The organism is Promicromonospora xylanilytica (assembly GCF_054782895.1).
In genome coordinates this window covers 57,422-109,526 of the sequence record NZ_BAAGRP010000070.1, presented here as the reverse complement: position 1 = coordinate 109,526, position 52,105 = coordinate 57,422, and the positions used below count along the sequence as shown (strand labels likewise).

Genomic DNA, 52,105 nt, shown 5'->3' with positions numbered 1-52,105 from the left:
GACGCCGCTCCCGCCGACGCCGACGCCGACGCCGACGCCGACGCCGACGCCGACGCCGACGCCGACACGCTGCCGGCGGACAGCGAACGGGTCCCGTGGTGGCGCGTCGTCAACGCCGCGGGCTCGCCGCCCCGGCATCATCTGTCCGAGGCCCTGGACGCGCTGCGAGCCGAAGGCTGCCCGCTGTCCCGGGACGGACGCCGCGTGAACCTGCGGCGTGCGGTCTGGTTTCCCGACGACGAGCCGGCGGACGACGAACGTGGCGGTCAGCGGGGTGGCGTGCCGGCCGAGGATGCGGCTCGCCCCTGAGGGGTGTCTACATGCCCCCAGGGGCCCGCGGGGGGAGTCACCCACAGTTCACGCGCGGGGATCGCGTCGTTCACAGCCGCCGGTTAGCGTGCCGAGCCGAGACCGACCCGTCGGAGGTTCTGCCATGCACCGCCCCCTTGCCCGCACCATCGGACGTCTCGGAACGTTCGTCCTCGCTTCCGGGCTGGTGGCCTCTGGCCTGACGCCCGCCGCAGCAGCGCCGCCCGCCGCAGCGCCGCCCGCCGCAGCGCCGCCTGCCGCAGCGCCGCCCACGGCGTCGCCCGCAGCCCAGGGCCACGGCAAGAACGCCGCGACGCTCCTGTACTTTCACGACGCGCACGAGATCGGCCCGGTGCTGACCGGTGGCCAGGACCGCGGCGGCGTCGCCCGCCTGGCCACGGCCGTACGCACCGTCGAGGAGCAGAACCCGGCCACGGCCGTCGTCTTCGGCGGGGACCTGGCCGGCGGCACGCTGTTCGGCGGCCTCTACAAGGGTGTGCCGATGGTCGAGGCGCTGGGCGAGGTGGGCGTGGACCTGGCGAACTTCGGCCAGCACGACTTCGACTTCGGCGTCGACCACGCGCGCGAGCTCGTCGCGGCGTCCGACTTCCCGTGGATCACGTCCAACCTGACGACCCCCGACGGGGCGCCCTTCGTCGAGGGCGGCACCTGGGCGGTACAGCGGGTGGGCAATGTCCGGGTCGGGTTCGTGGGGCTCACGGACGCCATCGAGACGACGTCGGCGGCCGGGCACCTCGTCGAGACGGACCCGGTCGAGGCGGCGCGGGCCGCCGTCGCCGACCTGCGGACGCACACCAAGACCGACGTGATCGTGGCCGTGACCCAGTACCCGATGGACGAGAACCACGAGCTGGCGCGCGCCGTGCCCGAGCTGGACGCCGTGTTCGGCGAGGAGATGGCCGAGTACGAATCGGTGATCGAGTACGAGGGCGACGTTCCGCTCATGGCGTCGGAGGGGAACATCGGGTCGCTCATCCGCCTCGACATCACCAAGCGGCGCGGTGAGCACGTGGTGACGCCGTCGGTGGTCGAGGTGGACCACACGGTCACGCCCGACCCGCGGCTGCGTGAGGTCGAGGAGCGCTACGCGGCCGAGATGGACGAGCGGCTCTCCGAGGTGCTCGCCGACGTGACGACCCCGCTGCTCAACCCGGATCACGCGAGCCGGTTCGAGGAGACGGCGCTGGGCAACTTCGTCGCCGACGGGTTCCGCGAGCGGCACCAGGCCGACGTCGGCTGGGTGAACGGCGGCGGACTGCGCGCCGAGGCGCCGGGCCCCGACTTCACGCTCCGCGACGCCTACTCGATCGCACCGTTCGCCAACCGGGTGCTGCACGTGCGGGTCAGCGGGGCGGGCCTGCTCCAGTCCCTGGAGGACGCGGTGTCCCAGGTGGAGGACCTGGGCGGTGGCTTCCCGCAGGTGTCCGGCATGGCGTACGCGTACTCGCCGTCAGCGGTGGCGGGATCACGGGTGAGCGACGTCAGCGTGGGCGGAGTGCCACTCGACCCGGATGCCACCTACACGGTCGCGGTGACGGCCTATGTGGCCGGGGGCGGTGACGGCGTCAGCGGGTTCGCCGACGCCGAGGTGCTCGTGCCGGTCGGCGACGCCCCGGTCGACGCGGAGGTCATAGCGGACCACGCCCGCGCCCTCACCACGATCGACGTGACGACGGAAGGCCGCATCACGGTCCTCCCGTAACCCCCGTTGAGTGCTGGATACTCGCCCCCTCAGCGCCCGGAACAGGGCGGATATCCAGCACTCAACGGTCAGATCTTGGTCGGGGCGAGCTTGGCCAGGAGCGCGGCCGCCGTCCGGCGAGACCGGCCCGCCGGCGACGAGTCCTGCGCGATGCTCAGCAGCGCCAGCATCGAGGCCGGGTCGCCCTGCACGAGCATCGTCGTGATCGCGGTCTTCTCCCACGTCGGCAGCTCGCGGCGGATCTTGTCGACCGGCCCGACCAGTGCGATCTCCTCCACGAGCTGCGTCGGCACGGCGGCGGCCGCCTCCTCCTTGCGCCCCGCGAGGAACAGCTCCTGCACCTTGTCGAGCGGTTCCTTGTAGCCGAGCCGGTCGAGCGACTGCTTGTGGAAGTTCGCCTCCTTGGCGCCCATCCCGCCCGCGTAGAGGGCGATGTGGGGCCGGATCACGTCGGCGGCGGCCTCGACGTCGTCCCGCACGACGACGGGGACCGTCGCCGCCACCTCGAACCCGGCGGCCCGCGAACGCTCCTCGGAGCGCACGTCGAAGCCCTCGGCGAGGAGGGCACGGAACTCGCCGTCCATGCGGGGCGCGTAGAACCCCGCCATCCAACCGTCCGCGATCTCCGCGGCGAGGGCCACGTTCTTGGGGCCCTGCGCGGCCAGCACGATCGGGATCTCCGGGCGGAACGGGTGCACCGTCGGCTTGAGCGCCTTGCCCAGCCCCATCGCCCCGGGTGCCTCCGCGGACAACGGCAGCTGGTAGAAGGACCCGTCGTGGACGACGGGCGCCTCGCGGCGCATCACCTGCCGCACGATGTCGACGTACTCGCGCGTGCGGGCCAGGGGCCGCTTGTACGGCTGGCCGTACCAGCCCTCGACGACCTGCGGCCCGGAGGCGCCGAGCCCGAGCACGAACCGGCCTTTGGACAGGTGGTCCATCGTGAGGGCCTGCATGGCGGTCGCGGTCGGCGTGCGGGCGGAGAGCTGCGCGATGCCGGTGCCCAGCCGCACGTGCTTGGTGCGCGAGCCCCACCACGCCAGCGGGGAGAAGGCATCGGACCCGTAGGCCTCGGCGGTCCAGACGGAGTCGAGGCCGAGCCGGTCGGCGGCCAGGATGAACTGCTGGATGCCTTTCGGGGGCTTGCGGGACCAGTAACCGGTCTGGAATCCGATGCGCATGCGGGTCACCTCGTCGTGGGAACGTCTTACCTGGGACGGCGCGTCCCAGGTACTGCCCACACCCTACCGGCTCACCCGACGGCGTTCCGCCGACCGTGCGGGTCGAGTGCTGGGTACGGTGGAACCGTGGCCACCCTCGACGACGTCGCGCGGATCGCCCTCGGGCTGCCCGAGACCTCCGAGGGCACGAGCTACCGCCACCGCGCCTGGTCCGTGGGCCGCAAGGCGTTCGCGTGGGAACGGCCGTTCACGAAGGCCGACCTTCAGCGGTTCGGTGACGAGCCCGTGCCGCAGGGACCGATCCTCGGTGTGCGGGTCGAGGACCTGGGGGAGAAGGCGGCGATCCTGGCGCAGGAACGGCCGGGGTTCTTCACCATCGCGCACTTCGACGGTTTCGCGGGGATGCTGCTCCAGCTCGACGCGGTCGGTGAGGCCGCGCTGCGGGAGGCGCTGGTCGACGCCTGGCTCGCCGCAGCCCCGCGACCCCTGGCCGAGCGGTACGCGGAGAGCCTGCGCTGACCCGGGCTCAGATCACGTACTCGATGAGCTCCGACGGGTCCTCGTTGCGCGGCCGGTCGGCCACCAGTGCACTCGGGACCCGGATCCGCGCGGGGATGCCCACGGCGACGGCTCCGGCGGGTACGTCCTTCACGACGACGGCGTTCGCGCCCACCTGCGCGTCGTCCCCGACCCACACGGGGCCCAGCACCTTGGCGCCCGCGCCGACGGTCACCCGGTCGCCGAGGGTCGGGTGCCGCTTGCCGCGGTTGAGCGACCGGCCGCCCAGCGTGACGCCGTGGTAGAGCATCACGTCGTCGCCCACCACCGTGGTCTCACCGATCACCACGCCCATGCCGTGGTCGATGAACAGCCGCCGGCCCAGCCGGGCGCCCGGGTGGATCTCGATCCCCGTGGCCGCCCGCGCGAGCTGCGAGAGCAGCCGCGCGGGCAGGCGCAGGTGCGGCATCCGCCACAGGCGGTGCGCCGCGCGGTGGGCCCAGAGGGCGTGCACGCCCGGGTAGGCGAGCGCGACCTCCAGGCGGGACCGCGCGGCCGGGTCGTGGGCGCGCGCGGCGTCCAGGTCCTCGGCGAGAACCCGGAGCAGCCCGCGCACCCCCGTCATCAGTCGACCAGACCCTCGAACAGCGGGGTGGAGAGGTACCGCTCGCCGAAGTCGGGGACGACCACGACGATGGTCTTGCCCGCGTTCTCCGGACGCTTCGCGACGTCCACGGCGGCGGACAGCGCGGCACCCGACGAGATGCCCACGAGCAGGCCCTCCTCGCGGGCGGAGCGGCGCGCGAAGTCGATGGCCGTGGCGACGTTCACGTCGATGACCTCGTCGTAGACCTTGGTGTCCAGGATCTCGGGCACGAAGTTGGCGCCGAGGCCCTGGATCTTGTGCGGGCCGGGGGCGCCGCCGTTCAGGATGGGCGACTCCTCGGGCTCGACCGCGACGATCTGGACCTCGGGCTTGCGGTCCTTGAGCACCTGGCCCACGCCGGTGATGGTGCCGCCCGTGCCGATGCCGGACACGACGATGTCGACGGCGCCGTCCGTGTCCGCCCAGATCTCCTCGGCGGTGGTCTCGCGGTGGATCTGCGCGTTGGCCTCGTTGGCGAACTGCCGGGCCAGCACAGCGCCCGGACGCTCGGCGGCGATCTTCTCGGCGGCGGCGACCGCGCCCTTCATGCCCTCGGCGCCCGGCGTGAGCACCAGCTCGGCGCCGTACGCCCGCAGCAGCGCGCGGCGCTCCTTGGACATCGTCTCCGGCATGGCCAGCACGACCTTGTAACCGCGGGCGGCGCCCACCCAGGCCAGGGCGATGCCCGTGTTGCCGGAGGTGCCCTCGACGATCGTGCCACCCTCCTTGAGCTCACCCGACGCCACCGCGGCATCGATGATGGACACGCCGATGCGGTCCTTCACGGAGTTGGCCGGGTTGTAGAACTCGAGCTTGGCCAGGACGGTCGCCTCGAGGCCTTCGGTCAGCTTGTTCAGCTTGACGAGCGGCGTGTTGCCGATCAGCTTGGTCGCGTCGTCGTAGATGCGGGCCATTGTTCTTCCTTCGCTGTGTGGCGGGTGTTGCTGGCAGGGGGTCGTGCTTGTCCGACGTCGTCGCCCGGGCCGTGCGGATGAAGGCCTCGGGTGGCGGTGTCGAGCGTCTGGTCGGGACCGGAGCATCGCGCCGGCGCCTGGCCACGTCCGGTGGTGCCGGTGTGGTCGGACGCGAGAGCGGACGCTCTACAGACAGCCTCGGGGGCAGCAGGCGGTTGCGCACATCCGGTGCGTGGCGACCGGGCGGGACGAGCTGGGGAGTGCGGAGCGCACAGTGCTCAAGACGTCCTCCCTGCGTGGGGCGGCTCAATGGCCGCGTGGCTGCGTGTTTCCCGGCGAGCGAGCGGCCCGCCTGCTGCAGGCTACGTGGGGAACGACTCTGAGACAAGATCTGTCTCAGGTATCGATCATGTCGATGCTTCGGCTGGCCGGGGAGCGGGCGGGAGAGCGGTCGGGAAGCGGCCGGGGACGACCGCGTCGGCCCCGGCCCACTGAAGGGCCGAGGCCGACGGGTGGCTCGGGACGGAGCTGTTCCTGCTGCTCCGGGTCAGGAGGCGAGGGTCAGGAGGCGAGGGTCAGGAGGCGAGCTGAGCGAGACGCCCGGCGGGAGCCGTCGCGGCCTGCTCGACGGCGGCGTCGGACCCGGCCGCCCCGCCGCCGATGTTGATGTCCGAGCACAGGTAGTACGGCTGGTCGAGGTGGGAGGCCTGCCAGATCGTGTACAGGACGGCACGGCCGCTGCGGCCGGAGAGGTCGACGTCGGTCTCGTACGTGCCCTGCGCGGGGTACGACCCGGTCTCCTTGACCAGCTGGACGTCGTCCCAGCCCAGTGCCTCGGTGGTGGGGTCGAAGCCCGGCTCCGAGACGTAGATGCGCAGGTAGTCGGCGCCGTGCTGCGCCTGGTCGGTCAGGGTGAGGTGGAACTGCTGCGGAACGTCCTTGGCGACCCACGGGCCGGGGGTGTCCATGTAGTCGTACCGCGGTGACTGGGTGCGTCCACCCGAGCAGAGCTGCCCGTTCGGGATGACCGCCTCGTGGTTGCCGCCCACGTTCTCCCGGTACAGGCCGTTCCAGTTCCACATGGCGTTGGGGTCGTGCTGCCACGCGCCCCAGCACATCGGGTCGAGCTCGGCCATCTCGGGGTTCAGGTGGTCGTCGCCCCAGCGCTCGAGGCATCCGTAGTTGCGGGTGGGCGGGTCGGTCACCGACCCGTGGGCGGCAGCCGGTGCCGCGGTGACGGTGTCCGCGGCGACCGCGGCGACCATCGCGAACGGGGCGACCAGGGCGGCGGTGACGGCCAGCGTGAGACTGCGCTTGTGCGCACGGATGGACATGGGTTCCTCCAGGTGCTCGGGCGGGTGCGCCTGGCGGAGCCCGCCACGGCGCGTGCAGGAACACTGTGGGGAGGCGGTGGGGGCGAAAACTACCTGGTGAAACGATTAGCGTCGGTCCATGGGTGCCACCCGGCGACGTGCCGCAGTGCGCTGGGAGGGATCGCCGATCCCTGGCCGACGGCGCGAGGTGTGCCTAGGGTCGAGGGAACCGAGTGCCTTGGAGGATTCATGGCTGTCACCGACCCGCCCGCCGCCGTACCCGCCGTCATCCAGGAGTTCATCAACGCCACCAACGCCGGCGACACGGAGCGCTTCGTGGCCACGTTCACCGACGACGCGTACCTGAACGACTGGGGGCGTGAGTTCCACGGGCCGGACGGCGTCCGGAGCTGGAACGAGACCGACAACATCGGGATGAAGAGCCAGTTCGAGCTGGTCTCGGTGGAGTCGGGGACGGGACCCGACGAGTACACCGTCACGATCAAGGTCACGAGCAACCGGTTCAACGGGACCGGGCCGTTCAGGTTCACGCTGCGCGACGGAAAGATCGCGAGCCTGGTCCTGAGCTGACGCGGCTCCCCGGGAGCGGTCGGCGGTTCCGTCTCCGGCCGCGGCTCACCACATCGCTACCTCGGCCCCCAGCTCCAGCCCCTCCTCGGTCGCCTGCGCCGACGAGATCGCCACCGGGCTCTCGCCCTCAGGGAACGCCACGCCCTCGGCGAGCTGATCCAGTTCGGTGATGCCGAGCTGGTCCGCCAGCGTGGCCACGGGGAGCGTGAGCCCGCCGAGCTCGACGCTGTCCGCGCGCAGCACGGCCCGGCCGCCCTCGGCCACGACGGACAGCAGCACGTCGACCGTCTGCTCGCCCCCGGCTGCCGGCAGCGGCAGCCGGGCGACCAGGCCGCCCGCCGCCGGCTCGACCTCCAGGTCGGGCAGGTCCGTGGCCTCGCGCGCGGCGTCGCTGAGGGCCTGCGCCGGCACCTCGACCCGCAGCGTGGCCCGACCGGTGGCCAGCTGCCAGAGGGCCGGGGTGTCGTCCCGGGCGACCGACATCCCGGGGGGCAGCTCCGCCGCGGCGCTCTCGATCCGGTCGTCGATGACGTAGCGCAGGGCGAGCTCACCGAGCACGCCGAGCACGACCAGCCCCCCGACCACCGAGGCGACGGCGACGATCCAGCGGTGGCGGGGGCGGCGAGGTGCGCTCTCAGTCATGGGGGCCATTCGACAGCACCGACATGACGATTCCCTGGGTGTGGTGTGACAGCCCTGGTCAGCTCGGTGCAGAGGTGGGTCGCCGGCCCGTCAGACGGTACGCGCCAACCCAGGCTCGGGCGTCCAGGTCGCGGGGCAGCGCACTCTGCGCGACGCCGTGCTCCAGCGCCCACCGCCGGACGTCTCCTCGTGCGAGCCCCTGACCCACGAGGATCTGCTGGAGGCCACGGCCGCGTCCGTTGAAGACGGCGGCCGCGAAGCGTTGGTAGGCCCGGAGCTCGCGCTCCGGGAGCAGCGGGTCGGCCCGCCGGTCGATCACGAGCAGCCCGGCGTCCACGCTCGGCCGGGGCCGGAACGCGGCGGCGGGGACCCGGCGGTCGAGGTGAGGCGTGAACCACGGCCACCACTGCGCGGTCAGGAGCGTGGTGCCGCCGACGGCGGCGCGCTTGCGCGCCACCTCCCACTGCGTGATCAGGACGGCCCGCTGCCAGCCGGTCAGGGTGAACAGGCGGCGCAGCACCGGGGTGGTCAGGTGGAACGGCACGTTGCCGACGAGGTCGTACGCGCCCGACGGCGGGGCGTGGCGCAGGATGTCGCCCCGCGTCACGGTGACGTTGACCGGCGCGACCCGCCCGAGGCGAGCGGCCGAGCGCGGGTCGATCTCGACCGCCTCGACGGGTCGGCCCAGGCGTGCGAGGGGCAGCGTGATGGCGCCGCGGCCGGCGGCCCACTCGACCAGGGGCCGGTCGTGGTCGGCGACGAGGCCGACCACCCGGTCGATGACCTGCCTGTCGACCAGGAGGTTCTGGCCCAGCTCGTGGGCACCGCCAGACAGGTGGTCGGGGTGGTCGGGGCGGTCTGCCGGTACGGGGCCATCGGTGCCACGGGTACGGGCGGGGGTGCGGGCAGGCGTACGGGAAGGGTTGCGCGACATGGTGTGCTCCGGAGGTCGTCGGTACTCGAGTTCCGGGCAGCACAAGGGCGCCGCCCGGCGGAAGCCGGCGGCGCGGGGCACGCGCTGGGTGTGAGTGTGCGTTCCGCGCCGCTAGCGGGCGGAACGCTCCCTGATCATCACGCTCATGGTCATGGCATTCATCGTGGCCGACCCTACGGACCGCCCTCCGTGGTGCGCCAGGTTTTTCTTCCGGCGGGCGCCGCGGTCGCTTCGAAGGGTTGACAGGGTGCTGCGCCGATGGTCGTATTGCGCATTGTTAACGCTCACATTCTTGCGAGGTCACCGTGCAAAGAAGCACCAGTCCTTACCGGCTGCCCCTCCGGACGATCGCCGTCGGCGCCGTCCTGGCCCTGACCGGAAGCCTCTTCCCGTTCCTCCCGGCGAGCGCCGCGACGCCGACGGCGCGGTCGGCCGCCCAGGAGACCACGATGTCGGACAGCGCCGCGCCGGCCACGGCGCAGGCGGACGCCGATACCGCCGCGGCGGCGCTGACCGTCGTCCACGCCGACGACGTCCGTGGACACCTCACCCTGCCGACGTCCGGCCTGCACGGCGCGGCGGTGAGCTGGGCGTCGTCCGACCCCGACGTCGTCGCCGCGGACGGCATCGTGCGGCGCCCCGCGCACGGCGCGGGGGACACGCGGGTCACCCTGACGGCCACGGCCGACGTCGACGGCGCGACCGCCACGCGTGACATCGCGGTCACCGTGCGGGAGCAGCCGGCCGCCGCGCCGTACGAGGGCTACGCGTTCAGCTACTTCACCGGCAACTCGGTGGCGGGCGAGAAGATCTACTTCGCGGCCAGCCGGGGCAACGACGCCCTGACGTGGGACGAGCTGAACGACGGGCAGCCGACGCTCGAGTCGACCGAGGGCACCCTCGGACTGCGCGACCCGTTCCTGATCCGCTCGCCCGAGGGGGACCGCTTCTTCCTGATCGCCACGGACCTGTCCATCGGCCGTAACGGCGACTGGGACGCTGCGCAGCGCCAGGGCAGCAAGTACCTGGAGATCTGGGAGTCCACGGACCTCGTCAACTGGTCCGAGCAGCGGCACGTCAAGGTGTCGCCCGACAACGCCGGAAACACCTGGGCGCCCGAGGCGTACTGGGACGAGTCGCTGCAGCAGTACGTCGTGTTCTGGGCCTCGAAGCTGTACGCGGAGGACGACCCGGACCACACCGGCAGCGCCTACAACCGGATGCTGTACGCGACCACCCGCGACTTCGTCACCTTCAGCGAGGCGAAGGTCTGGCAGGACCGTGGCGAGTCGCGCATCGACTCCACGGTCATCAAGGAGAACGACACCTACTACCGCTTCACCAAGGACGAGGGCGGCGGCGGCACGGGCTGCTCGGACATCATCCAGGAGAAGTCGCCCACGCTGACCGCCGTCGACCTGCCGGGCGACCCGGCGTGGGAGTTCATGGCCGGCTGCATCGGGCGCGACGCCGGTACCTCCGCCGTCGAGGGGCCGACCGTCTTCGAGGCCAACCCCGGTGACACCTCGGGCTCGCCGTACTACCTGTTCGTCGACGAGTACGGCGGCCGCGGCTACATCCCGCTCGGCACGGACGACCTGGAGAACCCGGACTGGCAGGTGGCGCCGGACTACGACCTGCCGGCCAGCCCTCGGCACGGCACGGTCATCCCGGTCACCGCGGCGGAGCTCGCCGCGCTGCGCGACGGCATCGTGGTCCCGGAGCCGCCCACGCCGGTCGTCGCCGACGAGAACGGGTTGGTCGCGCAGTACGACCTGACCGAGTCGTCCGGCACGGTCGCCGCGGACAGCACCGGCCACGGCTACGACGGCGTCGTCAGCGGCGACGCCACGTGGGCGGACGGTGCCCTGAACCTGGGCGGCACCAACGGCCACGTGAAGCTGCCGGACGACATGATGGCGGGGCTCGACGCGATCACCGTCTCCACCGAGGTCTGGCTCGACCCGTCCCAGGCGACGCCGTACTTCATCTGGGGTCTTGGCAACACCGACGGCGGCGGCACCGGCAACGGCTACCTGTTCACGACCGGCAACAACTACCGCTCCTCGATCGCGACCGGGAACTGGTCCACGGAGCAGACCGTGGCCTCGGGCTCCGCGCTGCCCCGGGGCGCCTGGAAGACGCTGACCTACACGCTCCAGGACGGCACGGCCACGCTCTACCTCGACGGCGTCGAGGTCGGGGAGAGGACCGGCGTCACGATCGAGCCCGGCGACATCGGCGACGGCCGGACCACCGCCAACTACATCGGACGCTCCGTCTACACCGCCGACAGGTACCTCAAGGGCAAGGTGCGCGACTTCCGGATCTACAACCGCGCCCTGTCGGCGGGCGAGGTCCGGGAGCTCGGGGCGGACCCGACCGCCATCACCGGCGTGGACCTCGACAGCCTCGAGGTCCCGGCCGTGATCGACGGCGCGACGTCGACGGTGACCCTGCCGGTGACGCCCGGCACCGACCTGACGGCGCTGGAGCCGGCCTTCGACGTGGTGTCGACGTCGACGGTCTCGCCGGAGGTCACCGGCCCGGTGGACCTGTCGTCCCCGCGGACGTTCACCGTCACGGCCGAGGACGGCACGACCCGCGACTGGACGGTGCGCGCCGTCGAGATGCGGTCGCCCGTGCTGCCGGGCCTGTACGCGGACCCGAACATCGCGAAGTTCGGCGACCACTACTACCTCTACGTGACCACCGACGGCGTCCCGGGCTGGGGTGGCAAGGACTTCTACGTCTGGAAGTCGAAGGACCTGGCTGACTGGGAGCGCTCGGACGAGCCGTTCCTGACCCTCGACGGCGCGAACGGCGACGTGCCGTGGGCGAGCGGCAACGCCTGGGCGCCGACCATCATCGAGCGCGACGGGAAGTACTACTTCTACTTCTCCGGCCACAACCCGGCGTACGGGCGCAAGACGATCGGCGTCGCCGTGGCCGACAGCCCCGAGGGGCCGTTCACCGCGCAGCCGGAGGCGATGATCCTGGGCAACGAGGCGGTGACGTCGGGCCAGGCCATCGACCCGGCCGCGTTCCAGGACCCGGAGACCGGCAGGTACTACCTGTTCTGGGGCAACGGCGGGCCGTCGAACGGGCCGGTCTACGCCGAGCTGAGCGACGACATGCTGTCGGTCGAGCAGGGCACGATCCGGCGGATCGGTGGCCTGACCGACTTCCGCGAGGGCCTCTTCCTCAACTACCGCGACGGGCTCTACCACCTGACGTACTCGATCGACGACACCGGTTCGGCGAACTACCGGGTCGGCTACGCCACGGCCACCAGCGTCGACGGACCGTGGACCTACCGCGGCGTCATCCTGGAGAAGGACCCGAGCCAGGGCATCCTCGGCACCGGGCACAGCTCGATAGTCCAGGTGCCCGGCACCGACGAGTGGTACATCGCCTACCACCGGTTCGGGATGCCCGGCGGCGACGGCACGCACCGGGAGACCACCATCGACCGGCTGACCTTCGGCGCCGACGGCCTCATGGAGCGGGTGGTGCCCACCCTCACGAGCGTGGACCCGCTCGCCTACGACGGCGAGCGGCCCGAGTCCGAGCGCCCGCCGACGGTCCGGGGCAAGGCGGCCGTCGGCGGCACCCTGGCCGCCACCCCGGGCGTGTGGGACAAGGACGACGTGACGTTCACCTACCAGTGGCTGCGCGACGACGAACCGGTGGCCGGGGCGACCCGCCAGACGCTGCGGGTGACCGCCGCCGACGTCGGGCACCGGATGTCCGTCCGGGTGACGGCCTCGCGCCCGGGCGCCTTCCCGGGCGTGGCGGTCTCGGCGCCCACCCCGGTGGCGGGGCGGTAGCGAAGGCCCACGGCCCTGACCCGGCGTACCCGGTACGCCGAGTCAGGGCCGTAAGGCCCGCGTCACTCGTTGCGGAGGGCGCCCGGGCGGGTCAGGTGCCACAGCAGGGGCAGGCCGGCGGCCGTCGTCAGCAGCACCATGAGCGCGGCGGCCCCGGCGGTCACCCCCACTCCCTGCCAGTCGAACGTCAGCGGGGCGTCGACCGCAGTCTGCAGCGCCAGCGCCAGGCCCGAGCCGGTCAGGACGGCCAGGGTCAGCCCCAGGGCCACCGGGATGGCGAGCTGGAACAGCACCGAGCCGCTCAGGGTCCTGCGCCGCGTACCGAACGCGACGAGCACCGCGAGCAGCTGCCTGCGCTCCCTGAGCTGCTCGACGACGTTGACCAGCATGCTCGCCCCGACCAGCACGAGCAGCGCGACCGTGCCGACCAGGAGCACCTGGCGCACGCTGCCGAGGACCGAGGCGATGCGCTCCTGCGCGATCGGCATGGCGTAGGCGACCGGGTCGATCTGGGCTGCCGCGGTGCGCAAGTGGTCCAGGGCGTCCGGTACGGCGGGATCGAGGGTGACGTAGGCGTTCACCGTGCCCGGGTCGAGGCTGATCCCCGCCAGCGCCCCGGGCGTGGCCAGGATTCGCGGCGGACGCACGCCCATCGCGTCGATCCCGCCCGTGGGCGGGGCCACGGTCCGGGCCGACGCCGGGAGCGTGAACCGGCTCTCCGACGCCCCGCCCAGGTCGTAGGTGGTGCCCGGCGCCGGGACCTCGGCGCCGTCCGCCGCGACGACGAACACGTCCCCGTCCTCGCACGGGCCGAGCCGCGCCTCCTGCGCCAGCACCCGGCACGTGCCGGACTCGATGAGCATCTCCTCGTCGCGGGACAGCGGTCGCGAGGCGTCCGCCGGCCGCGCCCACACCGAGGTCAGCGTCCCGACGCCCCGCACGCCCTCGGCGCCGGAGAGACCGCGCTCCCACGCCGCGGCCGCGTCGGCGGCGGGGTCGATGTCGAGCACCGTGGCCTGGAACGTGCGGGTGTCGGCCTGCGACCCCGCGCTGAGCGCCCCGATCGCGCCGACCAGCCCCTGCAGCGCGATCAGCCCGGCGACCGAGACCGCGATGCCCGAGACGGCGCGGACCGCCGTCCCGCTGTCCAGCTGCAGGCGCCGCACCGCGAGGTCCCACGCCACGCTCCCGCCGGCCAGCCGGAGCACCGTCGCCTCGACCAGCCACGGCAGGATCAGCGCCACACCGACCAGCACGAGGATCAGCCCCGCCACCACCATGACCTGGCTGAGCGGTCCGTCGTCGAGCCCGCCCGCCAGCGGGGCCAGCAGCGCGATCCCCGCGACGGGGAAGACCAGCCGCCACCAGAACCGCCGCCGGTGCTCGCTGCTGCGCCGGACCACACCGAGCGGTTCGACCAGCACCTGCTTGAGGGCCGACAGCGTGACGAGGACCGTCATCGCGGGGACCAGCACCACGGTCGCCGCCGCGAGGACCGGTGCGGGGCGCAGGTCCGCCGGGTAGAAGCTCATGCTCGGCGGCAGGAGGCCGCCCGCCACCTGCGCGACCACCAGGAACAGCAGGGCGCCGACGACGAGCCCGCCCGCGGCGCCCGCGAGGGTCTCGCCGGCGGCGATCCGGCGGGTCATCCCGGCGTCGGCCCCGACCAGGCGCAGCGCGGCCAGCCGCCGGTCGCGGTTCTCGCTGCCGAACCGCACCGCCGTGCTGACGAAGATCGCGACGGGCAGCAGCAGCACGACCATGCCCACCAGGACGAGGAGAGTCATGACGGGGTCGAGACCCTCGTCGACCGGCTCGGCCCCGCCGAACGACTGGACGCGCACGGCGTTCGTGGTGTTGAGCTGGTCCGTGCCGAGGTAGAACCGGAGCTCGTCGGGCCCGGTCAGGCCCTCGTCCCCGATGGTCCCGACGACCTGGTCGCCCCACCGGCCGCGCAGCGCCGCCCCGTCGTCGGAGGCGATCAGGTCGGCCAGCGCGGGCGATAGCACGACGTCGCCCGGCGCGAGCTGGGTGCTGACGCCCGGCGGGAGCGGGGCGTCGTCGGCCTCCGGCTGGAGCACCAGCCCCACCAGCGGGTCGTCACGGAACATCGACCGGACCTCCTGGGTGAGGACCGACGGTTCGCCCACGGTGAGCTCCTGGGCCGCGGCCACCGAGCGGGCCTCCGCCCGGGCCTCGCGCGCGTCGAGCACCGTGGGGATGCTGGCGGCGACCAGCAGCATCGTCACGCCCAGCCCGACGCCGACGGCGATCAGGGCGAGCCGGGCCCAGCCCTGCCGGCCGCCGCCGACGCTGAGCCGGACGCCCAGGGCGAGGTCGCTGATCCACCTCATCGCACGTACTCCCGTGCGCGCACGCGACCGTCGCGCACGACCGCCTCGTGGTCGGAGTACGCGGCGACGCGCGGCTCGTGGGTGACGAGCACGACGGCGGCCCCGGTGTCCCGTGCCGCCGCGGTGAAGAGCTGCATGACCCGCTCGCCGTTCAGGGTGTCCAGGGCGCCGGTCGGCTCGTCGGCGAAGACGACCTTGGGCCGCGTCACGAGGGCACGGGCGACCGCCACCCGCTGGCCCTGCCCGCCGGATGCCTGGCCGGGGCGCTTGCCCGCGACGTCGGACACCTCGAGCCGGTCCAGCCAGGCCTTCGCGCTGGCCAGGGCGGCGCGGCGGCTCGCGCCGCCCAGCCGCAGCGGCAGCGCCACGTTCTCGAGGCAGGAGAGCTCCGGCACGAGCTGGCCGAACTGGAAGACGAACCCGAACTCGCTGCGGCGCAGGGCGCTGCGCTCGTCGTCGTGCATCGCGGTCAGGTCACGCCCCGCGTAGGTCACCCGGCCCAGGTCGGGGTGCAGGATGCCGGCCAGGCAGTGCAGCAGCGTGGACTTGCCGGACCCGGACGGTCCCATCAGCGCGAGGATCTCCCCGGCGTGCACCTCGACGGAGGCCGAGTCCAGCGCCGTGGTGGCGCCGAAGCTGAGGTGCAGGCCCTCGGCGGTGAGCAGTGGTTCGGTGGGCATCGGGTCTCCAGGGTCGTGGTCGCGTGGTGGTGAGTCCGGCAGGGCGCGCTACGCGCGCACCTGCGTGGCGAGCTGCTGGATGCGCGCGGCGGTGAGCTCGAGCCAGCGCAGGTCGGCCTCCAGGTGGAACAGGGCGTGGTCGCAGATGAGCTGGTCGGCCAGGTCGCCACTGTCCCTGCGCCGGGTCAGCCGGCGCATGAGCCGCAGGTGCTCGGCGCGCTGCGTGTCGAGCACGTCGTCGGCGTCATGCCCGGTCAGCAGGGCGAGCACCACCTTCGTGTAGAGCGTGCTCTGCAGGTACGGCTCCGGCTTCTCGGGAGTGGCGAGCCAGGCGGCGACGTCGGACACGCCGGCCTCCGTGATCGCGTACTTCTTGCGCTCGGGACCCGCTCCGGGCTCCGACTCGACCTCGACCAGGCCGTTCTTCAGCAGCCGGGCGAGCGTCGAGTAGACCTGGCCGTAGTGCAGCGGACGGTCGTGCCCGAAGCGCTCGTCGTAGGACCGCTTCAGGTCGTAGCCGTGGCGAGGACCGGACTCGAGCAGCCCCAGCAGGGTGTGTGCGACGGACATGCCAAGAACTATACACACCGTGTATACACGCCCAGAAGACCCTGTTGAGTGTTGGATATTCGCCCCTTCTTGACGCATTGAGGGGCGAACATCCAGCACTCAACGGGGGGGTCGGGGGGAGAGGTAGAGTTGGGCGCTGGTGACGAGAGATGGGTGTGGGTTGTTGCAGCACGAACAGAACGGTGAGTCTCGGTGACGGTCCTTTCCTCCGATGCCCGTCCGGTGAAGGCCGAGGCGGCGCGTCGACGCAGCATCGCCGTGATCTCCCACCCCGACGCCGGTAAGTCCACCCTCACCGAGGCGCTCGCGCTGCACGCCCACGCCATCGACGAGGCCGGGGCCGTGCACGGCAAGGGCAACCGCGCCGGCGTGGTGTCCGACTGGCTCGAGATGGAGCAGAAGCGCGGCATCTCGATCACCTCCGCGGCGCTGCAGTTCGCCTACGGCGACGTCGTGATCAACCTCCTGGACACGCCCGGGCACGCCGACTTCTCCGAGGACACCTACCGGGTGCTCACCGCCGTCGACGCCGCCGTCATGCTGCTCGACTCCGCCAAGGGCCTGGAGCCGCAGACGCTCAAGCTGTTCGAGGTCTGCCGCCGCCGGGGGGTACCGGTCATCACGTTCGTCAACAAGTGGGACCGGCCGGGCCGCGAGGCCCTTGAGCTGTGCGACGAGCTCGAGGAGCGCATCAACCTGCGCCCGACGCCGCTCACCTGGCCGATCGGCGAGGCGGGGCGGTTCCTCGGCCTCCTGGACCGTGCCAGCGGCGAGGTGCGCACCTACCGCCGCGCCCCGGGCGGCGCCTCGATCGCGGAGGAGACCGTCCTGACCTCGCAGGCCGCCGCCGACTCCCTGGGCGACGACCACACCGAGGCCGTCGAGAGCGTGCAGCTCCTCGACGCCGTCGACCGCGAGTCGTTCCTCGCCGGCACCACCACGCCGATGCTGTTCGGTGCGGCGCTCGCGAACATCGGCGTGCGCCAGCTCCTCGACGCCGTCGTGGACCTCGCCCCCGCGCCGGGGGCGCGGCCGGACACCGACGGCCGGGAGCGCGCCGTCGACCAGCCGTTCAGCGGGTTCGTGTTCAAGATGCAGGCAGGGATGGACCCGAACCACCGCGACCACGTCGCGTTCATCCGGGTGTGCTCCGGCCGCTTCGAGCGCGGCATGGTCGTCACCCACGAGCGCACGGGCCGGCCGTTCGCCACCAAGTACGCCCTGTCCGTCTTCGGCCGGGAGCGCGCGACGGTCGAGGACGCCTACCCCGGCGACGTCGTGGGCCTGGTCAACGCCAGCACGCTCGCCGTCGGCGACACGGTGTTCGACTCGTCGGGAGCGAAGGTGCGCTTCCCGCCCATGCCGGTGTTCGCGCCGGAGCACTTCGCCGCTGCCCGCGTGGCCGACCCGGGCCGCTCCAAGCAGTTCCGCAAGGGCATCACCCAGCTGGAGCAGGAGGGCGTCGTCCAGGTCCTGATCAACGAGGCCCGCGGTGACGGAAACCCCATCCTCGCGGCGGTCGGCCCGCTCCAGTTCGAGGTCGCCACCTTCCGCATGGAGCACGAGTTCTCGGCGCCCATCCGCATGGAGACGCTGGGGCTGTCGCTCGCCCGTGAGGCGGCGCCGGGCGACCTCGACACCATCGCGGCCTACCCGGGGGTCGAGGTCGCGCGACGCGGCGACGGGACGCCGCTCGTCCTGCTGCGGGACGTCTGGCACGCGCGGGCGTTCGAGCGCGCGCACCCCGACGTGCCGCTGATCCCGCTGCCCGCGAGCGGGGACTGACGCCCGACGTCGGCGTGGAGCGCTGACGCCTGGGCCGGCGGAGCACTACCGTCGTGCCATGACCTCGCCCAGCTCGTCCGAGACCGACGAGGCGGGCTCCGGCTCGCCGGCCGGGACCGAGCAGCCCCCTCCGGACGTGCCCCTCGCGCCGCCCGGTGCCCCTGACTCCCCACGTCCGCCGCGCTGGCTGCCCCGCGCGCTGCTCATGGCCGTGGCAGCCGTCTTCTTCGCCGTCTTCGCGTGGAACGCGCTGGGCGCCCTCGAGGGGCTCTTCGTCAACGTGCTCATCGCCTTCTTCATCGCGCTGGCGCTCGAGCCGAGCACGGTCTGGCTCGTGCGGCACGGCTGGCGCAGGGGACTGGCGGCGGCGGTCACGCTGCTGGGGTCGCTCGTCGTGGTCATCGTGCTCATGGCGCTGTTCGGCAACCTGTTCGTGCAGCAGCTCGTCGAGCTCGCGCAGTCCGTGCCCCGGCTCTACGCGGGCCTGCAGGGCTTCCTCGTCGACCGCTTCGACATCGTGGTCCCCGACACGCAGAACCTGCTGCGCCAGGCGCTCGACGAGTTCGGCGACGACGTGGCCTCCGGGGCGCTGCTGGTGGGGACCACCGTGGTCGGCGGCCTCCTCGCGACCCTTACCATCCTGCTCGTCGCCTACTACCTGCTCGCGGCGGGGCCCCGGTTCCGCGCGGCGGTGTGCGGCTGGCTCACCCCGGCGCGCCAGCAGGAGATGCTGCACCTGTGGGAGGTCACCCAGGGCAAGGTGTCCGACTACATCGGCTCCCGCGTGGTCCTGGCGGCGGTGTCCACGGCGGTCACCTTCGCGTTCCTCGCCATCCTGCAGACGCCGTACGCGGTGCCGCTCGCGGTCTTCGTCGGCGTGGTCTCCCAGTTCGTGCCGACGATCGGCGCCTACCTGGGTGGCGCGCTGCCCACCATGGTCGCCCTCACCGCCCAGGGATGGCCGCAGGCCCTGGGCGTGCTCGGGTTCGTGATCGCCTACCAGCAGTTCGAGAACCTGTACCTGGCCCCGAAGGTGTCGGCCCGCGCGCTGGAGATGAACGCGGCGGTGAGCCTGCTGGTGGTGCTCGCCTTCGGCGCCGTCTTCGGCGTGCTCGGCGCGTTCCTCGCCCTGCCGGTCGCCGCGACCGTCCAGGCGGTGGCGACCACCTACTTCCGCCGCCACGAGCTCATCGAGTCGCACATGCTCCGGGACCCGGAGTCCGCGGCCAGGGCGTGACGGACGACGCACGGCCGACGGCGGGTGCGGCCGCGCCGGTGGTCAGACGGCGCCGAGCAGCGTGATCAGCTCGTCGGCCATGTCGAGCTTCTTGGCCAGGTCGGCCCGGCGCTCGCGGGCCGTGGTGATGAACTCGTCCAGCCGGGCGCGCAGGTCGGTGCCGTCCGGCCCGGTGGTCTCGTCCGCGGCCAGGCGCTGGGTCACGTCGAGCAGGTCGGCCATCTCGTCGAGCGAGAAGCCGAGCGGCTTCATCCGCCGGACCAGCAGGATCCGGTCGACGTCGGAGTCGGTGTAGAGCCGGAACCCGCCGTCGGTGCGTCCCGACGGGGTGACCAGGCCCACCTCGTCCCAGTGCCGCAGCGTGCGCAGGGACAGGCCGGTGCGCTCGGCGACCGCGCCGATGTGCATGGTGGTCGAGGTGTCCGGGGTGCCCATGTTGCAACTCTACCCTTACGTAAGGGTAGAGTTGCGCCCGGTGCGCCACCGATCCGCGGTGGATCGCGCCCTCCTCATCTTCGTGCGCAGCGTCGCGTGCTCAGTCCTGTCCGACCGGACCGGGTCCCGCGACCTCGGTCCTCGGGGCGTGCGCCCCAGAGCCCGAAGGAAGCTGCGTGTCACACACTCCTGCCGACCTGCCCGGCGCCGCCCCGGCGCCGGCTCCTGTCACCGGCGCCCCCGAGGCCACCGCCTCCGGATCGTTCAGGGCCGCGTTCAGCTCGGTCCGCACGCTGCGCACCGAGGTCCTCGGCGGGCTCGTCGTGGCGCTGGCCCTGATCCCTGAGGCGATCGCCTTCTCGATCATCGCGGGCGTCGACCCGCGGATCGGCCTGTTCGCGTCGTTCACGATGGCCGTCACCATCTCGTTCGTCGGTGGGCGCCCGGCCATGATCTCCGCCGCGACCGGCGCCGTCGCACTGGTCATCGCCCCGGTGGTGCGCGAGCACGGGCTCGACCACCTGATCGCCACGGTGATCCTCGCCGGGATCATCCAGGTGGTGCTCGGCGTGCTCGGCGTCGCGAAGGTCATGCGGTTCATCCCGCGGTCGGTCATGATCGGCTTCGTCAACGCCCTGGCCATCCTCATCTTCCTGGCCCAGGTGCCGCACCTGGTCGACGTGCCGTGGATCGTCTACCCGCTGGTCGCCGTCGGCATCGTGATCATGGTGCTGCTGCCCCGCTGGACCACGGTGGTCCCCGCGCCGCTGGTCGCCATCGTGCTGCTCACGGTCGCGGTCGTCGTCGCGGCGATCAACGTGCCGACCGTGGGCGACGAGGGCGCGCTGCCCGAGTCGCTGCCCAGCCTCCTCTTCCCGGACGTGCCGCTCAACCTGGAGACGCTGCAGATCATCGCGCCGTACGCGCTGGCGATGGCCCTGGTCGGCATCCTGGAGTCGCTGCTGACCGCCAAGCTGGTCGACGACGTCACCGACACCCACTCGAACAAGACCCGCGAGGCCTGGGGGCAGGGCACCGCCAACATCGTCACCGGGTTCTTCGGCGGCATGGGCGGCTGCGCGATGATCGGCCAGACCATGATCAACGTGAAGGCCTCCGGTGCGCGCACCCGCCTCTCGACGTTCCTCGCCGGCGTGTTCCTGCTGATCCTCGTGGTCGGCCTCGGTGACGTCGTGGCCATCATGCCCATGGCGGCGCTGGTCGCGGTGATGATCATGGTGTCGGTCGGCACGTTCGACTGGCACTCGGTCCGCCCGGCGACCCTGCGGCGCATGCCGAAGTCGGAGACCACCGTCATGGTCGCGACGGTCGTGGTGACCGTGGCGACGCACAACCTGGCCTACGGTGTGATCGTGGGGGTGCTGGTCGCGATGGTGCTGTTCGCTCAGCGGGTCGCGCACTTCACCTCCGTCAAGCGCCTGGACGCGTCCGACGCCGACGACCAGCGGGTGTACGCGGTGGAGGGCGAGCTCTTCTTCGCGTCGTCCAACGACCTGGTCTACCAGTTCGACTACGCGGGCGACCCCAGGAACATCGTGATCGACATGACCAGGGCCCACATCTGGGACGCCTCGACCGTCGCGTCGCTGGACGCCGTGCGGACCAGGTACGAGGCCAAGGGCAAGACCGTGACGATCATCGGCATGAACGACGACTCCGCCGCGCGGCACGAGCGGCTGGCCGGCTACCTCGGCGCCGGTCACTGACCCGCCGACCGACGCGGCGACAGAGGCGTAGCAGCACAGACGTAGCAGCACGGACGTAGCAGCACAGACGTAGCGACATCGCAGTACCCACGGCGCCGCACCCGCGGCGCGACACGCAGAGCTCCGGCCCCTCCTGGCGGCTGTCCCACGCCACGAGGGGCCGGGCCTTTGCGGCTAACCTGTTCCGGAGGGACACCATGCACACCGCACCGCGAGACCTCGCTCGCCCGCCTGCCGCAGCACCGCAGGCCCTGCGCATCACGCCGCTCGGCGGCATCGGCGAGATCGGCCGCAACATGACCGTCTTCGAGCACGGCGGCAAGCTGCTCGTCGTCGACTGCGGGGTCCTCTTCCCCGAGGAGACCCAGCCGGGGATCGACGTCATCCTGCCCGACTTCACCAGCATCGAGGGCCGGCTCGACGACATCGAGGCGATCGTGCTCACGCACGGGCACGAGGACCACATCGGCGGAGTGCCCTACCTGCTCAAGCAGCGGCCGGACATCCCCGTCGTCGGGTCGGAGCTGACGCTCGCGTTCCTGTCCGCCAAGCTGACCGAGCACCGCATCAAGCCCGTGCTGGCGCGGGTCGAGGCCGGTGACCGGTACGCGGCCGGCCCGTTCGCGCTGGAGCTCATCGCCGTCAACCACTCGATCCCCGACGGGCTCGCCGTCGTGATCCGTACGGACGCCGGGACGGTGCTGCACACCGGAGACTTCCGGATGGACCAGTTCCCGCTCGACGGCCGCCTGACGGACCTGCGCGCCTTCGGCCGCCTGGGCGACGAGGGGCTCGACCTGCTGCTGGTCGACTCCACCAACGCCGAGGTGCCCGGCTTCACCATCTCCGAGACGGAGCTGACGCCGGCCATCGACCAGGTCTTCGCCACGACGCCGGGGCGGGTCATCGTCTCCAGCTTCGCCAGCCACGTCCACCGCATCCAGCAGGTCCTCGACGCCTCGCACGCCCGCGGCCGCAAGGTCGCGTTCGTCGGCCGGTCGATGGTGCGCAACATGCGCATCGCGCGTGAGCTGGGCTACCTCACCGTCCCGCGCGGCCTGGTGATCGACTACGCCAAGACGCGCGGCCTGGCCCCGAACAAGGTGACGCTCATCTGCACCGGGTCCCAGGGCGAGCCCATGGCGGCCCTGGCGCGGATGGCGGGCGAGACGCACGAGGTGCGCATCACCGACGGCGACACGGTGCTGCTGGCCAGCTCCCTGATCCCGGGCAACGAGAGCGCCATCTACGGCATCATCAACAAGCTCACCGACCTGGGCGCCAACGTCGTGCACAAGGGCAACGCCCGCGTCCACGTGTCCGGGCACGCCAGCGCCGGCGAGCTCGTCTACTGCTACAACATCCTGCGCCCGCGCAACGTCATGCCGGTCCACGGCGAGCCCAAGCACCTGCACGCGAACGGCGCCCTGGCCGAGCGCACCGGCGTGCCCTCCGACAACGTGCTGATCACGCGCGACGGCGTCGTGGTCGACCTCGTCGACGGGGTGGCCCGCATCGTGGGCCAGGTCGAGAACGACCTGGTGTACGTGGACGGCCAAACCGTCGGCCACGTCACCGAGGACACCCTTGCCGACCGGCGCCAGCTGAGCGCCGCCGGGGTGCTGACCGTCCTGGCCTTCCTCCGCGCGGGCACCGCGGAGCTCGCCGAGCCGCTCGAGTACCTCCATCGAGGTTCCGTGCACGGCCAGGACAGCCTCGACAACGCCTCGCGCGCCGTCGAGCAGGCGCTGGCGGACGCCACGCGCAAGAAGACCACCGAGGTGGACCAGCTCGAGGAGATCATCGCCAAGGCGGTCGCCCGGTCGCTGGCCCGTAGCTCGCGGCGGGAGCCGGTGGTCATCGCGGTGGTTCTCGACGCCTGACCGGAGGCGGCCGACGACGCGCCTGCTGCCACGCCGGGTGGCAGCGGGCGCACGGCCACGTGCGGTTACGGGTGGGTGGCGCTGATCGCGATGACCTCGTCGAGCCGGTCCAGGGCCGCCTGGAGGTCGTCGACCCGGGCCTGGATGCGGTCGCGCTCGGCACGCAGCATGGCGCGCTGGTCGGCGTCGGTGCGCCCGGCGTCCCAGCACGGCAGGAGCTCGGCGATGCGCCGGCTGCTCAGGCCGGCGGCGTACATCTGCTGGAAGAACCGGACCCGGGCGACGGCGTCCTGCCGGTAGAGGCGCTGGCCCGACGGGCTGCGCTCCGCCGTGAGCAGGCCCTGCTGCTCGTAGTAGCGCACGGCGCGTACCGAGACGCCGGCCTCCCGCGCGACCTCGCCGATGCGGACCAGCCGCTCGGTCCGTGCCTCCGTGACGGTCATGGTGACCCCTCTCACTCCTCGCCCCGACGACCAGGGCTTGCCTCTGACGTCAGCGTCAGGTTTTAGCGTACCGGGCATGGACATCAACGACTCTGTCGCCCTCGTCACCGGAGCCAACCGCGGCCTGGGCCGCGCCATCGCGCAGCGCCTGCTCGAACGGGGCGCTCGCAAGGTCTACGCGACCGCCCGCCGCCCGGAGGCCGTGGACCTGCCCGGCGTGGAGGTGCTCGCCCTCGACATCACCGACCCCGGGTCCGTCCGGGCGGCGGCCGCCGCAGCCCCTGACGTCACGCTGCTGGTCAACAACGCCGGGATCACGACGGGCACCGGGCTGGTGACCGGCTCGCTCGACACCCTGCGCCTGGAGCTGGAGACCAACCTGTTCGGCGGCCTCGCGATGATCCGGGAGCTCGCGCCGGCCCTCGCCGGGAACGGGGGAGGGGCGATCGTGAACATCCTCTCCGCCATGTCGTGGTTCCCGGTCGGCGCCGGCAACAGCTATCACCTGACCAAGGGCGCGGCGTGGGCCATGACCAACGGCGTGCGCATGGAGCTCGCCGAGCAGGGCACGCTCGTGACCGGAGTGCACCTGGGCCTCGCCGACACGGACATGGCGGCCAGCTGGCAGGTCGACAAGATCGCGCCGGCGGACCTGGCCGACGCCGTGCTCGACGGCGTCGAGGAGGGCTCCACCGAGGTGCTCGCCGACCAGTGGAGCCGGGACGTCAAGTCCCGGCTGACGCTGACGCCCGCCGAGCTCAACGCCGAGATGGGCCGAGCACTGGCGGGGCTCGCGAGCGCCTGACCCGCCGCGGCCGGCCGTCGTCGCGGGCCGGTCGACGGCGACCGGCCCGCTCCTACGGCAGGCGCCGGGCGCGCAGCACGGTGTCGTGGACGTGGTGCGTGCCCTCGGGCGGGGCGGTGGTGCGCAGCCGGCTCTCGTCGACCTCGACCGTCCAGCCGTCGTCGAGGAGCCGTGCGACGTCCCCGGGCGCGTAGTAGTCGGCCGGGTCGAAGTCCGGGTGCCGGTGCGCCGCGTGGTCGGACAGGTCGTGGCCGCCGACGAGCAGGGTGCCGCCCGGGGCCACCGCCGCCAGGATTCTCCGCAGCGCCGCGTCGCCCGGCCGGACGGGGAGCGGGAAGTACTGCAGCGAGACCAGGTCGTACGGGCCGTCGGGCGGCGGGGCGGTGGTGAGGTCGGCCCGGGTCCAGGTCACATGCCCGGCGACGTCGGCACCCGCGGCGGCGGCGCGGTCGAGTGCCACCTGGGAGATGTCGACGGCGGTGACCCGCCATCCACGCCGGGCCAGCCAGAGTGCGTCGCCGCCCTCCCCGCAGCCGACGTCGAGCGCGTGGCCCGGGGTCAGTCCGGCGGCCTCGGTGACGAGCACGCCGTTGGGGTTTCCGCTGAAGAGCTGGTCCTTGCTGCGGTACCGGTCGTCCCAGTGCTGCGCGTCCACGTGTCCTCGTCTCGTCGGGCGGATGGTCCGTGCCCATGGTGCGAGTTCAGGTCGACCTGAGGTCAAGCGGACCGCCGGGTCCGGGCTTCCGGGCGGCGAGCCGCTCGACGATCCCCTTCGTGAACCGGTCGTGCCGTTCGATGTCGAGCCCCGCGGCCGCCACGTGCAGGACGGGACGGCGCCGGAAGTACTCGTTCTGGACGCGCACGCTGTACACCTCGGCGACCGCTTGGAGCGCACGGATCACGGGCGACGTGCTGACCACGTGGTCGGCGAGCAGCAGCAGCCCACCCGGCCGCAGCACGCGGACCATCTCGTCGACGGCGCCGCGGTCGTCCGGCACGGCACACAGACCGAAGGTGCAGACCACCGTGTCGAACGAGGCGTCGTCGAACTCGAGGTGCTGGGCGTCGCCGGCCCTGAGGTCGACCTCGCGCCCCAGTGCGGCGGCCCGTTCGCGGGCCGCGGCGAGCATGGCAGGGCTGAGGTCCATCCCGGTCAGCGTCACCCGCTCGGGGTACAGGCCGAGGTTCAGGCCGGTGCCGACGGCGACCTCCAGCACCCGGCCGTCGGCCTGGCGGCACACCCACTCGCGGGTGTCGCCGAACAGCCGCTCCGCACGGTTCATCGTCTTGTCGTAGCTGCCGGACTGCCGGTCCCAGTGGCGGCGGATCCGGTCAAGGTTCGGTGTTCTCGGCATGGTTCCCCGTTCGCGGGTCGGCGTCGCGGATGACGTCACGGTAGCGCTCTCCGCGTGCCCGGCCCCGGGTGCGCCTGCGCCGACGCTGACGCCCGTCGTCCTGCAGAAGCGTCAGCGCCGGCGCAAGATGCCGCTTATCGCGGGACGCGCCACTCCTGGGTCCAGAGCCCGTTGCAGTCGTAGATCTGCAGGTCGGTCCCGTCGGCGGTGTTGCCCTGGGGGACGTCGAGGCAGCGTCCGGACTGCGGGTTGAACAGCGACCCGTCCGCGCGCGAGTCCCACTGCTGAGCTCCGGAGCCGTTGCACTCCCAGAGCTGGACCTTGGTGTGGTTGGCGGTTCCGTTGGCGTCGACGTCGAGGCACTTGCCGAACGCGCGGACAGTCCCGTCCGCTCCCATGGACCAGGTTTGGCCCGTGGCCGTGCCGCAGGTCCACAGCTGGGCGGCATTGCCGTTGGCCGCGGTGTTCGTGTCGACGTCGAGGCATGTGCCGCCGGGGGCACCGATCGGTCCCGTGGGCCCGGGTAGCGAGCCGATCCCGAACCGCACCTCGCACTGGTTGCCGGTGCCGAGCCAGGTGGCGGCGAGGTACAGGTAGCTGGTGCCGTCCTCACGCGGGATCGCCGGCGTCGAGTAGCCGGGGCACGACGGTACGCCAGTGGCGTAGCCGCCGGTCGGGTTCACGGTGACCGGGGTGGCCGCCTCGGTCCAGGTGCCTGTGCCGAGCGCGGTGTTGGCGAACAGTACGGTCCCCGACTCCTCCAGGACCGTCTTGTTCCCTGTCGGCCCCGCGACGACGCGCTGCCCGGACAGCAGGACCGTCCCGTTCGGGCCGCCGCCGGGGACCCAGGAGATGTACGGCGTGTGCAGCAGCTCGCGTTCGTCGGACGTGCGGACGAGCGTTCCCGCCTCGCCCGCCGGGCCCCAGTTCACGCCGTCGGCGCTCCGTTTCACGTAGACCTCGCAGGCGTGGTCGGGGTTGGTGGCGTCCCGGCACATCTCGTACGCCATCAGATGGTCGCCGTTGGGTAGTGAGGCGAACGTCTGCATGCCCGGACGGCGCAGGTCGTCGGCCGGGAAGGAGACGTCGACAGTCATGGTCGAGCCCCACGTGCGGCCGCCGTCGGACGACGTGTAGTGGCCGATGACCTGGTTGTTCGTAGGGCTGTTCGCCGGACGCTCGTCCGAGATGAAGCAGGCGAGGCGGTCGTCCTCGGTGACCATGAAGACCGGCTCCCAGATGCCGTGCCCCCAGGTGTCGGGCTGACCGGAGGTCTGCGTGCAGTTCGACAGGTACTGCCAGGTCGACCCGCGGTCGGTGGACCGGAAGACCTCGACCTTCTGCGTGCTGTAGTCGCCGACCCGCCACGCGGTGCCGGCTGCCAGGATGTCGCCCGCCGCGAGACCCGGGACGTCGCGCGGGACCTCGTAGAGCGCCGGTGCCTCGAGGTCCCAGCCGGCCGTGTTCGAGGTGATGGTGGACGCCGGTGCCCACGACGCCCCGCCGTTCGTGCTCCGGTAGACGGGCAGAGACGTGGGCGAGCCGGTGCCGCCGCGCGCGAACGTGGCGAGCATCGTCTGGTCGGCGCTCTGGTCGTGGTCGAGCCGGATGGCGCGCGGGTAGCCGGCGGTCCCGTTCGGGTGCTGGCTCAGGTCGGGGCTGTAGAGCACGCTGCCGGGGGCCGCTGCCTGGGTGACGTCGGCTGCTGTGGCCGTGGCCGTGGCCGTGGTTGCGGCTTCGGGCGCAGTGGCCGACGGCGTCGCGGACGCCGCGCCGGGTGCCGCCATCGTGCTCGCGGGCGCCCCGACCAGGGCGAACGCCGCCGCCAGCGCAGCAGTCAGTGCGGCCGATCTCCGCGGGGCGAGGTGTCGGGGTCTGGTGGTTCGGGATCTGATGGTTCGCGACATGGTGCAGGACCTCTCTGTCGTGCAGGTGATGCCCGAGGTGGTGCGCGACGTCCGTTTGCGGACGTTGCAAAACCACACCCTGGCGCATCTGTGCACACGTTGCAAGGGTCAGGGGCGAAAGCAGTCAGGCCCGATGGGACTCGCTGACTTCGGTCGGTTGCTCTGAGATCGGTCAATCAACCGACCGATCTCAGAGCAACTGACCGAAGTCATGCGTGCGCGTGCGCCGTACGCTCCTGGTCGACCGCCGTGCTCTCCCGCTGCACCAGGGTGTGCGGTGCCGTGACCTCGATCGCCGGGGTGTCGGGGTCGCTGATCCGCTCGGCGATCCGGCCCACCGCCTGCCGGGCGATGAACGGGGTGTCGAGGGACACCGTCGAGAGGCTCGGGTGGGTGTACTTGCCCTCCTCGATGTCGTCCACGCCGATCACGGCCACGTCGTCGGGCACGCTGCGGCCGGCGTCGAAGACGGCGCGCATGGCGCCCATGGCGAGCAGGTCGGAGTAGCAGAAGATCGCGTCGGGCGGCTCGGGGAGGGCGAGCAGCGCGGTGGCGGCGTCGTACCCTGCAGCGCGCCGGTAGTGTGCCGCCGGTCGAAGCAGCTCCCGGTCCGCGGTCAGGCCGGCCTCACGTAGCGCGCGCTCGTACCCGAGCGTGCGCTGCCGCGGGGTGGTGTAGTCCTCGTCGGGCTGTGTGCCGATCGCCGCGATGCGGCTGCGGCCGCTGGCGATCAGGTGGCTGGTGGCGTCATGCGCGGCCTGCACGTTGTCGATGGCGACGTGGTCGTAGCGGCCGTCGAAGTCGTGCTCGCCGAGCAGCACGAGCGGCATCGACCGGCTGGGCTCCATCTGTGCCAGCTCCCCGGGTGTGACCAGGGGGCTGAACAAGACGCCGTCGAACAGCATGGTGCGGTCTGCCCCGGTCAGCAGTCGGCGCTCGCGCTCGTGGTCGTGCCCGGTCTGGTCGACCATCACGCGGTAGCCGAGCTCGGCTGCCGCGTCGATCACCTCGCGGGCGAGCTCCGCGAAGTACGGCACGTCGATCTCGGGGACCACGAGAGCGAGCACGCCGGTGCGGCCGGTGCGCAGAGTGCGCGCCACGGGGTTGGGTCGGTAGTCGAGCTCCTCGATCGCCGCCTGCACGCGCTGTCGGGTGCGCTCGCTGACGTGCGTGTAGCCGGCGACGACGTTCGACACGGTGCGTACCGAGACCTGGGCCTTCTCTGCTACGTCGCGCAGTGTGATCGGCACGCGATCCCCTTTCGTCCTGTGTGAACAAGGATAGGCCTTGCAACGTGCGCAAAGCAGCGCTAGTTTGCACACGTTGAAAAGATCGCGTCGCGACATGCGCCGCGCATGCACAAGGGAGTGCTCATGCACCCGAACCTGAATACCCGAACGACGGGCGGCGCCTGCCGCCGCACCGCCGCGACCGCCGCCGGCGCCCTGACCCTGGCGATCGCGCTGGCCGCCTGCGGCCCGTCCATCACGAGCGGCGAGCCCGGGAGTCCCGAGGCGGCCTCCGTCGACCGGCTCCAAGCGCCCGCCGAGGAGTCGCCGCAGGGCGAGATCACCATCTGGGACCGCTCCGGCGACCTGTTCAACGTCTTCGACGCCGTGATCGACGACTTCAACGAGGTCTACCCGGACATCACCGTGCACCACGAGGCGGTCGACATCGACGCCAAGCTGCAGAACACCCTCATCACCGGCACCGACGTACCCGACGGCGTGTTCCTCGACGACGCCAAGGTGGCGGGCTTCGCCGACTACCTGTGGGACCTCGGCGACGTGCTGGCGCCCTATACCGAGGACATCGCCCCACAGAAGATCGACGTCAACTCGTCCGACGGCGCCATCCACGGTGTGCCGTTCGACCTCGACCCCGGTCTGCTGTTCTACAACGAGAAGGCGCTCACCGAAGTCGGCGTCGACGCCACGACGATCGAGACCTACGACGACCTGCTGGAGGCGGCCCGCGCCTACCAGGAGGAGGTCCCCGGCTCGAAGCCGATCCACCTGGAGCAGAGCGCGTTCCTCGGTCAGCTCCAGCTCGAGATGTACGCCGGCCAGCTCGGCACCAGCATCGCCGACGAGGACGGCGAGCTCCGCCTCGACTCCGACGAGTACCGCCAGGTGCTCGGCTGGCTCGACACCGTGAACCAGGAGGGCCTCGGCACCCGTGCCGAGTACCTGTCGCCGAGCGACGTGGGCGCCCTGGAGTCCGGTGACCAGGTCTTCTACCCGTGGGCGATCTGGTTCAGCTTCGCCCCCGAGCAGCAGCTCACCGAGACCAGCGGCGACTGGCGCGCCATGCCGCTGCCCGCGTGGGAGGAGGGCGGCGCTCGCTCCGGCGCCATGGGCGGTTCGTCGTTCGTGCTGCCGAAGGACGGCGAGAACGCTGACCTCGCGTGGCTGTTCTACGAGTTCCTCATGTTCCACGAGGACGGCTACGAGGCCGTGTGGGGTGAGAACGACACCTACCCGAACGGTCTGGCCACCTCGATCCCGGCGTACGGTCCGGCGGCCGACCCGGCGAACCCATTGTTCGGCCCCGTCGAGGGCCTCGGCGGGCAGGATCTGTGGACGACGGCCGTCGGCGCCGGTCAGGAGATTCCAGGGGGTGTGCCCGCACCTGCGTGGTGGGCCGGCGCCGTCGACTATCTCGGAACGAACGTCCAGCGGATGTACGACGGTGACATGACACCTGACGAGGTCATCGAGCGGTCGACCGCCGACATCCAGACGAACCTCGTCGACCGCCAGTGAGCGCGCTCGTCGCCGCCGAGCGCGCCCAGGGTCGCGGCACGGGCCGTGCCCTGCTGCGGCCCTGGCTGCCCCGGAAGGTGGCGCCGTACCTGTTCGTCCTGCCGTTCGTCGCCCTGTTCGTGGCCTTCAGCGTCTACCCGATGCTCTTCACGCTCCGCCTGAGCTTCACCGACTGGCGCGGTTCGGGCGCGGCGCAGTGGGTCGGCTGGGACAACTACACCTACCTGCTCGGCAACGAGATGTTCTGGGGCTCGTTGGGCAATTCGGCGGCGCTCTGGCTGATGATCGTCCCGGTCCAGGTGGTGGTCGCTCTGCTCGTCGCGGTGCTGCTGAACAGCGCCAAGATCCGCCTGCGGTCGTTCTACCGGATCGCCTTCCTCGTCCCGTTCGTGACGCCGCTCGTGGCCGTCGCGCAGATCTGGGTGGTGGTCTTCGACCAGGACTACGGCGCGGTGAACAGCTTGCTGAACGTCGTCGGGCTGCCCGACGTCGGCTGGCTCACCACGAGCGCGTTCGCCAAGCCCACGCTGGCCCTGCTGTTCTTGTGGAAGACCACCGGCTTCATCGTGATCATCCTGCTGTCGGGACTGCAGTCGATCGACGCGAGCGTGTACGAGGCCGCGTCGATCGACGGCGCGTCCCGCGCGCGCCAGCTCCGCAGCATCACCGTCCCGCTGGTGCGCCGCACCCTGATGTTCTCCGTGGTGCTGCAGACGCTGGCCGTGTTCCAGATGTTCGCGGAACCGTTCGTCGTGACCGACGGCGGACCGTACAACTCGACGACCACCGCCGGCCTGCACCTGTACGAGCACATCACCCGTGGCGACCTGGGCACCGGGGCGGCGAACTCGTTCCTGCTCGTGATCGTGGTGATGGGGCTGTCACTGGTGTTCGTCCGACTCCTGCGGACAGAGGACTGACATGACCACCCGCACCGCACGTCCGGCCCCGCTCCGGCGAGCCCCGCTCCGGCCGGCCACCACCAGGACGCTGCCGGCCGCGCTCGGCTCGCAGGCCTTCCTGCTCCTGCTCGCGCTGGCCTTCCTCGCGCCCGTCGTCTGGGCCCTGGTCTCGGCCTTCAAACCGGCCACGCAGATCATCAGTGACCCCCTGGGGCTGGACCTGACGGCGCTGACCCTCGACAACTACCGGCGGATGTTCGCCGACGTGCCGATCGGCCAGGGGTTCCTCAACACCGCCGTCGTGCTGGTCGTCAAGGGCGCCATCACTCTCTTCTGCGCGCCGCTGGCCGCCTACGCCTTCGCCAAGTACCGGTTCCCCGGCCGCGACCTGCTGTTCGGCACTGTGCTGATCACCCTGATGCTGCCCACCATCGTGCTCATCATCCCGCTGCTCCTGGAGATGAAGGCGCTGGGCTGGGTCAACACCTACCAGGCGCTGGTCCTGCCCGGCGCCGTCGACGCCTTCGCCATCTTCTGGATGCGGCAGGTGATCGCGGAGGTGCCGGACGAGCTGCTCGACGCGGCGCGGGTCGACGGTGCGGGGGAGTTCGGCATCTTCACGAGGATCGTGCTGCCCGTGATCCGGCCTGCGCTGGCCGGGCTGGCAGTCCTGACCGTCATGAACATCTACAACGACTTCGTGTGGCCGGTGGTGGTGGCCAGCTCGGACCGGATGGCCACGCTGCAGGTGGTCCTCTCCACGCTCGCCCAGAACATCACCGGCAACCGCGTCGGGGCTGACTACGCGACGGTGACCGGCGAGCTGCTCGCCGCCGCGTCGATAGCCCTCGTCCCGCTCCTGCTCGTCTTCGTCGTACTCCAGCGGCACTTCATCAACGGCATCCTCGCCGGAAGCGTCAAGGGCTGACGCCCGCACTCCTCGAAAGGCTCACACATGACATCGGCCCGTACGCGCCCCGAGCACCCCGGCCCCACGCACCCCAGCCCCGAGTACCCCCGCCCCGACCTCGACCGGTCCGACCGCTGGACCAGCCTGGACGGCGTCTGGGAGCTCGATGCGCCCGGCGGCACGGTACCGATCATCGTCCCGTTCGCCTGGGAGACCCCCGCGTCCGGCGTCGGGCGCACCTGGCTGGAGCACGCCACCTACCGGCGTCGGCTCACCGTGCCTGCGGGCTGGTCCGGCGCGCGGCCCGTGCTCTGCTTCGGCGCGGTGCACCACCGTGCCGTCGTCCGGGTCGACGGCACGGTCGTCGCCGAGCACGTCGGCGGGTCCACGTCGTTCGAGGTGGATCTCGACGGGGTGCTGGCGCCCGGCATGACAGGCATGCTGGAGGTCGATGTGGACGCGCCCGCGGACAAACGGAGCATCCCGCACGGCAAGCAGCGCTCGATCCCGCGCGACGACTACGACGGCGTCTCTTTCACGCCCACCTCCGGTATCTGGCAGCCCGTGTGGCTCGAGGCGCGTGGCCGCACCCACGCAGCGCGGGTCGCGCTGCGTGGCGACTCGCTGACCGGCTTCGACGTGACGGTCGACGTCGCCGGCGACGCGCCGGCGGGCGCGCTGGTGACGGTCGAGGTCACCGCCGGCTCGGCGGCCGGGGAGCGCATCGACCTGGTCGCGGACGGCGACGGCGTCGCGACCGGACGGGTCCGGATCGCCGATCCGCGACTGTGGAGCCCTGCCGACCCGCACCTCTACGTCGTGACGGTCACGTCTCGGGCGGCGGGCGCCGGAGCGCCGGCCGAGCCCGACCGGGTGGCCGTCACCGGCGGGCTGCGCCGGCTCGACCGCCGAGGTGAGCACCTGTACCTCAACGACGAGCGCCTCTACGTGCGGGGCGTGCTCGACCAGGGCTATTGGCCCGAGACCGGGCTGACCGCCCCGGACGTCGACACGCTGCTGGCTGACCTGCGGCACGCGCGCGACCTCGGCTACAACCTGGTCCGCAAGCACATCAAGCTGGAGGACCCGCGGTGGCTCCACCATGCCGACCGCACGGGCATGCTGGTCTGGGCCGAACCGCCGGCGCCCAGCCGGTTCAGCACCGAGGCCGCGGCGGCGTTCGAGGCGCAGATCCCGCCCATGGTGGAGCGGGACGGCAACCACCCGAGCATCGTGATCTGGGGCCTCTACAACGAGGAGTGGGGCCTGGACTGGGACATCCCCGGCAGTGCGGACCGTTCGGCTGCGGCAGTGCGCGCCTACGACACCCTGCGTGCCCTGGACGACTCGCGCCCGGTCGTTGAGAACTCGGGCTGGGCGCACGTGCGAACCGACCTCGTCGACTGGCACTACTACGACGAGGACCCGGCGGCGTGGGCGGCCAACGTCGCTGCCCTGGCCGACGGTGCGCGGGAGGACTTCCCGGTCAAGCTCGCCCCCGACTTCGTGGCGCGCAAGTCGCTGTACGGGTCCGCGGACCACCCGCGCGCCGGTGTCCCCGTCCTGAACAGCGAGTACGGCGCGGGGTTCACCAGCCTCGAGCGGGCCTGGCACCTGCGCTGGCAGACGCAGGAGCTGCGCCGGCACGACCGGTTCGCTGGTTACGTCTACACCGAGCTGGCCGACGTCGAGCACGAGATGGCCGGGCTGCTGGACGTCGACCGCCGCCCCAAGGACCGCGGCGGCCTCGACCCGCGCGACGTCAACGCCGAGACGGTTCTCGTCGTCGACCTGGTGCCCGCGCACGCGGGTGCCGACATCGCGGTACCCGCGGGCGACCTCGCCCTCGACGTCCACGTCTCGCACCACGGCCCCAGCGTGGTGCGCGGACAGGTCCGGGCCGCTTGGGTGCCCGCGGGCACCCCGTTCGGCGAGGCCGACGCTCCACGGAGCCTGTCGTCGGAGACCGTCGAGGCGAAGCCGTTCGAGCTCAGCCCGGCCGTCCGCGTCACGGTGCCGTCGCCCGGGCCGGTGCCGTCCGCCCGGCTCCACCTCTGGCTCACGGACGACGACGGCGTGGTGCGGGCGCGGACGTTCGTCGATGCGGCGCCGATCGAGGAGCCCAACCGGCGTGGGGTGCGCTGGTCCTGACACCACGTCACGACCCGGCACCTACCAGGGCAGCGTCCCGTTCTCGTCCTGGAAGGTGCCGGTCGGGCCGTCGGGACCGAGCGTCGCCAGGCCGACGACGACGCGGGCGCTCTCCTCCGGCGTCCTGCCGTCGATGCCGAAGGCCGCCGTCATGTCCGTGGCGGTGGTGCCCGGCTCCAGGGCGTTGAACCTGATGCCCGGCTGCGCCTTCGCGTACTGGAGCGTCAGCATGGTGGCCGCTGCCTTGGATGCCGCGTAGAGCGGGATCGACAGGCCGGACTCCGGCCGGTCGGGGTTGGTGACGGCCCAGAACGACCCGACGCTGCTGGAGACGGTCACCACGTTCGGGTTCGAGGACTCGCGCAGGAGGGGGAGTGCGGCCTCCGTGACCCGCACGATCCCCACGGCGTTGGTGTCGAACGCCCGCAGGGCCGTCGGCCCGTCCAGGGGGCCGTCCGTAAGGATGCCCGCGTTGTGCACCAGGACGTCGAGCCGGCCCTCGGCCGACCGGATGGTCGCCAGGGCGCTGTGCACCGACGCGTCGTCGGTCACGTCGAGCTGCACGAACCGGGCGCCGAGCTCGGCCGCCGCCTTCTCGCCCCGCTCGACGTCCCGCGCGCCGATGTAGACGACGTGCCCCAGCGCCAGGAGCTGCCTGGCGGTCTCGTAGCCGATGCCCTTGTTGGCTCCGGTGATCAGTGCGGTGGTCATGGGTCTCCTTCTCGAAATATGTGGCTCGGGCGAGCCGTTGACGACGCTATGCACGCGTACCGCACCGGACCAGGGCCCTCTCGAGACAGGGGTGTGGCAGGCCCCCCGCTGTCCGCCGCGCAGAACGAGAGGCGCACCGCATGAGCGACTCGACCAACGCCCTCGGCGCGTACCTGCGGGCCCGGCGCGAGCTCGTGACACCGCAGCAGGCGGGGATCCCGGACAGCGGTGTGCGGCGGGTGCCCGGGCTCCGGCGGGAGGAGGTGGCGATGCTCGCGGGCATCAGTGCCGACTACTACCTGCGGCTGGAGCGGGGCCGCGACCGCAACCCGTCCGGGCAGGTGCTCGACGCGCTCGCTCGCGTGCTCCGGCTCGACGACGACCACGTGGCGCACCTGCGGACGCTGGTCGCGGAGGCGCCACCGCAGCGCAAGCGCCGGCCGGGCGACGAGGCACCGCCCGCCGGGGCCCTCAAGCTCCTGGACGCGCTGGTCCAGCCCGCCTTCATCGAGGGGCCGTACTTCGACGTCGTCGCGTCGAACGCCCTGGCCAGGGCCCTCTCCCCGCGCCTCGTCCCCGGACGGAACCAGCTCAGGGACCTCTTCCTGGACCCGGACGAGCAGGACCTCTACCCGGACTGGAAGGACGTCACCGAGTGCTTCGTCGCGAACCTGCGGCAGGCCGTCGGCAAGGACGTCGACGACCCCCGGTTCGTCGAGCTCGCTCAGGAGCTGTCCCAGGCCAGCCCCCGGTTCCGTCAGCTCTGGGCGCGCCACGAGGTCAGGGGGCAGCGCGGCACGCCGATGCGGCTCGACCACCCGCAGGTCGGCGAGCTGACCGTCAACCGGGAGCGGCTCGAGATCAGCGGAGCCGACGGCCTGATGCTCGTCGTGCTCCATCCGGACGCGGGGTCCAGCGACGCCGACAAGCTCGCTCTCCTGGCCTCGGCAGGCCTGCCCACCTCGGACAGGACCGGTCGTACCGCGCAGAACCGGGCGGTCACCGCCAGGTCAGCGTGATGCCGGCGCCGGAAAACTGGTGTCCCCACAGGCCACTTCCAGGGGCGATACTGGGTGGGTGACTACGTCCAGCGAGACCCCTGCAGTGGCAGGAGCAGAGATCCCGGTAGAGCTACTCTTCCGGGTCCCCTACGGCAAGGTCCTGCACGGCAGGGACTGCCAGCACCTGTCCGAGGATCGACTGGCCGCCCTGCAGCCCGCGACCGAGCTCGACAAGCAGAAGTTCAAGGTCTGCAAGACCTGCCTCGTGGCGCTCGCGGGAGCGGGCCCCGACGACTTCGACAGCTTCGAGGCCGCGCTCGAGGCGCTGCCGATCCCGATGGCGCACCGGCCGGCCATGCGTGAGATCGCCGAGGGGCTCGACAAGACCCGCATCTGGATCCCGTCGTCCCGCTCGTACGTGGCGGTGTCGCCCGGTGCCGGGCACGACGCGTCCGCGTTCTTCAACAAGGGCTTCGTCGACGTGCAGCAGGACGGCGGCGGGTACAAGCGCGTCCTGATGGCCGGGTTCTCGGGAACGCAGACCAACTCCTTCGCGCACGCGCCCGACGCCGCCCCGGCGAGCTGCCCCGGCTGCTACATGCAGCTGCCCGCGACCGGCCGGTGCGACGCCTGCGACTGACCGCTCAGGCCCGGGCCGCGCGGGTGTCGGCGGTGACGAGGTCGGCGTTCATGTGAGCGCCGGCCAGCGCACCGGCGGCCGCCGAGGCCCCGACCTGCGCGGACGCGTCGGTGACGTTGCCAGCCACCCACACGCCCGGGACCTCGGTGCTGCCGGCCATGCCGCTGACGATGTGGCGGCCCATCCCGTGGGGCAGGTCCTGCACCGGCAGGCCCAGGTTCTCCAGGCCGTCGAGGCGCGGCAGCATGGTGGTGGCCACCGACAGCACGCCGCGCGCCACGAGCTCTCCGTCCGCGAGCCGGACGCCGGCGATCCCGCCGTCGTCGGCCGCGACGACCCGGTCGACGGGGGTGTCGACGACGCGGATGCCGCGCGCGGCGAAGCTCGCCCGGGTGTCGTCGTCGAGAGCGGTGCCGCGGGCCAGGTAGACGAGGTCATCGGTCAGCTGGCGGAACAGCAGGGCCTGGTGCACGGAGGCCGGTCCCGTGGCGAGCACGCCGATCGGCTGGTCACGCACCTCCCAGCCGTGGCAGTAGGGGCAGTGCACCACGCCGCGTCCCCAGTGCTCGGCGAGGCCGGGCACGTCGGGCAGCACGTCGCGTAGTCCGGTCGCGACCAGGAGCCGGCGCGCGTGCAGCGTGGCGCCGTCGGCCAGGGTGACGGTGAAGCGGGGGTCGCCGTCCGCCGACGGCTCCGCAGCGGTGGCCTTGACCACCTCGCCCGTCAGGACGGTGGCGCCGTAGCCGCGCACCTCCGCGCGGCCCCGCTCCAGCAGCTCGGCCGGGGGAGTGCCGTCGAGGCCGAGCAGGCCGTGCACGCCCTCGGCGGGCGCGTTACGCGGGGTGCCGCTGTCCACGACGACCACCGAACGGCGGGACCGGGCGAGCATCAGGGCGCCGTTCAGCCCGGCGGCGCCACCGCCGATCACGACGGCGTCGACCGTGCCGGACGGCGGACCGTCCGCGTGGGGACCGTCGGCCGTGGCGGCCGTGGGCTCGGTCGTGAGATCGGCCGAGGATGAGGCGGTGGTGGGCATGGGCGTCGTCCTTCCGTACTGGCTCCGGTGCGGAGCCGACATGGTCGACGCTAGACGAGGATTGCTGAGTTCGCATAGGGTCTTGCGTATGACGCAAGAAGATGGCGAGCTGGACAGCCTGGTCCGCAAACGGATCCGCGCACTGCGCGTCGCCCAGGGCTGGTCCCTGGAGGAGCTGGCCACCCGGGCACGGGTCAGCCAGTCCACGCTCAGCCGGATCGAGAACGGACAGCGGCGCCTGGCCCTGGACCAGCTCGTGGTCCTCGCGCGGGCCCTGGACACGTCCCTGGACCAGCTCGTGGAGACCGCGACCGACGACGTCATCAGCAACCCGACCGTCGACCGTACGAGCGGCGGGATGCGGTGGCCCGTCCGGGCCGACCCCGGCCTGTCCGTGGTGCGCCAGCGGATGACCAGCCCGCCGCCCGACAACGCGGCCAAGCTGCGCTCCCACCCCGGCCGCGAGTGGCTGGTCGTCCTCTCCGGCACCGCGACCCTGCTCCTGGGCAACCGGCGTCTCCGGGTCGAGACCAACCAGGCCGCGGAGTTCCCCACGATGCTCCCGCACGCGATCGGCGCGGAGGGCGGCCCGTGCGAGATCCTGGGCATCTTCGACCGGGACGCCCGCAGGAGCCACCAGCGCGGCCAGGGCGCGGAAAAGCGTGGCGGCCCGGACTGACCCGGTTGTTACGCTCCGCGACGTGATCCAGACCGTGGACGGCCTGCCCGTACGCCTCCGCGCGCCGCACGACCTCTCGTTCACGGCGCGCTGGGGCAGCGTGTTCGCCGTGCTCGACCAGCAGGACTCCGGCAACCTCTGCCTCGGCGTCGAGGGCCCCGCCGGCCGGGTGTTCGTCAAGTACGCCGGCGCACCGACGGCGCGGTACGACGGCGCCCTCGAGACGGCGGTGGACAACCTCCGCCGGTCGGCCGAGGTCTACCGGGCGCTCGAGCACCCGAGCCTCGTCACGCTGCGCGAGGCCGCCGACGTCGGCGCCGGGCACGCCCTCGTGTTCGACTGGACCGACGCCACGCCCGTCGGCAGGCAGTACGAACGGTCGCACGTCGTGCGGTCGCTCTCGCTCGAGGCCCGCACCGACGCCGTCCAGCAGATCTACGACTTCCACGTGCGCGCCGCGGCACGCGGGTGGGTGGCCGTCGACCTGTACGACGGGTCGGTCATGCTGGAGCCCGGCACCGGACGCGTCGTCCTGTGCGACCTCGACCTCTACGAACGCGGCCCGGTGGTCAACCGCATGGGCCGGATGTGGGGGTCCACCCGCTTCATGTCGCCAGAGGAGCACGAGCTCGGTGCGCCGATCGACGAGGTCACCAACGTCGTCGCCCTCGGGGCGCTCGCGCACACCTTCCTCGGCGACGACGAGAGCAAGGCCCGGTCGGCCTGGGCCGGCTCGGACGGACAGTTCGCCGTCGCGGCCCGGGCCACGCACCCGGAGCGCGACGCCCGCTGGCCGTCGGTCGCCGCGCTCGCCGAGGCCTGGCGGGCGGCCGACCCCACGACGCCGGGGTGACGGGGCCTGCGGCCCTGGCCCGACGTACCAGGTACGACGGGTCAGGGCCGCAGGCCGGCTGGTGTCACGCGCGGCACAGTGTCCGATATCCGCTTTCCGCGCACGCGTCGCGCGGGCGAGGATCAGGCCGTGACATCCTCCCCACGCTCCGGCGCCCTCGGTTTCTGGTCGGAGCTGCCCCATGACGGCCGCTGGCTGCTGTCCACCGTGGTGGTGCAGTTCTTCGGCCGCGGCCTGACGCTCCCGTTCACGATCATCTACCTGCACGAGGTGCGGGGCTTCTCGCTCGGCCTGTCCGGCACGCTCATGGGCCTCATCGCCGTGGTCGGCCTGCTCGTGACGGGTCCCGCCGGTGCGCTCGTCGACCGGTACGGCGCCCGGCGCGTCATGCTCACCGGCCTGTTCTTCGCCGTGGCGGGGTACACGGTGCTCGCGTTCGCCACCGTCCCCGCGGTGGCAGCGCTCGGCCTCGCGCTGTTCGGCGTCCAGCTCGGCGTGGGGTGGCCGTCCGTCAACGCGCTCGTCGCCACGGTCGTCGAGGGTGACCTGCGGCAGCGGTACTACGGCGTCAACTTCGCGCTCCTCAACCTCGGCGTCGGCGTGGGCGGCGTGGTGGGCGGTCTGGTCGTCGACGTCGAGCGGCCGGGCACGTTCGTCATGGCCTTCCTGGTCAACGCGGCGACCTTCGTGGTGCCCGTGTTCGTGCTCATGGGGCCGCTGCGGCACCTGCACGGGCGCGTCGACCGGCCCGCCGACGACGGCGCGGCGGTGGGCTACCTCGCCATCCTGCGGCGTCCCGAGGTGCTCTGGCTCTCCGCGCTCGGGCTGCTCGCCGCGTTCGTGGGGTACGGGCAGATGGAGGGCGGCTTCCCCGCCTTCGCCCGCCTGGTCGCCGAGGTCTCGACGCGTGCCGTCGGCTTCGCGTTCGTGGTCAACACGGTGGTCATCGTCGCGCTGCAGTTCTGGGTGATGAACCGGGTCCGCGGACGGCGCCGCACGCGGGCGCTCGCCCTCATGGCCGTGGTGTGGGTGGTGGCGTGGCTCCTGCTGGGCGTCGCGGGCCTGGTACCCGGCGGCACGGCGGCGGTGGTGATCGTCCTGGTGTTCCACGGCTTCTTCGGGCTGGGGGAGACGCTGATGCAGTCGGCGCTGCCCGCCCTGACGAACGAGATGGCGCCCGCGCACCTCCGCGGCCGGTACAACGCCATCGGCTCCGGCGCCTTCCAGGGCGGCACCATCGCCGGACCGGTGGTCGCGGGCCTGCTGCTGGAACGCGGCTGGGCGGGCGGCTTCATCGGGGTGATGGTGGCCGGCTGCCTCGGGATCGCCGCCGTGGCGTTCGCCCTCGGACGGCGCGTCACGCCAGTGGTCGACGGCGTGGAGCGGGTGGTGGCGGACTCGAGACAGGCATGAATTGCGGGGAGTCGGTTCGGGAGGGCGGCTATTAGGAAATCAGGATAACCTGATAAAGTGCTATGGGATGTGGAGTTCGACGAGGTGGTGTTCGAGTGGTTGACCGGTCTGGAAGAGGAGTCGTTCGTTCAAGTTCGCGCTGCGATCAACGTTCTGCGTGATCGGGGTCCGCAGTTAGGTCGCCCGCTGGTCGACTCCGTCACTGGATCTCGACACAAGAACATGAAGGAGCTACGGCCCGGATCTGCTGGCCGCAGCGAACTTCGGGTGCTGTTCGCATTCGATCCAGCGAGGTCAGCGATTCTGCTGGTCGGTGGGGACAAGGCTGGTCGATGGCAGGATTGGTACAGGTCGGCGATCCCGCTGGCCGACGACCGCTACGACAGTCATCTCGAGGCGTTGAAGAAAGCTGACGACGCCGGAGCTGGAACAGGAGGGGAGCGATGACCAGGAGCCTTGACGATCTGGACCGGGCCCGCCCGGTCGATCCGGAGAAGGTTGCTGTGGCGGAGGAGCGGCTGCTGGCGCGGCAGCGGGCCTGGCAGCTGAGAGAACTGCGTACCCAGCAGGATCTGACGCAGGCCGAGCTCGCCGTCCGTATGCATGTGGGGCAAAATCGCGTCTCCCAGATCGAGTCCGGTGGTGCGGAGTCGACTCGTCTTGACACGCTGCGCCGTTACGCCCAGGCATTGGGCGGCACGCTGAGCGTCGAGGTCACCATCGGTGATACCCGCTACATCGTCGCGTGACCACCCGCTCTTGGCGCCGCGCACGGCTGTTCCCAGAGGCTCGGCGAAATAGCGAGGGCCAGGAGACCGTGCGGGACCGGCTCGTCGACGCCGTCCTTGTCGTGCTGGCCGCGGCGTTGTGGCTGGTCACCGTGCTGCTCCGGGCCAGCGAGCCGGGGGCCGTGCCCGTCTGGGTCCTGCCCGTGGACTGGGTCCCCGGGCTGCTGGGCTGCGTCGCTCTGTGGTGGCGGCGACGCGTCCCCGTGGTGCTCGGCGTCGTGCTGGCCGCGGCGAGCGCGTTCTCGGAGTCGATCGCCGGCGCGGCGATCGCCGCGCTGTTCACGGTGGCCGTGCACCGCTCGGTCCGGGCGACGGTGGCGGTGTGCGCGGTCAGCCTGGCGGCGCTCAGCGTCTATCAGGTCCTGTGGCCCGAGCCGGGGATCCCGCCGGTCACCATGTTCACCATCATCGCCCTCGGACACGTCGCCACCGTGGCGTGGGGGGTGTCCGTGCGCAGCCGCCGGGCGCTCGTCACGTCCCTGCGGGAGCGGGCAGCGGCCGCAGAGGTCGAGGCGCGGCTCCGGGCCGAGCACTCCGAGCACGAGGCTCGTGCGGGCCTCGCCCGGGAGATGCACGACGTGCTCGGCCACCGGCTGTCGTTGCTCAGCGTCCACGCGGGTGCGCTGGCCTACTCCCGGGACGCCCCCGCCGACGACGTGGTGCGTGCGGCCGAGGTGGTCCGCGAGAACGCGCACCGCGCCCTGCAGGACCTCCGCGAGGTGATCGGGGTGCTCCGCGCCCCGGTGGGGGAGCTGCCGCTGCCCGCCGTCGCGGACGTCCTCGAGCTGGTCGACGAGGCGCGCCAGGCCGGGACACCGGTCGAGCTGCGGGACGAGGCGGGCGTGACGACCGGAGGCCCGAGCCTGCCCGAAACGCAGGGCCGCACGATCTACCGCCTCGTGCAGGAGGGGCTGACCAACGCGCGGAAGCACGCGCCGGGCGCGCCGGTCGTCGTGCGGATCGCCGGCCGGCCCGGCGAGCACGTGACCGCGGAGGTGGTCAACGCGCCGCCGGAGGCACGGCCGGCGGGCCCGCCGCCGTCCGACGGTTCCGGGGCGGGGCTGTTGGGGCTCGGCGAGCGCGCCCGCCTCGTGGACGGGCGGCTCGAGCACGGCCCGACGGACTCGGGCGGCTGGCGGGTCCGGCTGCGCCTACCCTGGCCGTCGTGACGCATCCCGTGCCCGCCGACGCCGTGCCCGCCGACGCCGTGCCGCCCGTCGACGTGCTCCTCGCCGACGACGACCCGGTCGTCCGGTTCGGGCTCAGGATGATGCTGAGCGGCGCCCCCGACCTGCGCGTGGTGGCGGAGGCGAGCGACGGCGCGGAGGCGGTCGAGCTGGCCCGGCGCCACCGGCCCGACGTCGTGCTGATGGACATCCGGATGCCCGGCACCGACGGGCTCACCGCCACCGAGACGCTGCGGGCCCGGACGCCCGCGCCGCAGGTCCTCGTGCTCACCACGTTCGACGCCGACGCGCACGTGCTGCGCGCCCTCCGGGCCGGGGCGGCGGGGTTCCTCCTCAAGGACACCCCGCCCGACGAGCTCGTCGTAGCGATCCGGCACGCCGCCCAGGGGCGTCCGGTGCTCTCGCCCGAGGTGACCCGGCGGCTCATCGCCCGGGTCGCGGGTTCGGACGAGGACACCCGCCAGGCCGCGGCCCGGCGGCGCCTCGGCGTGCTCGGTGAGCGGGAGCGGGCCGTCGCCGTGGAGATCGGGGCCGGCCGGTCCAACGCCGAGATCGCCGCCCGGAACCATCTCGGCCTGACCACGGTCAAGACCCATGTGTCGGCGATCCTGGCCAAGCTCGACCTCAACAACCGCGTGCAGGTGGCCCTGCTCGTGCACGACGCCGGGCTCGCCCGGCCCGACCAGGACTGAGCGACGCTCCGACTTTGGTCGGGAGGTCCGGACCCTTCGGCCGATCCACCCCACCGGGCCGCCCGCCTAACGTCGGCGACATGCCACTTTCACCCGCACACGCTCGCCCGTCTCCGGTATCCCTGCGGATCGCCGCCGTGCTGGCCGCCGCCGCGCTGACCCTGACCGGCTGTGCCGGTGGGGCCGGCGCCGCCGCGACGGCGGCCGCGGGCGGCCCCGTCGAGTCCTCGGTCCCGCCCGCGCCCACTCCCGACCCGATCGAGTGGGAGGAGTGCGGCGAGGGACTGGACTGCGCCACCGTCGAGGTGCCGCTGGAGTACTCCTTCCCCGACGGCGAGCAGATCCCGCTCGCCGTGACCCGGCACCGGGCGACCGACCCGGACCGGCGGATCGGCAGCCTGTTCATCAACCCGGGCGGCCCGGGTGTGCCGGCCACCGAGACCGTCGAGGCCATCGACCCCGACAGCGCGGCCAGCATGGTCTCGCCCGACGTCATCGCGCGCTTCGACGTCGTCGGTATGGACCCGCGCGGCGTCGGTGAGTCGGGCGCCGTCCGCTGCCTGACCGACGAGCAGCGCGCCGACCAGACGGTCGAGGACCGCGACCCGACCGTCCCGGGCGGCAAGCGGTTCGGCAGGCTCCTCGCCGACGCCCGCACGTTCACGGACGGCTGCCTGGACCATCAGAACCCCGAGTTCCTGGCCAGCCTGTCCACGGACAACGTCGCCCGCGACCTCGACCAGGTCCGCGCCGCGCTCGGAGAGGAACAGATCACCTTCTACGGCGCCTCGTACGGCACGGTGGTCGGCCCGATGTACGCGACGATGTTCCCGGACCGCGTCCGGCAGATGGTGATCGATGCCCCCGTCGACACCAGCCTGTGGCTGAACGACCCGCTCCGGCTCCTGGACGAGGTCGCCGTGTCCAACGAGCAGACGCTCGACGCGTGGTTCGAGACGTGCCGCGCCGAGGGCGCGGACGTGTGCCCGTTCGGCGACGGCGATCCCGAGGCCGCGTTGGACGCCCTGATCGCCGAGCTGGAGGCCGAGCCGCTGGAGGTTCCGCCGACCGAGGGCCTCACGCCGGGCGGCACGCTCGACGGTGCCATGACGCTCGAGAGCGTGCGCTTCGCCGCGGGCCACCGCAGCCTCTGGCCGCTGCTCACCGCGGGCCTGACCGCCGCACAGCAGGGCAACGGCACGCCGCTCCACTACCTGCTCTCCCTGGCCACGGTCGCGCCGTTCGGCGCTCCGTTCGCGACGCTCCAGGAGCCGCACACCGGCGTCCGCTGCGCGGACTGGCCGGCGCTGGACAAGCTGTCCGAGCACCATGCCGCTGCGAAGCGGGTCACCGCACGGGACGACCGCCTGGGCAGCCGGGCCGCCTACAGCGCGCTGAATTGCGCGCTGTGGCCGGTCGAGAACGAGGACCGGTTCACCGGCGAGCTCACCGGCGCGGGCGCCCCGCCGATGCTGGTGGTCGGCGGACGCCTGGACAACGTCTCCCCGTACCACTGGGCCCAGACCATGGCCGAACGCCTGGAGGGCGCAGTGCTGCTCACCCGCGAGGGCGTGGCCCACACCTCCTACCGCACCAGTGGCCCGTGCATCGACGACGCCGTGGACGCGGCGCTGATCGACGGGGTGCTGCCAGCGGAGGGCACGGTCTGCGACGTCCCGCCGGCCACCACCCGGCCCCCGGCCGATCCGGCGGGCGAGTAACAACCTGCGGGCCGTGTCGCCGGGAGCGGACGACGTCCACTCCCGGCGACACGGCCCGCCTGCTACCGGTCTTCTCGGTGCGCCAGGACGCCTACCGCCCCCCGGAGATCCCGAACGCCGAGACGATCTCCTGCGTGACGCTGTTGCCGGCGTCGTCCCGGGCGGTGGCCCGCAGCGAGACCAGCTCGGCGCCCCGTGCCGGGATCCGCAGGCGCGCCAACCGGCGCTCGTCGTCCTCGCGCAGCCTCACCGGCGACCAGGTGGAGCCGCCGTCATAGCTGACCTCCAGCGTCGCCCCGGCCACCGAACCCGCGCGGGGGGCACCGGGCACCGTGTACGGAACCACGGCGAACGGGACGGTAGACCCCGCCCGGACGGTGCCGTCCAGGGCGGTGTCGACGTCGTAGTCGAGCTGGACCAGCGGCAGGGGCGTGCCCTGCTGACCCGGCACGGCGTCGTCCGCCTGGTCCGCCACGAACGTCCAGGACGTCCTCGTGCTGGTCGAGTACCGGTGCGTGCCGTCCGCCGCGTCCGTGTCCACCTCGAACCGGTACTCCTGCGGCCCGTCCGCCGCCGGCACGTCCGCCTGGACCGCCTGGCCGATGCCCTCCCGCACCAGGGTGTCGCCCTGGTAGAGGCGGGACGTCACCGGGGTCTCGCCCCAGGGGAACGAACCGGTGAGGCCGTCCTTGCCGCCCGCCGGGGCGACGTTGACCGCGAACCACTCCGAGCCGTGCCACGGACCCCAGTAGCCGTCGCCCGTGCGGGGTGCCGTGACCGGCGCGAACCAGTCACGCACCGTGGTGCTCCGGGGCTCGTAGGCCTGCCGCACGCCGCGCTGCTCCCACCCGCTCTCGTGCGTCACGCCCTCGTACCAGGTGACGTCGTCGTACGTGGACACGTAGTCGGTCCGCTCCGCCGCGGTGCCCAGCAGGGTGGGGACACCGAGGCAGGGCGGCCACTGGTAGTCGCGGCAGTCGGAGCGGTTCTCGACGGCCAGGCGCTCGCCGGTGTCGTTGAAGCGGCTCTCGACCGTCGCGAGCTGTCGGTTCGTCGGGGCGAGGGCCAGGTCCGCCGGGATCGCGCCGGACCAGTTCCGCGCCACGTCGTACAGGTAGGACGGGAACTCCTGCGCGGTGCCCGTCAGGGTCAGCCGGCCGTCGCCGGCGGCCCGCAGGAGCCGGGCGCCCTCCGCGGCCGTCACCGAGACCACCGGCAGGTCGTCGCGGGTGACGTGCTCGGCCAGCGTCCCCGGGCGGTCGTGCACGACGACGAGCAGCGCGGCGCCCGCCGCCTGGGCGGCAGCCTCCCGGACGTCCGCAGGCACGGCGTCGGTCCGGGTGACGAGCACCGCCTTGCCCGCGGCGTCGACGCCGTCGTACTCGGCCGCCGTGCCCGTGCCGGCCGCTACCGCCGCCAGCGAGACCCTGCCGTCGAGGCGTGCCGAGCCGGGCTGGTAGACCGGGTCGACGCTGATCGGTCGCGGGCCCCGGGCAGCGAGGTCGAGCGCGGGCTCGGTGGCCCGCCATCGCACGCCGAAGTCGTACCGGGCGCTGTCGACGGCCCCGGTCGGCGCCGCGTAGAACGAGTCGACGTCCGCCGGCACCGTGTAGGTGGCGCCGAACGTCGCGTACAGCCCGCCGATGCCGGAGTCGTTGGAGAACTGGAACCGCCGGTGGGCGACGTCGCTGTCGCGGGGCGTGTCGAGGGTCAGCTCGACGGCCTCGCGGGCGTCGAGGACGAGGGCCTGGTCGGCGTCGTCGACGACCACCTGTGGGTCTCCGACGAGCGCGACACCGGTCGAGCCCTCGCCCTCCGACCCCTCGACGTCGAGGAAGGCCGTGGCGGAGTAGACGCCGGGCAGCAGACGCCGCGTCGGCACCTCGCCCGTCGCCGGGTCGATCGGCAGCGTGCTGACGAACTGGTCGCCGTAGCGGTAGAAGTCGACATAGCCGGTGGCGGGCTCGCCGGACCGGTCCAGGGCGGTGATGTCGAGCGCGTACCGCTCCTCCTCCTTGACGAGCGCCGCGGCGGTGCGCACGGTGACGTCACCGGAGGGGTCCGTGGCCACCACGGCGCCGCTGTACCTGCCGGGCAGTGCGACGTCGTCGGCGTCGGCGCTGATCGTGACGTCGGCGGAGCCGCCCGCCGGGACCACCACGTCGGCGTCGGAGAGGGTCACCACGTCGCTCGCCGCGCCGTCCGGCCCGACGACGTCGGTGCTCAGCGCGAGCGTGACGTCGTTCTCCGTGCCGTTGGTGTAGGTGATGGTGCTGGTGGCGGGCTCGTCGCCGTCGTGCGGCCAGCCGTAGAAGCCCAGGAACCCGTCGCCGGAACCGGACACGCCGTCGAGCGTGGCCGGGACGTCCAGACGCCCGGTACCGACCTCGTACGCCGGGGCGTCGATGTCGGCCGCGGAGGAGACGAGCGCCGACTTGAGCTGCTCGCCCGTGAGCTCCGGGTGCGCGCCCTTGAGGATCGCCGCCGCGCCCGCGACGTGCGGGGTGGCCATCGAGGTGCCGTTCATCGAGACGTACGAGCCGTCGCCGCCCGACTGCTGGGAGCGCGCGGCGACGATGCCGACGCCCGGCGCGGTGAGGTCGGGCTTGATCGCGTGGTCGCCCACGCGCGGGCCGTAGCTGGAGAAGTCGGCGCGCACGTCGCCGTCGTCCACCGCGCCGACCGTCAGGGCGGCGTCGGCGGTGCCGGGGCTGCCGAGCGAACCCTCCGTGTAGCTGTTGCCGGCCGCGACGACGAACAGGGCGCCCGTCCGCGCGCTCAGCGCGTTCAGCGCCTGCGCCATGGGGTCAGTGCCGTCGTTGAGGCTGGAGTCACCGAGGCTCATCGAGACGATGTCCGCATGGGCGGCGCCCCACTCCATGCCGGCGATGATCCAGGAGTCCTGGCCGTACCCCGCGTTGTCCAGCACCTTGCCGACCAGCAGGTCGGCGCCCGGTGCCACACCCTTGTACAGCCCGTCGCTCGCGGCGCCCGAGCCGAGCACCGTGGACGCGACGTGCGTGCCGTGGCCCTGGACGTCGGTCGCGACGTCCTCGCCGGGCACGAACGACTGTGCCTCGGCGATCGAGTCGGCCACGTCGGGGTGCGTGGCGTCGATACCCGTGTCGAGGACGGCGACCGTCGCACCCGTGCCGTCCAGGCCGGCCGCCCACGCCTCGGGCGCGCCGATCTGTGCGGTGCTCCGGTCGAGCGTCGCCTCGGCCTTGCCGTCGAGCCAGATCTTCTCGACGCCGCCTCGGAACGCGCCGTCGTCCCGCGTCGCGCGTGCCACCGCCGGGCCGTCCGGGGCGGCCACGGCCGCCCAGAACTCGGCCGCCTCGGACTTGTCCGCGGTCACGGCGTCGGCCTGGATGCTGGAGAGGGTCAGCGTCCGGGTGGCGCCCGGCAGCGCTGCCGTCCGCGACCGTGTGCCGGCGCGCTCGAGGATGAGCGGCGTGGCGTCCGTCGTCTCGTCGTCGTAACGCAGCTCCAGCAGCGCGGTCACGTCGAACAGCCGGCGGTCGAGCGTGCCGGCCGCGAGGTACGGCAGCGCCGCGTCCGGGACCACGTAGAAGTGGTCGCCCACCTGCTGGGTCCGCACGGCACCGCCGTCGGCCGGTTCCACGCCGATGGTCAGCGTGCCGGCGTCGGTGGTGCCGACGTCGACGACGTCGCCGGTCACCAGCGTGACCGTGGTGCGGCCGTCGGCGAGGGCCGGGGTGTCCGGAGCGGTGGCCGGAGTGCCGCCGGAGCCGGGGCCGCTGTCCGGGGTGGCGGGGTCTGGGCCTGGGGACGCGTGCGCGGTGGTGACCACGGCAGCGACCAGGGCGGACGCGGTGACTGCCGCGGCGGCCCTGGTGGCGGCCGACAGAGCGCGCCGGGTTCGGGATCTCATGGTGCTGGACACTCCCAGCGGGCACGACACGTCACAAGAGGCGCGTCCTGGCGGCTTTACGGCATGGCGCGACTCCGCCAGAGTGGTGCGCTGACCAACCTGACGGAGGAGTGCCATGCTCGGCGACGTGCTCGGACTGACCCCTGAGGAGACCCTCGCGTACAGCGAGCTCGTCGCGCTGCCCTCCGCGTCGGTCGCCGACCTCGCCGCGGCGCTCAGCGCCTTCGGGACGTCGCTCGGCGACGCGCACCGGCTGCTGCGCCGGCTCGAGGAGCACGGGCTGGCGGCCCGGATCACGGGCGACGAACGGCGGTTCGCCGCCGCTCCTCCCGCCATCGCCCTCGGGGCGCTGCTCGCCCGGCGGCAGGACGAGGTGCGGCACGCCGAGGTCGAGCTGAGCCGGCTCGAGGAGGTCTACCGGGTCTCCGCGGCGGGCCGGGGGCCCACCGACGTGGTCGACGTGATCCGGGGCGCCGACGCGGTCCGGCACCGGTTCGAGCAGCTCCAGCTCGGCGCGCGCGAGTCCGTCGACGCGTTCGTGCGCCCGCCCGTGATCGTGACGTCCAGCCAGGAGAACTCCGCCGAGGACCAGGCCGTCGCCCGGGGCGTGCGGTACCGCGTGGTCGTCGAGCGCGGGATGCTCGAGAACCAGTCGGTCACGGTCGAGGAGGCCGTCGACGCCACCGAGGCGGGGGAGGAGGTGCGCTTCGCCCGGAGCGTCCCGCTCAAGCTCATCGTCGTCGACAGCCGCCTCGCCCTCATGCCGCTCACCTCGTCGGGCGACGTCGTCGGGGCGCTGCTCGTGCGGGAGAGCACCCTGCTCGACGCCCTGCGCGCGCTCTTCGAGAACGTGTGGGACCAGGCGACGCCGCTGCTCCTCGGCACGTCCGGGCTGACCGGCGACGTCGCGCACCAGGTCGACGACGACGACGCCCGCGTGCTCGGCCTCATGCTCGCCGGCCTCACGGACCAGGCCGTGGCCAAGCAGCTCGGCACGTCCCTGCGCACCGTGCAGCGGCGCGTACGGGCGCTGATGGACCTCGCCGAGGTCGAGACCCGGGTTCAGCTCGGGTGGCACGCCGCGCTCAACGGCTGGGTGCGTCCGCGCGCGGCGCGGCACGAGCGGGAGGCCGTGGTGGCCGACGGCGCCGAGCCGGTGGTGGCGCAGGGCTGACCCGTCGGCCGGCGGCGGTCAGCCCACGAGCCGGAAGATCGGGAAGACGCGGCCCTCCGCCGTCTTCTCGTACTCGGCGAAGCCGCTCGAGAACGCCTTGAAGCGGGCCCACATGGCGTCGCGGTCGTCCCCGTCCAGCTCCTCGACCTTCGCCTGCACGGTCCGGACCGGCTCGCCCGGGACCTCGATGTCGACCTGCTCCGTGCGGCGCAGGCCGTAGACCCACGCGGGGTGCTTGGGGGAGCCGCCCGCCGACCCGACGATGTGCCAGGCGCCGTCGTCCTGGATCGCGGCCAGAGGGGCGATACGGATGGTGCCGTCCTTCTTCGGCACGTGCACGAGCACGAGGCTCTTGCCGAACGGCATCGGCTCGTTGACCTCCCCGGCGTTGGCGCGGAAAGTGTCGATGATCTGCTGGTTGAAGTCCATGCCGTGGCCAACGTCGAGGGCGCCGCGCCGCATTCCGTGCACGGGTGATCCGTCGACTTTCGTTGCTCTTTTCACCTCTGACCTCCCAGAGTGTGACGTGGCGCACGGTCGTGGGCCAGTGGTCGCGCCCCTGGTCGGGGCGCTTGCACCCCGGAGGCAAGAATGCACAATCGCATGCCACGTCGACGCGCGCCTATCGCTCTCGCAGCGGTAGGCGCGCTCTTGGTCACAGCGGTGAGCGTGACGCCCGCACTCGCGAGTACACCGGCCCCGGCCGCCGCACTGCCCGGCGTCACCACGGACGTCCCGGAGCGGGCGGCGGACAAGATCACGCCCGCCGTGCGGACCCGGCTCGACGCCAAGGAGTCCACCGACTTCTGGGTCCGGTTCGCCGACACGCCCGACCTCGAGCCGGCCAAGGACATCGCCGACTGGGACGAGCGGGGCCAGTACGTCTACGACGCCCTGACCAGCACCGCCAAGGCCGCGCAAGCGGACGTCGTCGCCGACCTGAAGGCCGCGGGCGTCGACTACGAGTCCTACTGGATCAGCAACGCGATCCTCGTCGAGGACGGCACGGACGAGCTGGCCGAGCAGGTCGCCGCCAGCCGCGAGGTGAAGCAGGTCCACGAGCGGTTCGCGGCCCAGCCCATCGAGCCGGTCGAGCGCAAGGCGCCGACCAAGAACGCGCCGCTCGCCACGGAGTGGGGCCTCGACGCCATCGGTGCCCCCGAGGTGTGGGACATGGGGTACACGGGCGAGGGCATCACGGTCGCCAACATCGACTCGGGCGTCGACGTCGAGCATCCGGCCCTGCTGCGGCACTACCGCGGCTACCTGGGCGACGACGGCCTGAGCAACGACTACAACTGGTTCGACGCCGGCGGCTCGTGCGACGGCGCGCCCTGTGACGGCGACGCCCACGGCACGCACGTCATGGGCACCATGGTGGGCGACGACGGCGAGGGTAATCAGATCGGTGTCGCCCCGGACGCCGACTGGATCGCGGCCAACGGCTGCGCCAGCTGCTCGGACGCCGACCTGCTGGCCTCCGGCCAGTGGATCCTCGCGCCGACGCGCACCGACGGGTCGGACCCCGACCCGTCGCAGCGCCCGCACGTCGTGAACAACTCCTGGGGCCAGCAGGCGCCGGGCGCCATCGACGACTTCATGTCGGAGGAGATCGCGGCCTGGGAGGCCGCAGGCATCTTCGGCGCCTGGGCGGCGGGCAACGCGGGTGAGGCCGGCTGCCAGTCGACGTCGTCCCCCGGGGCAAACGTCGACACCTATGCCGCCGGGGCGTTCGGGGAGAGCGGCGACATCGCCGTGTTCTCCTCGCGCGGACCGGGTGCGGACGGCGAGACCAAGCCCAACCTGTCCGCCCCCGGTGACG

General features: G+C 72.4%; 45 protein-coding genes (1 of these 45 only partly in view). 26 read left to right on the top strand and 19 right to left on the bottom strand.

All coding sequences use genetic code 11. From position 1 onward, the window contains the following. The coding region (locus ACYVK7_RS20990; protein ID WP_460889658.1) for an MGMT family protein at window positions 1–309 on the top strand (309 nt) is incomplete at its 5' end. Window positions 310–433: 124 nt separating this feature from the next. Continuing rightward, window positions 434–2,032 carry a bifunctional metallophosphatase/5'-nucleotidase gene (locus tag ACYVK7_RS20985; RefSeq protein ID WP_460889657.1) on the top strand — a complete coding sequence of 533 codons (1,599 nt, stop codon included), beginning with the start codon at window positions 434–436 and terminating at the stop codon, window positions 2,030–2,032. A 68-nt stretch (window positions 2,033–2,100) separates the two neighbouring features. Here the strand turns inward: ACYVK7_RS20985 and ACYVK7_RS20980 are convergent, their stop codons facing one another. Then, on the bottom strand, window positions 2,101–3,213 hold the full coding sequence (locus ACYVK7_RS20980) for an LLM class F420-dependent oxidoreductase (RefSeq protein ID WP_460889656.1): 1,113 nt from the start codon (window positions 3,211–3,213) through the stop codon (window positions 2,101–2,103). Between the two features lie 126 nt (window positions 3,214–3,339). On the opposite strand from ACYVK7_RS20980, the gene ACYVK7_RS20975 reads away from it, so the two are divergent. Then, entirely contained in the window at window positions 3,340–3,732 is a 393-nt protein-coding gene (locus tag ACYVK7_RS20975) for an MmcQ/YjbR family DNA-binding protein (RefSeq protein WP_460889655.1), read from the top strand. A gap of 7 nt (window positions 3,733–3,739) precedes the next feature. Here the strand turns inward: ACYVK7_RS20975 and epsC are convergent, their stop codons facing one another. The 3 genes from epsC to ACYVK7_RS20960 form a co-directional block, all read right to left on the bottom strand. Beyond that, window positions 3,740–4,336, bottom strand: a complete 597-nt coding sequence (gene epsC / locus ACYVK7_RS20970; protein WP_460889654.1) for a serine O-acetyltransferase EpsC — start codon at window positions 4,334–4,336, stop codon at window positions 3,740–3,742. Next, the gene (cysK, locus tag ACYVK7_RS20965; protein ID WP_460889653.1) at window positions 4,336–5,271 is read right to left on the bottom strand and encodes a cysteine synthase A; all 936 of its coding nucleotides are present in this window, start codon (window positions 5,269–5,271) and stop codon (window positions 4,336–4,338) included. Before cysK ends, epsC begins: the two co-directional genes overlap by 1 nt. Before the next feature lie 575 nt (window positions 5,272–5,846). Further along, window positions 5,847–6,605: a lytic polysaccharide monooxygenase auxiliary activity family 9 protein gene (locus tag ACYVK7_RS20960; RefSeq protein ID WP_460889652.1), complete on the bottom strand. Its 759-nt coding sequence runs from the start codon at window positions 6,603–6,605 to the stop codon at window positions 5,847–5,849. A gap of 228 nt (window positions 6,606–6,833) precedes the next feature. Here ACYVK7_RS20960 and ACYVK7_RS20955 point away from each other — a divergent pair, with 228 nt between their 5' ends. Continuing rightward, a complete protein-coding gene (locus ACYVK7_RS20955) occupies window positions 6,834–7,175 on the top strand; it encodes a nuclear transport factor 2 family protein (RefSeq protein ID WP_460889651.1) in 342 nt (113 codons plus the stop codon). 45 nt (window positions 7,176–7,220) lie between these two features. Here ACYVK7_RS20955 and ACYVK7_RS20950 read toward each other — a convergent pair whose 3' ends face one another. Further along, complete coding sequence (locus ACYVK7_RS20950) at window positions 7,221–7,817, bottom strand: hypothetical protein (RefSeq protein WP_460889650.1); 597 nt, start codon at window positions 7,815–7,817, stop codon at window positions 7,221–7,223. Between the two features lie 58 nt (window positions 7,818–7,875). Continuing rightward, on the bottom strand, window positions 7,876–8,751 hold the full coding sequence (gene erm / locus ACYVK7_RS20945) for a 23S ribosomal RNA methyltransferase Erm (protein ID WP_460889649.1): 876 nt from the start codon (window positions 8,749–8,751) through the stop codon (window positions 7,876–7,878). Between the two features lie 305 nt (window positions 8,752–9,056). Here erm and ACYVK7_RS20940 point away from each other — a divergent pair, with 305 nt between their 5' ends. Next, on the top strand, window positions 9,057–12,581 hold the full coding sequence (locus ACYVK7_RS20940; RefSeq protein ID WP_460889648.1) for a family 43 glycosylhydrolase: 3,525 nt from the start codon (window positions 9,057–9,059) through the stop codon (window positions 12,579–12,581). A 62-nt stretch (window positions 12,582–12,643) separates the two neighbouring features. Here the strand turns inward: ACYVK7_RS20940 and ACYVK7_RS20935 are convergent, their stop codons facing one another. The 3 genes from ACYVK7_RS20935 to ACYVK7_RS20925 are packed head-to-tail and all read right to left on the bottom strand — an operon-like array spanning window position 12,644 to window position 16,185. Continuing rightward, on the bottom strand, window positions 12,644–14,935 hold the full coding sequence (locus ACYVK7_RS20935; RefSeq protein WP_460889647.1) for an FtsX-like permease family protein: 2,292 nt from the start codon (window positions 14,933–14,935) through the stop codon (window positions 12,644–12,646). Further along, on the bottom strand, window positions 14,932–15,615 hold the full coding sequence (locus ACYVK7_RS20930) for an ABC transporter ATP-binding protein (protein WP_460889646.1): 684 nt from the start codon (window positions 15,613–15,615) through the stop codon (window positions 14,932–14,934). Before ACYVK7_RS20930 ends, ACYVK7_RS20935 begins: the two co-directional genes overlap by 4 nt. Before the next feature lie 48 nt (window positions 15,616–15,663). Then, complete coding sequence (locus ACYVK7_RS20925; RefSeq protein ID WP_460889645.1) at window positions 15,664–16,185, bottom strand: PadR family transcriptional regulator; 522 nt, start codon at window positions 16,183–16,185, stop codon at window positions 15,664–15,666. Window positions 16,186–16,377: 192 nt separating this feature from the next. On the opposite strand from ACYVK7_RS20925, the gene ACYVK7_RS20920 reads away from it, so the two are divergent. Together ACYVK7_RS20920 and ACYVK7_RS20915 are read left to right on the top strand one after the other, a co-directional pair. Then, window positions 16,378–17,970, top strand: a complete 1,593-nt coding sequence (locus ACYVK7_RS20920; protein ID WP_460889644.1) for a peptide chain release factor 3 — start codon at window positions 16,378–16,380, stop codon at window positions 17,968–17,970. Between the two features lie 58 nt (window positions 17,971–18,028). Continuing rightward, a complete protein-coding gene (locus ACYVK7_RS20915) occupies window positions 18,029–19,207 on the top strand; it encodes an AI-2E family transporter (protein ID WP_460889643.1) in 1,179 nt (392 codons plus the stop codon). 42 nt (window positions 19,208–19,249) lie between these two features. On the opposite strand, the gene ACYVK7_RS20910 is transcribed toward ACYVK7_RS20915, so the two are convergent. Beyond that, window positions 19,250–19,642: a MerR family transcriptional regulator gene (locus ACYVK7_RS20910; protein ID WP_460889642.1), complete on the bottom strand. Its 393-nt coding sequence runs from the start codon at window positions 19,640–19,642 to the stop codon at window positions 19,250–19,252. 176 nt (window positions 19,643–19,818) lie between these two features. Between ACYVK7_RS20910 and ACYVK7_RS20905 the strand changes: the two genes are divergently transcribed. Both ACYVK7_RS20905 and ACYVK7_RS20900 read left to right on the top strand, forming a co-directional pair. Continuing rightward, the gene (locus ACYVK7_RS20905) at window positions 19,819–21,369 is read left to right on the top strand and encodes a SulP family inorganic anion transporter (RefSeq protein WP_460889641.1); all 1,551 of its coding nucleotides are present in this window, start codon (window positions 19,819–19,821) and stop codon (window positions 21,367–21,369) included. A 197-nt stretch (window positions 21,370–21,566) separates the two neighbouring features. Next, window positions 21,567–23,252 (top strand): ribonuclease J, encoded by a 1,686-nt coding sequence (locus tag ACYVK7_RS20900; RefSeq protein WP_460889640.1) that lies wholly within the window; start codon window positions 21,567–21,569, stop codon window positions 23,250–23,252. A 65-nt stretch (window positions 23,253–23,317) separates the two neighbouring features. Here ACYVK7_RS20900 and ACYVK7_RS20895 read toward each other — a convergent pair whose 3' ends face one another. Continuing rightward, window positions 23,318–23,695, bottom strand: coding sequence for a MerR family transcriptional regulator (locus ACYVK7_RS20895; RefSeq protein WP_460889639.1), 378 nt, complete (start codon window positions 23,693–23,695; stop codon window positions 23,318–23,320). Window positions 23,696–23,771: 76 nt separating this feature from the next. Here ACYVK7_RS20895 and ACYVK7_RS20890 point away from each other — a divergent pair, with 76 nt between their 5' ends. After that, window positions 23,772–24,500, top strand: coding sequence for an SDR family oxidoreductase (locus tag ACYVK7_RS20890; RefSeq protein WP_460889638.1), 729 nt, complete (start codon window positions 23,772–23,774; stop codon window positions 24,498–24,500). Window positions 24,501–24,552: 52 nt separating this feature from the next. Here ACYVK7_RS20890 and ACYVK7_RS20885 read toward each other — a convergent pair whose 3' ends face one another. The 4 genes from ACYVK7_RS20885 to ACYVK7_RS20870 form a co-directional block, all read right to left on the bottom strand. Next, window positions 24,553–25,155, bottom strand: coding sequence for a class I SAM-dependent methyltransferase (locus ACYVK7_RS20885; protein ID WP_460889637.1), 603 nt, complete (start codon window positions 25,153–25,155; stop codon window positions 24,553–24,555). Between the two features lie 46 nt (window positions 25,156–25,201). Continuing rightward, window positions 25,202–25,855 (bottom strand): class I SAM-dependent methyltransferase, encoded by a 654-nt coding sequence (locus ACYVK7_RS20880; protein ID WP_460889636.1) that lies wholly within the window; start codon window positions 25,853–25,855, stop codon window positions 25,202–25,204. Window positions 25,856–25,989: 134 nt separating this feature from the next. Next, window positions 25,990–27,762: a ricin-type beta-trefoil lectin domain protein gene (locus ACYVK7_RS20875; protein WP_460889635.1), complete on the bottom strand. Its 1,773-nt coding sequence runs from the start codon at window positions 27,760–27,762 to the stop codon at window positions 25,990–25,992. Window positions 27,763–27,971: 209 nt separating this feature from the next. Continuing rightward, a complete protein-coding gene (locus tag ACYVK7_RS20870) occupies window positions 27,972–29,012 on the bottom strand; it encodes a LacI family DNA-binding transcriptional regulator (RefSeq protein ID WP_460889634.1) in 1,041 nt (346 codons plus the stop codon). 123 nt (window positions 29,013–29,135) lie between these two features. Here ACYVK7_RS20870 and ACYVK7_RS20865 point away from each other — a divergent pair, with 123 nt between their 5' ends. Genes ACYVK7_RS20865 through ACYVK7_RS20850 form a run of 4 tightly spaced genes read left to right on the top strand, consistent with a single transcriptional unit; the run spans window position 29,136 to window position 34,493 of the window. Further along, the gene (locus ACYVK7_RS20865; RefSeq protein ID WP_460889633.1) at window positions 29,136–30,530 is read left to right on the top strand and encodes an ABC transporter substrate-binding protein; all 1,395 of its coding nucleotides are present in this window, start codon (window positions 29,136–29,138) and stop codon (window positions 30,528–30,530) included. Beyond that, window positions 30,527–31,450 carry a carbohydrate ABC transporter permease gene (locus tag ACYVK7_RS20860; RefSeq protein ID WP_460889632.1) on the top strand — a complete coding sequence of 308 codons (924 nt, stop codon included), beginning with the start codon at window positions 30,527–30,529 and terminating at the stop codon, window positions 31,448–31,450. Before ACYVK7_RS20865 ends, ACYVK7_RS20860 begins: the two co-directional genes overlap by 4 nt. A gap of 1 nt (window position 31,451) precedes the next feature. Next, a complete protein-coding gene (locus ACYVK7_RS20855; RefSeq protein ID WP_460889631.1) occupies window positions 31,452–32,360 on the top strand; it encodes a carbohydrate ABC transporter permease in 909 nt (302 codons plus the stop codon). A gap of 27 nt (window positions 32,361–32,387) precedes the next feature. Then, entirely contained in the window at window positions 32,388–34,493 is a 2,106-nt protein-coding gene (locus tag ACYVK7_RS20850) for a glycoside hydrolase family 2 protein (protein WP_460889630.1), read from the top strand. 21 nt (window positions 34,494–34,514) lie between these two features. Here the strand turns inward: ACYVK7_RS20850 and ACYVK7_RS20845 are convergent, their stop codons facing one another. Continuing rightward, on the bottom strand, window positions 34,515–35,204 hold the full coding sequence (locus ACYVK7_RS20845; protein WP_460889629.1) for an SDR family NAD(P)-dependent oxidoreductase: 690 nt from the start codon (window positions 35,202–35,204) through the stop codon (window positions 34,515–34,517). Between the two features lie 140 nt (window positions 35,205–35,344). On the opposite strand from ACYVK7_RS20845, the gene ACYVK7_RS20840 reads away from it, so the two are divergent. Beyond that, entirely contained in the window at window positions 35,345–36,223 is an 879-nt protein-coding gene (locus tag ACYVK7_RS20840) for a helix-turn-helix domain-containing protein (protein ID WP_460889628.1), read from the top strand. Window positions 36,224–36,281: 58 nt separating this feature from the next. After that, the gene (locus ACYVK7_RS20835; protein ID WP_460889627.1) at window positions 36,282–36,845 is read left to right on the top strand and encodes a hypothetical protein; all 564 of its coding nucleotides are present in this window, start codon (window positions 36,282–36,284) and stop codon (window positions 36,843–36,845) included. Between the two features lie 4 nt (window positions 36,846–36,849). Here ACYVK7_RS20835 and ACYVK7_RS20830 read toward each other — a convergent pair whose 3' ends face one another. After that, window positions 36,850–37,881, bottom strand: coding sequence for an NAD(P)/FAD-dependent oxidoreductase (locus ACYVK7_RS20830; protein WP_460889626.1), 1,032 nt, complete (start codon window positions 37,879–37,881; stop codon window positions 36,850–36,852). A gap of 88 nt (window positions 37,882–37,969) precedes the next feature. Here ACYVK7_RS20830 and ACYVK7_RS20825 point away from each other — a divergent pair, with 88 nt between their 5' ends. The 8 genes from ACYVK7_RS20825 (at window position 37,970) to ACYVK7_RS20790 (ending at window position 45,214) form a co-directional block, all read left to right on the top strand. Then, window positions 37,970–38,560 (top strand): helix-turn-helix domain-containing protein, encoded by a 591-nt coding sequence (locus ACYVK7_RS20825; RefSeq protein WP_460889625.1) that lies wholly within the window; start codon window positions 37,970–37,972, stop codon window positions 38,558–38,560. Window positions 38,561–38,582: 22 nt separating this feature from the next. Further along, window positions 38,583–39,413 carry a hypothetical protein gene (locus tag ACYVK7_RS20820; RefSeq protein ID WP_460889624.1) on the top strand — a complete coding sequence of 277 codons (831 nt, stop codon included), beginning with the start codon at window positions 38,583–38,585 and terminating at the stop codon, window positions 39,411–39,413. Between the two features lie 129 nt (window positions 39,414–39,542). Beyond that, window positions 39,543–40,826, top strand: a complete 1,284-nt coding sequence (locus tag ACYVK7_RS20815; protein WP_460889623.1) for an MFS transporter — start codon at window positions 39,543–39,545, stop codon at window positions 40,824–40,826. A gap of 69 nt (window positions 40,827–40,895) precedes the next feature. Next, window positions 40,896–41,273, top strand: coding sequence for a type II toxin-antitoxin system RelE/ParE family toxin (locus ACYVK7_RS20810; protein WP_460889622.1), 378 nt, complete (start codon window positions 40,896–40,898; stop codon window positions 41,271–41,273). Beyond that, complete coding sequence (locus ACYVK7_RS20805) at window positions 41,270–41,575, top strand: helix-turn-helix domain-containing protein (RefSeq protein ID WP_460889621.1); 306 nt, start codon at window positions 41,270–41,272, stop codon at window positions 41,573–41,575. Before ACYVK7_RS20810 ends, ACYVK7_RS20805 begins: the two co-directional genes overlap by 4 nt. After that, window positions 41,572–42,783: a sensor histidine kinase gene (locus ACYVK7_RS20800; RefSeq protein ID WP_460889620.1), complete on the top strand. Its 1,212-nt coding sequence runs from the start codon at window positions 41,572–41,574 to the stop codon at window positions 42,781–42,783. Before ACYVK7_RS20805 ends, ACYVK7_RS20800 begins: the two co-directional genes overlap by 4 nt. After that, window positions 42,780–43,493, top strand: coding sequence for a response regulator transcription factor (locus ACYVK7_RS20795; protein WP_460889619.1), 714 nt, complete (start codon window positions 42,780–42,782; stop codon window positions 43,491–43,493). Before ACYVK7_RS20800 ends, ACYVK7_RS20795 begins: the two co-directional genes overlap by 4 nt. A gap of 80 nt (window positions 43,494–43,573) precedes the next feature. After that, window positions 43,574–45,214, top strand: coding sequence for an alpha/beta hydrolase (locus tag ACYVK7_RS20790; RefSeq protein WP_460889618.1), 1,641 nt, complete (start codon window positions 43,574–43,576; stop codon window positions 45,212–45,214). Window positions 45,215–45,305: 91 nt separating this feature from the next. Here ACYVK7_RS20790 and ACYVK7_RS20785 read toward each other — a convergent pair whose 3' ends face one another. Beyond that, window positions 45,306–49,109 carry a S8 family peptidase gene (locus ACYVK7_RS20785; RefSeq protein WP_460889617.1) on the bottom strand — a complete coding sequence of 1,268 codons (3,804 nt, stop codon included), beginning with the start codon at window positions 49,107–49,109 and terminating at the stop codon, window positions 45,306–45,308. A gap of 115 nt (window positions 49,110–49,224) precedes the next feature. Between ACYVK7_RS20785 and ACYVK7_RS20780 the strand changes: the two genes are divergently transcribed. Next, complete coding sequence (locus tag ACYVK7_RS20780) at window positions 49,225–50,283, top strand: DUF7436 family protein (protein ID WP_460889616.1); 1,059 nt, start codon at window positions 49,225–49,227, stop codon at window positions 50,281–50,283. Window positions 50,284–50,301: 18 nt separating this feature from the next. On the opposite strand, the gene ACYVK7_RS20775 is transcribed toward ACYVK7_RS20780, so the two are convergent. Then, window positions 50,302–50,745, bottom strand: a complete 444-nt coding sequence (locus tag ACYVK7_RS20775) for a nitroreductase/quinone reductase family protein (protein WP_460889659.1) — start codon at window positions 50,743–50,745, stop codon at window positions 50,302–50,304. 201 nt (window positions 50,746–50,946) lie between these two features. Between ACYVK7_RS20775 and ACYVK7_RS20770 the strand changes: the two genes are divergently transcribed. Then, window positions 50,947–52,105: the 5' portion of a S8 family serine peptidase gene (locus tag ACYVK7_RS20770; protein ID WP_460889615.1), read on the top strand. It continues 2,858 nt past the right edge of the window; 1,159 of the gene's 4,017 nt are visible here — the first part of the coding sequence; the start codon lies at window positions 50,947–50,949; its stop codon lies beyond the right edge, outside the window.

Coding starts and splice junctions, on each gene's coding strand:
- ACYVK7_RS20985 (WP_460889657.1), top strand. CDS start 434: ATGCACCGCCCCCTTGCCCGCACCATCGGACGTCTCGGAACGTTCGTC.
- ACYVK7_RS20980 (WP_460889656.1), bottom strand. CDS start 3,213: ATGCGCATCGGATTCCAGACCGGTTACTGGTCCCGCAAGCCCCCGAAA.
- epsC (WP_460889654.1), bottom strand. CDS start 4,336: ATGACGGGGGTGCGCGGGCTGCTCCGGGTTCTCGCCGAGGACCTGGAC.
- cysK (WP_460889653.1), bottom strand. CDS start 5,271: ATGGCCCGCATCTACGACGACGCGACCAAGCTGATCGGCAACACGCCG.
- ACYVK7_RS20960 (WP_460889652.1), bottom strand. CDS start 6,605: ATGTCCATCCGTGCGCACAAGCGCAGTCTCACGCTGGCCGTCACCGCC.
- ACYVK7_RS20955 (WP_460889651.1), top strand. CDS start 6,834: ATGGCTGTCACCGACCCGCCCGCCGCCGTACCCGCCGTCATCCAGGAG.
- ACYVK7_RS20950 (WP_460889650.1), bottom strand. CDS start 7,817: ATGACTGAGAGCGCACCTCGCCGCCCCCGCCACCGCTGGATCGTCGCC.
- erm (WP_460889649.1), bottom strand. CDS start 8,751: ATGTCGCGCAACCCTTCCCGTACGCCTGCCCGCACCCCCGCCCGTACC.
- ACYVK7_RS20935 (WP_460889647.1), bottom strand. CDS start 14,935: ATGAGGTGGATCAGCGACCTCGCCCTGGGCGTCCGGCTCAGCGTCGGC.
- ACYVK7_RS20930 (WP_460889646.1), bottom strand. CDS start 15,615: ATGCCCACCGAACCACTGCTCACCGCCGAGGGCCTGCACCTCAGCTTC.
- ACYVK7_RS20925 (WP_460889645.1), bottom strand. CDS start 16,185: ATGTCCGTCGCACACACCCTGCTGGGGCTGCTCGAGTCCGGTCCTCGC.
- ACYVK7_RS20915 (WP_460889643.1), top strand. CDS start 18,029: ATGACCTCGCCCAGCTCGTCCGAGACCGACGAGGCGGGCTCCGGCTCG.
- ACYVK7_RS20910 (WP_460889642.1), bottom strand. CDS start 19,642: ATGGGCACCCCGGACACCTCGACCACCATGCACATCGGCGCGGTCGCC.
- ACYVK7_RS20900 (WP_460889640.1), top strand. CDS start 21,567: ATGCACACCGCACCGCGAGACCTCGCTCGCCCGCCTGCCGCAGCACCG.
- ACYVK7_RS20895 (WP_460889639.1), bottom strand. CDS start 23,695: ATGACCGTCACGGAGGCACGGACCGAGCGGCTGGTCCGCATCGGCGAG.
- ACYVK7_RS20890 (WP_460889638.1), top strand. CDS start 23,772: ATGGACATCAACGACTCTGTCGCCCTCGTCACCGGAGCCAACCGCGGC.
- ACYVK7_RS20880 (WP_460889636.1), bottom strand. CDS start 25,855: ATGCCGAGAACACCGAACCTTGACCGGATCCGCCGCCACTGGGACCGG.
- ACYVK7_RS20875 (WP_460889635.1), bottom strand. CDS start 27,762: ATGTCGCGAACCATCAGATCCCGAACCACCAGACCCCGACACCTCGCC.
- ACYVK7_RS20865 (WP_460889633.1), top strand. CDS start 29,136: ATGCACCCGAACCTGAATACCCGAACGACGGGCGGCGCCTGCCGCCGC.
- ACYVK7_RS20855 (WP_460889631.1), top strand. CDS start 31,452: ATGACCACCCGCACCGCACGTCCGGCCCCGCTCCGGCGAGCCCCGCTC.
- ACYVK7_RS20850 (WP_460889630.1), top strand. CDS start 32,388: ATGACATCGGCCCGTACGCGCCCCGAGCACCCCGGCCCCACGCACCCC.
- ACYVK7_RS20845 (WP_460889629.1), bottom strand. CDS start 35,204: ATGACCACCGCACTGATCACCGGAGCCAACAAGGGCATCGGCTACGAG.
- ACYVK7_RS20840 (WP_460889628.1), top strand. CDS start 35,345: ATGAGCGACTCGACCAACGCCCTCGGCGCGTACCTGCGGGCCCGGCGC.
- ACYVK7_RS20830 (WP_460889626.1), bottom strand. CDS start 37,881: ATGCCCACCACCGCCTCATCCTCGGCCGATCTCACGACCGAGCCCACG.
- ACYVK7_RS20825 (WP_460889625.1), top strand. CDS start 37,970: ATGACGCAAGAAGATGGCGAGCTGGACAGCCTGGTCCGCAAACGGATC.
- ACYVK7_RS20805 (WP_460889621.1), top strand. CDS start 41,270: ATGACCAGGAGCCTTGACGATCTGGACCGGGCCCGCCCGGTCGATCCG.
- ACYVK7_RS20790 (WP_460889618.1), top strand. CDS start 43,574: ATGCCACTTTCACCCGCACACGCTCGCCCGTCTCCGGTATCCCTGCGG.
- ACYVK7_RS20785 (WP_460889617.1), bottom strand. CDS start 49,109: ATGAGATCCCGAACCCGGCGCGCTCTGTCGGCCGCCACCAGGGCCGCC.
- ACYVK7_RS20780 (WP_460889616.1), top strand. CDS start 49,225: ATGCTCGGCGACGTGCTCGGACTGACCCCTGAGGAGACCCTCGCGTAC.
- ACYVK7_RS20775 (WP_460889659.1), bottom strand. CDS start 50,745: ATGCGGCGCGGCGCCCTCGACGTTGGCCACGGCATGGACTTCAACCAG.